Origin of the sequence: Parabacteroides sp. AD58 (genome assembly GCF_023744375.2) — a bacterium.
GTDB classification, from domain to species: Bacteria; Bacteroidota; Bacteroidia; order Bacteroidales; family Tannerellaceae; genus Parabacteroides; species Parabacteroides absconsus.
In genome coordinates this window covers 3447501-3505171 of record NZ_CP146284.1, presented here as the reverse complement: position 1 = coordinate 3505171, position 57671 = coordinate 3447501, and the positions used below count along the sequence as shown (strand labels likewise).

The 57671-nt window shown below is 42.8% G+C and carries 49 protein-coding genes and 2 other RNA genes (2 of these 51 cut by a window edge); 14 read left to right on the top strand and 37 right to left on the bottom strand.

Annotated elements, in window-relative coordinates; translation table 11 throughout:
* Both NEE14_RS14845 and NEE14_RS14840 read right to left on the bottom strand, forming a co-directional pair.
* Nucleotides 1-1123 carry the 5' portion of a TolB family protein gene (locus NEE14_RS14845; RefSeq protein WP_251967536.1) on the bottom strand. Its footprint begins 344 nt before the window's first position, so 1123 of the gene's 1467 nt are visible here — the first part of the coding sequence; it begins with the start codon at nt 1121-1123; the stop codon falls past the left edge of the window.
* Between the two features lie 27 nt (nt 1124-1150).
* Complete coding sequence (locus NEE14_RS14840; protein WP_251967486.1) at nt 1151-2917, bottom strand: DUF6057 family protein; 1767 nt, start codon at nt 2915-2917, stop codon at nt 1151-1153.
* A 177-nt stretch (nt 2918-3094) separates the two neighbouring features.
* Between NEE14_RS14840 and feoB the strand changes: the two genes are divergently transcribed.
* The 5 genes from feoB to NEE14_RS14815 all read left to right on the top strand — a co-directional run bounded on the left by feoB (nt 3095) and on the right by NEE14_RS14815 (nt 9853).
* On the top strand, nt 3095-5575 hold the full coding sequence (feoB, locus tag NEE14_RS14835; RefSeq protein ID WP_251967487.1) for a ferrous iron transport protein B: 2481 nt from the start codon (nt 3095-3097) through the stop codon (nt 5573-5575).
* 196 nt (nt 5576-5771) lie between these two features.
* Complete coding sequence (locus NEE14_RS14830) at nt 5772-6686, top strand: glycosyltransferase family 2 protein (protein ID WP_251967488.1); 915 nt, start codon at nt 5772-5774, stop codon at nt 6684-6686.
* Nucleotides 6687-6717: 31 nt separating this feature from the next.
* Nucleotides 6718-7950, top strand: coding sequence for an O-antigen ligase domain-containing protein (locus NEE14_RS14825; RefSeq protein ID WP_338578748.1), 1233 nt, complete (start codon nt 6718-6720; stop codon nt 7948-7950).
* Complete coding sequence (locus NEE14_RS14820; RefSeq protein WP_251967490.1) at nt 7947-9050, top strand: glycosyltransferase; 1104 nt, start codon at nt 7947-7949, stop codon at nt 9048-9050. The genes NEE14_RS14825 and NEE14_RS14820 overlap by 4 nt, the downstream gene beginning before the upstream one ends.
* A gap of 11 nt (nt 9051-9061) precedes the next feature.
* Nucleotides 9062-9853, top strand: coding sequence for a glycosyltransferase family 2 protein (locus NEE14_RS14815; protein ID WP_251967491.1), 792 nt, complete (start codon nt 9062-9064; stop codon nt 9851-9853).
* Between the two features lie 14 nt (nt 9854-9867).
* On the opposite strand, the gene NEE14_RS14810 is transcribed toward NEE14_RS14815, so the two are convergent.
* Genes NEE14_RS14810 through NEE14_RS14785 form a run of 6 tightly spaced genes read right to left on the bottom strand, consistent with a single transcriptional unit; the run spans nt 9868 to nt 16998 of the window.
* Nucleotides 9868-10875, bottom strand: a complete 1008-nt coding sequence (locus NEE14_RS14810) for a glycosyltransferase (protein ID WP_251967492.1) — start codon at nt 10873-10875, stop codon at nt 9868-9870.
* A 5-nt stretch (nt 10876-10880) separates the two neighbouring features.
* The gene (locus NEE14_RS14805; RefSeq protein ID WP_251967493.1) at nt 10881-11879 is read right to left on the bottom strand and encodes a glycosyltransferase family 2 protein; all 999 of its coding nucleotides are present in this window, start codon (nt 11877-11879) and stop codon (nt 10881-10883) included.
* Nucleotides 11876-13036: a CDP-glycerol glycerophosphotransferase family protein gene (locus tag NEE14_RS14800; RefSeq protein WP_251967494.1), complete on the bottom strand. Its 1161-nt coding sequence runs from the start codon at nt 13034-13036 to the stop codon at nt 11876-11878. Before NEE14_RS14800 ends, NEE14_RS14805 begins: the two co-directional genes overlap by 4 nt.
* Nucleotides 13037-13041: 5 nt before the next feature.
* The gene (locus NEE14_RS14795) at nt 13042-14565 is read right to left on the bottom strand and encodes a lipopolysaccharide biosynthesis protein (RefSeq protein ID WP_251967495.1); all 1524 of its coding nucleotides are present in this window, start codon (nt 14563-14565) and stop codon (nt 13042-13044) included.
* 19 nt (nt 14566-14584) lie between these two features.
* Nucleotides 14585-16183, bottom strand: coding sequence for a GumC family protein (locus NEE14_RS14790; protein WP_251967496.1), 1599 nt, complete (start codon nt 16181-16183; stop codon nt 14585-14587).
* A gap of 8 nt (nt 16184-16191) precedes the next feature.
* On the bottom strand, nt 16192-16998 hold the full coding sequence (locus NEE14_RS14785; RefSeq protein ID WP_251967497.1) for a polysaccharide biosynthesis/export family protein: 807 nt from the start codon (nt 16996-16998) through the stop codon (nt 16192-16194).
* Between the two features lie 308 nt (nt 16999-17306).
* Here NEE14_RS14785 and NEE14_RS14780 point away from each other — a divergent pair, with 308 nt between their 5' ends.
* A complete protein-coding gene (locus tag NEE14_RS14780; protein ID WP_251967498.1) occupies nt 17307-18545 on the top strand; it encodes a glycerophosphodiester phosphodiesterase family protein in 1239 nt (412 codons plus the stop codon).
* A gap of 145 nt (nt 18546-18690) precedes the next feature.
* Nucleotides 18691-19530 (top strand): CvfB family protein, encoded by an 840-nt coding sequence (locus NEE14_RS14775; protein WP_251967499.1) that lies wholly within the window; start codon nt 18691-18693, stop codon nt 19528-19530.
* A gap of 184 nt (nt 19531-19714) precedes the next feature.
* Here NEE14_RS14775 and NEE14_RS14770 read toward each other — a convergent pair whose 3' ends face one another.
* The 3 genes from NEE14_RS14770 to NEE14_RS14760 form a co-directional block, all read right to left on the bottom strand.
* Nucleotides 19715-21196: a glycoside hydrolase family 125 protein gene (locus NEE14_RS14770; RefSeq protein ID WP_251967500.1), complete on the bottom strand. Its 1482-nt coding sequence runs from the start codon at nt 21194-21196 to the stop codon at nt 19715-19717.
* Nucleotides 21197-21370: 174 nt separating this feature from the next.
* Nucleotides 21371-22231: a sigma-70 family RNA polymerase sigma factor gene (locus NEE14_RS14765; RefSeq protein WP_251967501.1), complete on the bottom strand. Its 861-nt coding sequence runs from the start codon at nt 22229-22231 to the stop codon at nt 21371-21373.
* Between the two features lie 142 nt (nt 22232-22373).
* Nucleotides 22374-23933: a Do family serine endopeptidase gene (locus tag NEE14_RS14760; RefSeq protein ID WP_251967502.1), complete on the bottom strand. Its 1560-nt coding sequence runs from the start codon at nt 23931-23933 to the stop codon at nt 22374-22376.
* Between the two features lie 329 nt (nt 23934-24262).
* On the opposite strand from NEE14_RS14760, the gene rnpB reads away from it, so the two are divergent.
* Both rnpB and NEE14_RS14750 read left to right on the top strand, forming a co-directional pair.
* Nucleotides 24263-24629, top strand: an RNA gene (rnpB, locus tag NEE14_RS14755) — RNase P RNA component class A.
* Nucleotides 24630-24708: 79 nt separating this feature from the next.
* Nucleotides 24709-26061, top strand: a complete 1353-nt coding sequence (locus NEE14_RS14750; protein WP_251967503.1) for a YihY/virulence factor BrkB family protein — start codon at nt 24709-24711, stop codon at nt 26059-26061.
* A gap of 8 nt (nt 26062-26069) precedes the next feature.
* Here NEE14_RS14750 and NEE14_RS14745 read toward each other — a convergent pair whose 3' ends face one another.
* The 14 genes from NEE14_RS14745 to NEE14_RS14680 all read right to left on the bottom strand — a co-directional run bounded on the left by NEE14_RS14745 (nt 26070) and on the right by NEE14_RS14680 (nt 37020).
* A complete protein-coding gene (locus tag NEE14_RS14745; RefSeq protein ID WP_251967504.1) occupies nt 26070-26630 on the bottom strand; it encodes a phosphatase PAP2 family protein in 561 nt (186 codons plus the stop codon).
* Between the two features lie 2 nt (nt 26631-26632).
* Nucleotides 26633-27013, bottom strand: a complete 381-nt coding sequence (locus NEE14_RS14740; protein WP_251967505.1) for a diacylglycerol kinase family protein — start codon at nt 27011-27013, stop codon at nt 26633-26635.
* 9 nt (nt 27014-27022) lie between these two features.
* Complete coding sequence (locus NEE14_RS14735; RefSeq protein WP_251967506.1) at nt 27023-27202, bottom strand: hypothetical protein; 180 nt, start codon at nt 27200-27202, stop codon at nt 27023-27025.
* A gap of 56 nt (nt 27203-27258) precedes the next feature.
* Nucleotides 27259-27659, bottom strand: a transfer-messenger RNA (tmRNA) gene (ssrA, locus tag NEE14_RS14730).
* 171 nt (nt 27660-27830) lie between these two features.
* Nucleotides 27831-28706 (bottom strand): alpha/beta hydrolase, encoded by an 876-nt coding sequence (locus NEE14_RS14725; protein WP_251967507.1) that lies wholly within the window; start codon nt 28704-28706, stop codon nt 27831-27833.
* A 33-nt stretch (nt 28707-28739) separates the two neighbouring features.
* Nucleotides 28740-29306: a xanthine phosphoribosyltransferase gene (gene xpt, locus NEE14_RS14720; RefSeq protein ID WP_251967508.1), complete on the bottom strand. Its 567-nt coding sequence runs from the start codon at nt 29304-29306 to the stop codon at nt 28740-28742.
* Between the two features lie 320 nt (nt 29307-29626).
* Nucleotides 29627-31000, bottom strand: a complete 1374-nt coding sequence (locus NEE14_RS14715) for a nucleobase:cation symporter-2 family protein (protein WP_251967509.1) — start codon at nt 30998-31000, stop codon at nt 29627-29629.
* Between the two features lie 26 nt (nt 31001-31026).
* Nucleotides 31027-31806, bottom strand: a complete 780-nt coding sequence (locus tag NEE14_RS14710; protein ID WP_251967510.1) for an endonuclease/exonuclease/phosphatase family protein — start codon at nt 31804-31806, stop codon at nt 31027-31029.
* Between the two features lie 8 nt (nt 31807-31814).
* The gene (locus NEE14_RS14705; RefSeq protein ID WP_251967511.1) at nt 31815-32837 is read right to left on the bottom strand and encodes a threonine aldolase family protein; all 1023 of its coding nucleotides are present in this window, start codon (nt 32835-32837) and stop codon (nt 31815-31817) included.
* Between the two features lie 104 nt (nt 32838-32941).
* Nucleotides 32942-33760 carry an alpha/beta hydrolase gene (locus NEE14_RS14700; protein WP_251967512.1) on the bottom strand — a complete coding sequence of 273 codons (819 nt, stop codon included), beginning with the start codon at nt 33758-33760 and terminating at the stop codon, nt 32942-32944.
* A gap of 31 nt (nt 33761-33791) precedes the next feature.
* Nucleotides 33792-34490: a 16S rRNA (uracil(1498)-N(3))-methyltransferase gene (locus NEE14_RS14695; protein WP_251967513.1), complete on the bottom strand. Its 699-nt coding sequence runs from the start codon at nt 34488-34490 to the stop codon at nt 33792-33794.
* A gap of 12 nt (nt 34491-34502) precedes the next feature.
* The gene (locus NEE14_RS14690) at nt 34503-35816 is read right to left on the bottom strand and encodes a NupC/NupG family nucleoside CNT transporter (protein ID WP_251967514.1); all 1314 of its coding nucleotides are present in this window, start codon (nt 35814-35816) and stop codon (nt 34503-34505) included.
* A 1-nt stretch (nt 35817) separates the two neighbouring features.
* Entirely contained in the window at nt 35818-36513 is a 696-nt protein-coding gene (locus NEE14_RS14685) for a bifunctional nuclease family protein (protein WP_251967515.1), read from the bottom strand.
* A 66-nt stretch (nt 36514-36579) separates the two neighbouring features.
* Nucleotides 36580-37020: a DUF695 domain-containing protein gene (locus NEE14_RS14680; protein ID WP_251967516.1), complete on the bottom strand. Its 441-nt coding sequence runs from the start codon at nt 37018-37020 to the stop codon at nt 36580-36582.
* A 190-nt stretch (nt 37021-37210) separates the two neighbouring features.
* Here NEE14_RS14680 and NEE14_RS14675 point away from each other — a divergent pair, with 190 nt between their 5' ends.
* Together NEE14_RS14675 and NEE14_RS14670 are read left to right on the top strand one after the other, a co-directional pair.
* Nucleotides 37211-37645 (top strand): flavodoxin domain-containing protein, encoded by a 435-nt coding sequence (locus tag NEE14_RS14675; protein ID WP_251967517.1) that lies wholly within the window; start codon nt 37211-37213, stop codon nt 37643-37645.
* 16 nt (nt 37646-37661) lie between these two features.
* Entirely contained in the window at nt 37662-39125 is a 1464-nt protein-coding gene (locus tag NEE14_RS14670) for a catalase (RefSeq protein ID WP_251967518.1), read from the top strand.
* A 192-nt stretch (nt 39126-39317) separates the two neighbouring features.
* On the opposite strand, the gene NEE14_RS14665 is transcribed toward NEE14_RS14670, so the two are convergent.
* The 5 genes from NEE14_RS14665 to NEE14_RS14645 form a co-directional block, all read right to left on the bottom strand.
* On the bottom strand, nt 39318-39689 hold the full coding sequence (locus tag NEE14_RS14665; RefSeq protein WP_251967519.1) for a YbaN family protein: 372 nt from the start codon (nt 39687-39689) through the stop codon (nt 39318-39320).
* Nucleotides 39690-39800: 111 nt separating this feature from the next.
* Nucleotides 39801-42242: a glycoside hydrolase family 127 protein gene (locus NEE14_RS14660; RefSeq protein ID WP_251967520.1), complete on the bottom strand. Its 2442-nt coding sequence runs from the start codon at nt 42240-42242 to the stop codon at nt 39801-39803.
* An 18-nt stretch (nt 42243-42260) separates the two neighbouring features.
* A complete protein-coding gene (locus tag NEE14_RS14655) occupies nt 42261-43937 on the bottom strand; it encodes a ribulokinase (protein ID WP_251967521.1) in 1677 nt (558 codons plus the stop codon).
* 14 nt (nt 43938-43951) lie between these two features.
* Complete coding sequence (gene araA, locus NEE14_RS14650) at nt 43952-45460, bottom strand: L-arabinose isomerase (RefSeq protein ID WP_251967522.1); 1509 nt, start codon at nt 45458-45460, stop codon at nt 43952-43954.
* A gap of 29 nt (nt 45461-45489) precedes the next feature.
* Complete coding sequence (locus tag NEE14_RS14645; RefSeq protein WP_251967523.1) at nt 45490-46179, bottom strand: L-ribulose-5-phosphate 4-epimerase; 690 nt, start codon at nt 46177-46179, stop codon at nt 45490-45492.
* Between the two features lie 440 nt (nt 46180-46619).
* Here NEE14_RS14645 and NEE14_RS14640 point away from each other — a divergent pair, with 440 nt between their 5' ends.
* The 3 genes from NEE14_RS14640 (at nt 46620) to NEE14_RS14630 (ending at nt 49451) form a co-directional block, all read left to right on the top strand.
* Nucleotides 46620-47357 (top strand): TlpA family protein disulfide reductase, encoded by a 738-nt coding sequence (locus NEE14_RS14640; RefSeq protein ID WP_251967524.1) that lies wholly within the window; start codon nt 46620-46622, stop codon nt 47355-47357.
* A 128-nt stretch (nt 47358-47485) separates the two neighbouring features.
* Nucleotides 47486-48973, top strand: a complete 1488-nt coding sequence (ricT, locus tag NEE14_RS14635) for a regulatory iron-sulfur-containing complex subunit RicT (RefSeq protein ID WP_251967525.1) — start codon at nt 47486-47488, stop codon at nt 48971-48973.
* 7 nt (nt 48974-48980) lie between these two features.
* Nucleotides 48981-49451, top strand: a complete 471-nt coding sequence (locus NEE14_RS14630) for a gliding motility lipoprotein GldH (RefSeq protein ID WP_251967526.1) — start codon at nt 48981-48983, stop codon at nt 49449-49451.
* Here NEE14_RS14630 and rodA read toward each other — a convergent pair.
* The 7 genes from rodA to NEE14_RS14595 form a co-directional block, all read right to left on the bottom strand.
* Nucleotides 49417-50862, bottom strand: coding sequence for a rod shape-determining protein RodA (rodA, locus tag NEE14_RS14625; RefSeq protein ID WP_422394714.1), 1446 nt, complete (start codon nt 50860-50862; stop codon nt 49417-49419). The two genes, NEE14_RS14630 and rodA, sit on opposite strands and share 35 nt — an antisense overlap.
* On the bottom strand, nt 50852-52717 hold the full coding sequence (gene mrdA, locus NEE14_RS14620; RefSeq protein ID WP_251967528.1) for a penicillin-binding protein 2: 1866 nt from the start codon (nt 52715-52717) through the stop codon (nt 50852-50854). Before mrdA ends, rodA begins: the two co-directional genes overlap by 11 nt.
* The gene (gene mreD / locus NEE14_RS14615; RefSeq protein ID WP_251967529.1) at nt 52707-53225 is read right to left on the bottom strand and encodes a rod shape-determining protein MreD; all 519 of its coding nucleotides are present in this window, start codon (nt 53223-53225) and stop codon (nt 52707-52709) included. Before mreD ends, mrdA begins: the two co-directional genes overlap by 11 nt.
* Nucleotides 53215-54072, bottom strand: coding sequence for a rod shape-determining protein MreC (gene mreC / locus NEE14_RS14610; RefSeq protein WP_251967530.1), 858 nt, complete (start codon nt 54070-54072; stop codon nt 53215-53217). Before mreC ends, mreD begins: the two co-directional genes overlap by 11 nt.
* Before the next feature lie 64 nt (nt 54073-54136).
* Nucleotides 54137-55156: a rod shape-determining protein gene (locus tag NEE14_RS14605; RefSeq protein ID WP_251967531.1), complete on the bottom strand. Its 1020-nt coding sequence runs from the start codon at nt 55154-55156 to the stop codon at nt 54137-54139.
* Nucleotides 55157-55183: 27 nt separating this feature from the next.
* A complete protein-coding gene (gene purH / locus NEE14_RS14600) occupies nt 55184-56707 on the bottom strand; it encodes a bifunctional phosphoribosylaminoimidazolecarboxamide formyltransferase/IMP cyclohydrolase (protein ID WP_251967532.1) in 1524 nt (507 codons plus the stop codon).
* A 108-nt stretch (nt 56708-56815) separates the two neighbouring features.
* Nucleotides 56816-57671 carry the 3' end of a cation:proton antiporter gene (locus NEE14_RS14595; RefSeq protein ID WP_251967533.1) on the bottom strand. It continues 1253 nt past the right edge of the window, so only the last 856 of its 2109 coding nucleotides appear in the window; the start codon falls outside the window, past its right edge — the gene reads right to left on this strand; the stop codon is at nt 56816-56818.

Here is a 57671-nt window from a genome sequence, read left to right as displayed (position 1 = left end):
CGGCGTCTTTGTGCCAGATCGAGAAATTCCCGTATCCGGACAACGTATACAACAAATAACGTCCGTCTGGCGAGACACGCGGGAACGAAACACTTTTGCCTTGTTGTTCTGCCGCATACAAGGTATCTACCCGATTACCAAATGTCCGTTTTTCCGGATCAAAAGCGATCGAACAGAGACTGTATTTCACTTCCTGATAAGCATCCGGCATCGGTTTGGCTTCAGCCGTACAGAAATAAAGCGTTTTCCCGTCGGGTGAAAAAGTCGGGAACGTCTCAAACGCCTGTTTGGAGAACAAAGCCGGTGCCGTGATCAGTTCATGCTTCTCGGTATCATAGACAACCACATCCGATTTCTCATCATAGACTTCAATCCGGTTCCGATTGTTCGGATGAAAGAACTGTTTCGTGACATTCGTCGAGAAAGCCACAAAGCGTCCGCCCGGGTGCCACGACGGATAAACCAATGCCGAAATGGTTTCGGGTGTTTCCGTATTGAGCTTCTCCACCTTCCCGTCCTTGACCAGGTAGGTTCCACCCAGTTTCTGACGCATGTGGAACAGAAAACAGTCAGCCTGCCGATTACAGAAAGAATGGCAGTTCATGCAGTTCTGCTGGGTCTGCCGGTTTTCCAAAACAGGCGATTCATCAAAAGTCTCTATATGACGCTGGTAAATACCCATGGTTTTCCACAGTTCATATCCCGGCGCGATCTTCCGGTAAGCCAAATAAGGATCAACAGCCTCCGGTGCCACATACATCCGAAACGGCTTATATGCGGTCCACCGCCCGTCTTTTTTCACCGTAACAGTTACCTGAAAGGAAGAGCCAGCCGACTGCTGCAACAGCTTCTTCCATTTCGAGGCCGGAATCTGAAAGGTCTTTTCTGTCATTTCTACCCGAAAGCTATCCTCCTGCCCGGCAAAAGCAGCCACCGCCGCTTCCACCTCGTCCGACAGGCCGAAATTCAGCGGCGCTATATTCACCGGAATCGTCACTTCCGTATAATCCGGATAAATAGAAGGAGTCACGTCCTTCTGTTCATCCACCTTCGGTTTCCCCGGCTGACAGGCTGCCAGCCCGATCAGCCATCCGACGATGATATATAAACCCAACTTTTTCATGACCACCAAGCTACTTCTCATCATAGATCATTTAAATATAACATAATACCAGTAGGTATCGCCAAACGAACGGTACAAGAGTCCGGCCAGTCCCCGGTTGTTCCGATTCGCTAACACCTGTTTTCGGAAGTCCTGATAGCGACTGATGACCTCCTGATCCAACTTATACTTGTTCAATCCTTCCGGATTCTTCTCATGAGCCACAATCAGGGCTTCCTGATACGGAACCGGCAATTCAGGCAACAAAGGCGTACCTGAATAATGATCAATCATATACTGAAAACTGGCCAGATCCTTCTGCAGGAGATAAGCTCCCATCAGGTACTGGAAAGCCGTGACGGCCTTTTCCGGGTTGGCCAGTACCGGCAGCGCCATAGACGGCTCAATCTGTTCGCCGGCCACTTTCTGCTGCGTCGTATCGGCTACCGACAGCAACAGCTGCCGTTTGCTCCCCAAGACGCGATCGTTCACGACCGCCTCGTCGTTATACAGGAATTTCCGCTGTTCGCCGGCCCATTTCCGGTATGTCCATGATTTCTCCAGCAGACGAATGTATTTTTCAGCCACCGCATATTCTCCATAAATCAGGTTTGTCTGTACCAGACGCTGGAGCAGACGCGGATTATAATTCCCGCGGGCACACGAATTGCCCTCGAAGGCCAGCCGTTGCGACAAGGCGATATTCCCGGCCGTAAAATAAATATCGCTCAACAAAACCGATACATCTTCGGTCCGGTTCCAGTTCACGGCCAGGGCCAGTTCTCCCTTGAAGTCATACTCAAACATCTTCTCCGCCAACTCGCCTTTCTCCGCCAAAGCCCGGGCAAGCAGGTTCATATACAGGAAATTCGTCAGCTTACCCCGGCAGTTCTCCTCGATCTTCTGCCATTGCCCTGTTCGGGAATAGTAGTCCAGCATCATATACCGGCGCATCTTCAGATTACCCCAATGCATGATTCCGCCGTAAAAACAGGCCACCGCCAATCCGCAGAGTACGACAGCGGCGATCCACCGGCTCCGGGCAGTCGGGAACACCCAGTTTCTCTTCCGGACCAACCAGGCAATTCCCGTCAATACACACACTCCTATCCACGCATAAAGGATTACCCGCCCCGGTTTTAGCAAATGATGATAGTAGGCATCGGGTAAAAAGGCAAAACGGGCTTCCGGAATGATTCCTGCCTTCCACAAGCCCCCTAAAAAAGCTACGGTTGCCAGCAACGGACACACGGCCAGCCATTTCCGGTGAGACAGCGTGTCGGCTTCATAGATCAGCACCCACAAGGCAAACAGCAGGGCTGCCGGACCGGCCAGCCAGACCAGTGCCAGGCCTGAAACCAGTTCGGTCAACAGGCGGATACGTTCCTGCCGCAACTGCATGCAAAGCCACATCGCGCCCACGGCCATCCATAAAGAGACTGTTCCCTGAAAGGTATAATTGAAATCCGTCAACATCCACACCTGCGCCAGCACCGGAAGCCAGCCCGCCATGGCCCATACCGACGAGCGGGTCATCCGACCGACCACGCTGCCCAAAATAGCGGCAGTCCAGGTCAGCACAGCCGCCGCTATGCAAGGCCCGGCATACGGATAGACAAAGAACTGCACACAAAAGGCCGAGAGCCACAACGTCAGCCCACCCGGTTGCCCTAAACTTTCCAAGAAAAAATCGCTATCGGCCAGGAATAACTGGCTCTGCTCGTTGAAAAAGAAAAGATAAGGATAACAGACTTGCAAAAAAACACACAAGGCGATTCCGGTCAACAGCCAAAATAATAACAACTTACGGTTCATATCATCAGTTAGTATTTTTCATGTTTGCCCGTCTTTTGATCAACCGGCAGGGCAAATATATGATTTTTTCCGTAAAACTCGGATAAGGAAGCTGCATTAAATTTACCTATTCATAGGTATTGATGAAACTAACGATATATCGTAACTTTGCACGAGATTGAGAAGAGTATACACAACATGAGATTATCAGAACTTAGCACAGGCGAAAAAGGCATTATCGTCAAGATAATGGGACGCGGAGCCTTTCGCAAACGCATCATCGAGATGGGTTTTATCCGCGGGAAAGAAGTGAAAGTGATTCAGAATGCCCCTTTGAAAGATCCAATCCACTACCGGATCATGGGATACGACGTTTCACTCAGGCGCCAGGATGCAGAACTGATTGAAGTCGTCAGCGCCGCTGAGTTCGCCGCCGAACAAAAAGACAGCGCCCTTGCCGACAAACCAGCCACCGCATATATCGCACCTTCCGACGACGAACTGAAAGAAATGGCCTACAACAAGGGAAAGACCATCAACGTGGCCTTAGTGGGAAACCCCAACTGCGGCAAGACGTCGTTGTTCAACTTCGCATCGGGAGCCCACGAGCACGTAGGGAACTACAGCGGTGTTACCGTCGATGCCAAAGAAGGTGTTTTCAAACAGAACGGATACACGTTCCGCATCGTCGACCTGCCGGGCACCTATTCATTATCGGCCTACACGCCGGAAGAGCTATATGTACGAAAACACCTCAACGAGAATGAGCAGCCGGATATCGTCATCAACGTCATCGACGCTTCCAACCTCGAACGGAATTTATACCTGACTACCCAATTGATCGACATGGACGTACAGATGGTGATTGCCCTCAACATGTACGACGAACTGGAAAAGGCCGGTAACAAATTCGACTACGAATCGCTGGCACGCATGATAGGCTGCCCGATCGTCCCGACCATCAGCAAAACGGGCTTCGGCATCGAAGAACTGTTCAACCGGGTTATCAAGGTGTATGAAGAAGAAGACCCTGTTGTCCGCCATATTCATATCAACTACGGTGACATTCTTGAAAAAGGCATTGCCAACATCAAGCAGAGCATCCACAAGGTGGATAACAACATGCCGAAAAGTATCTCCAGACGTTATCTGTCTATCAAACTGTTGGAGAACGACAAGGAGATCGAGTCGCAGATCCGGAACTTTACCGACGGCGAACAGATCATCCAGGAACGTAACCGGAACGCGGCGCAGATAGAGAACCTTTTACAGGAAGATTGCGAAACAGCCTTTACCGACGCCCGCTATGGTTTCATCTCCGGAGCCTTGCGCGAGACGTTCGAACAGAACAAGATCAAGGAAGCGACAAGCACCCAGATCATCGATCTGATCGTCACACACAAAGTATTGGGCTTCCCCATTTTCCTGCTTTTCATGTGGATCATGTTTGAAGCCACCTTCCGCCTGGGCGACTATCCGATGCAGGGCATCGAGTGGATCGTAGAGCAGATCGGCAACCTGGTGCGTGCCAATATGCCGGAAGGTCCGCTGAAAGACCTGCTGGTCGACGGAATCATCGGCGGTGTGGGCGGTGTCATCGTCTTCCTGCCCAATATCCTGATCCTCTATGCCTTCATCTCCTTTATGGAAGACTCGGGATATATGGCCCGGGCTGCCTTTATCATGGATAAAATCATGCACAAGATGGGATTACACGGCAAATCGTTCATCCCATTAGTCATGGGCTTCGGCTGCAATGTCCCGGCAGTTATGGCCACACGGACGATCGAAAGCCGCAACAGCCGCATGATCACGATGCTGGTCACTCCGCTGATGAGCTGCAGCGCCCGGCTTCCTCTTTATGTGCTGATCACCGGCGCTTTATTCCCGAAAAACGCCAGCTTTGTACTGCTGTCGCTGTATGTAACAGGCGTCGTCCTGGCAGTCATCCTGGCCCGGGTGTTCAAAAGAGCTTTCTTCAACGAAGAAGACGTACCGTTCGTCATGGAGCTGCCGCCTTACCGCATGCCGACCGGCAAGTCTATTCTCCTCCACATGTGGGAAAAAGGCAAACAGTACCTGCATAAGATGGGTGGCATCATTTTAGTTGCCTCAATCATCATCTGGTTCTTAGGATATTTCCCCCGCGAAACAGCCCGTTCGGCCGACTTTGAGCGTCAGATCGCAACGATCGAAAACAGCCAGTTGGGACAAAACGAAAAAGCCGACCAGATCAGCCAGATCGAACACCAGATGAGAATGGACCATCAGGAAAATTCATATATCGGACGTATCGGACAGCTCATCTCTCCCATCATGAAACCATTAGGATTCAACTGGAAGATCAGTGTCAGCCTGTTGTCGGGAATGGCAGCCAAAGAAATTGTAGTCAGCACCCTGAGTGTATTGTATACCGGAAGCGACGACAGCGAACAAGCCCTGTCAGAACGGCTGTTACAGGAAAAGAACCCCGACGGGACCGATGTCTTTACCCCATTGGTCGGACTCAGCCTGATGCTGTTTGTCCTGCTTTATTTCCCCTGCATCGCCACGGTGACAGCCATTGTGCACGAATCCCATTCCTGGAAATGGGGCGCGTTCGTCATTGTCTATACCTGCTGCCTGGCCTGGGTTGTCTCTTTCTTAGTCTACCAAATCGGGAATTTAATAGCAGGTTAATATGTGGCAGGAAATAATACTTGCTCTGATCGGGATATTCGTCATCGCGTATGTGGGAAGAAAGATATATGCCTTGCTGGCACATCCTTCTTCTTCCACATGCGGAGGATGTACGGATTGCCCGTTAAAGGATAAATGCAAAACCGGCCTCCCGAAAGCGACTTGAACTGAAAAAAGTTGACCAAATTAAAATGTTATGACAATGCAACAATACCCGAAAATATCAGTCATCATACCTGTTTACAAAACAGAACAGTTTGTAGAAGAATGCGTCAACAGTGTTCTTCAACAGACTTTTTCAGACTTTGAAATTATCTTGGTAGACGATGGTAGTCCGGATAAAAGTGGAGAAATTTGTGAGAGAGTAAAAGAGAGGGATAAACGGATTCGAGTGTTACACCAAGAAAACCAAGGGGTAACTCGTGCACGAGCTAATGGTGTATCCTCTGCACAAGGAGAATGGATTTGCTTTGTAGACTCAGATGATACTTTACCAGCTAACGCTTTGAATTTATTAGTTAGCGCAACACATAATCCTACTGATATTGTTGTAGGTTTTCTAAATGAATGTCACAATATTCCGGCAAAGATGTCTGTGGAAAAATATCGGGAAAATTGTATTACAGCTAAATTTATCAACTCCGCACCATTTCCTAAGCTTTTTCGCCGGATATTATTTAGCAACTCTTTTATTTTTGATATTCCTCGATCTATTATTAAGGGAGAGGATATGTTAATGAATATACGTTTAGCTTTTATGACTGATAAGGATGTTTATTTAATTCCTCATAAAGTTTATAACTATCGTATTCATGCCGAAAGTTGTATGCAGTGCTTTCAACCAACAACTGATTACGAGGAGAACTATCATATAGAACGTAAAAAATCTATCCCCAAAGAAGTTTATAAACAATATCAACCATATTGTATTTATAGCCAACTTCAAGCTCTACGAGATATTTTAAAATATAACTACAATAAAAATTGGAGTTCATCCGTTTTTATAAAGGATTTAAAAAGAGAAATTCAAGAAGCTCAATACTCTTTACAATGGAAAGATCGTATGATATTGAAATGGAAGTGTGGTTGGGTTTTACGATTTAAGAAATAAACTTCTTTAATACTAAATGGATTTTAGATATATGATTCAAAATTTTATAAATAAGCATTTTTATCATCTTTTTGTTTTCACCTATTTAATAGGATTAGTTTTTTATGGCACTATTGGTTTTGATAGTATAGATGAGATTTGCGCTATGATTTTATTTCTCATGTTCATTTTTGTTACATTTAAAACATCAGAATGGTATGTTAATAAATCATTTATCACTGTCATTTGTATATTTTTATTCTATTTAATTTACTCTATACAAATAGGAAGTAATTCTAAACCAGCTATTATATCAGATTTCATTATACAATTTAAACCTTATCTAGCTTTCTTTTGTGTGTTTTTTATTTGCCCGAAATTCTCTGAATCACAAAAGAATCTATTGAAGGATATCATCTATGTAATTTGGGGTATTATGATTATTATCGGATGTATTTCAGTATTCAAACCAAATATATTCGTCCATACTGTCGGACATGTCGCTTACTTTGCTGCCATTATAACATCAACTGCATTAGTTTTTCTTTTTTGTAGTAAAAATACACAAAAAGAAAAGTTTATCTTTTTACTAATTTTAGCAACAGGATTACTATCAGCTCGTTCTAAGTTTTACGGGTTCTTCGTAATTGCTGCAGCATCAACTCTTTTCACTAGATTTATCTGTGATAATATCAAATTTAGTTTTAAAACTATTTCTCTAGCAACTGTATGTATAGCAATTATGCTAGTTTTAAGCTGGCAAAAAATGGTTATGTATTTTGGTGTAGGTGGTTCTATTGATAATATACCAAAAGATTTTATTGCTCGTGCTATGCTTTATAAAACATCAATTGATATTTTTACTGATTATTTTCCGTTTGGTTCAGGATTTGCCTCCTTTGCTTCATACCCTTCAGGAGTTTATTATTCTAATATTTACGCACAATACAATATTGACTGGGTTACAGGTATTAACAAGCATAATTACAGTTACATTGCTGACACTTATTACCCCTGTCTAGCCCAATTTGGTGTAGTCGGAGTATTTCTATTCATTTTATTTTTCCTATACATATTTAGAAAAGCTCTAAGCCTATATAAACAAAGCCAACAAGATAAGCATTTTATAATACCCTTTCTAATCATTGGTTACTTCTTAATTGAAAGTATAGCAGATGCCACTTTTACTAGCCATCGTGGTTTCTTTATTATGATGTTATTAGGACTTACTTTATCCGAAAGCAAACATTATATACAAACAACTCATAAAACAATACAATCATGACTAAAGTTTGTTTTGTTGTATCATCATTATGTAATGAAGGCCCGGTTAATGTTATATATAACATTATCCGATATATGGACTTTTCTTCGTTTGAAGTTTCTATTATCACTTTAATTCCAGAAAAGAAAAATAGCCGTTTAAAAGATTTTAAACGGCTACCAATCCAAATCTATCAACTAACAAAAGACAAATTTCTTAGACCTTGGAGTATGTTTTTTCAACTAAAAAGGAAAGTTGAAGAAATAAATCCCGACATACTACATTCACATTGTCCACGTTCTTTATATTTAAGTTATTTTCTACCTAAGAAATATAAAAAAGTCTACACAATACATATTTATCCGGGATTGCAACAAGAGATTTTATATGGTAAATGGAAAGGAAAAATTGTAAATATACTAAACCATTATTTTACCCACCGAATGGATTTAGCAATAGGTTGTGCTGAAAGTGTTAGTTCTTTATATTTACAAAATAAAGGATGGAAAATACACTCCATACCTAATGGATGTTCTCTTCCTTTATGGAAAAAGGACTGTAATAAAAAGAAACAAATACGAAAACTTTTAGGTTTAAAAGAAAGTATCCAATATTTTATTTTTATTGGTCGTTTTTCCTATGAGAAAAATCCAGACTTTCTAGTAAAGGCCTTTCAAGCTCTACCTCAACAAAATATTGGTATTATACTACTTGGCACAGGTCCTTTATGGGAGCATTTAAAAAAGTATGAAAATGACAGAATTATACTTCCTGGATTTAAAACCAACGTTTATGAATATTTGATTGCAGCAGATTTCTATATTTCTGCATCTGATGTAGAAGGATTAGCTAATACAATCTTAGAAAGTATGACTGTTGGATTACCAATGCTATTATCTGACATACCTTCCCATAAAGAGGTTTTAGATAAAATGTCTAAATGTGTAGGTTTTATATATGACCATCATGATATAAACAGCTTACATCAAAGCATCAGTAATATAATCACTTTAAATAAAGAGGAAGTTTCTGATGAAATCCGCTCTGTATTCATTCGATACTATACAGCCCAACGAATGTCAAAGTCCTATCAAGAAGCTTATCTTAATATTCACAATTAATTCGAGTAAGTATGCAACCTAAAATTTCAATTATAACAGTTACAATGAATCACTTACATCTCTTAACAAAGATGTTAGATTCTCTATACAAGCAATATCCACCACATGTTTCCTTTGAATTAATCATAGTGGATAACTGTTCTACCGATCAGACTAAAGACTTTATACAAAAGTATTATCCCCAAGTTAACTATATTGAGAATACTAAAATAGCAGGATTTGCGGAAAACAACAATAAAGGGGTTACTTATGCAAAGGGAGAATATATATTAATATTAAATCCGGATATTATAATACAACCAAACTCTATAGACTTACTTTACTTATATTTATCTAAAAATGAACAAATTGGTATTGTTGCACCTCAGTTATTGAATACAGATTTCAGTATTCAGTATTCAATGCGAAAATTTATATCACCATCTATACTCTTTGCTCGAATATTTACACGTGGCAATGACCAAAGTGGAAATAGTAAAGTGAAAGAATATCTTATGTCTGAAATATCATTTTCTGAACCAACTCAAGTTGATTGGTGCTTAGGAGCTGCATTACTATTCCGTAAATCCTTCTATCTACAACTAAAAGGTTTTGATGAAAACTTTTTCTTATATGTTGAAGATATGGATATTTGCCACCGTTGTTGGGAATTAGGAAAACAAGTTGTCTATTTTCCAGAAAGTAAGATGATACATGCTCATCAAAGATCTTCTACAAAACTAAACAAGAAGACTTTAATGCATGTTCGAAGTATGTTCTATTTCTTTTGGAAAAACAGGTTCTCTATAAAAAGAAGTGTTTAATAAATATTGTACGTTTATTTTTTTCGTATTTTTTTTGTGATATATTTATTTTTTATATAGCTAATAGGCAATAAAAAATAAATAGAAAAACACCCCATAATATTATATAAAATTGGGATAGATATTTCTTTTAAATTCTTTTGAGGATATAAATATTTTAATCCCTCTTCTTTCATTAAATCTAACAACAATGTTCTTTCCTTAAATAAGGAAGGTTCTGATATTCGTAACAACACAAATATCATAAGATTTGTAACGGTTTCCTCTAAAACATGGGATATAACCTTTTCCTTCTGATTAGCAAGCCTCCTTAAACGAGATGCAACCATTATTAGATCAGTAGCTTTTTTTCTATTAAATGTATTTACAATAGAAGTTACTCTGTTTCTATAGGCATATAAAGGTTTAGAAATATACATAGCCCTCTTAGCAAAAGTAGATAAAGATATAGTAAATTCAATATCTTCATAATACATGCCTTGAGTAAATTTTACTCCTGATTGAATTAAGAAACTTCTTTTAATTAAAGAAAAACAAGCATAAAATTCACGATTGTAAACATTTTCCAATAAGAAATAACCATCTCCTATTTTATCCTCATATAATTTTCGTTTATTTATATATTCTGATAAAGATTGCTTTTCACCAGATTCTGTAACATTCCAATATTCAAAGCGTAATATATCTAAATTATTTTCAAATGCTTTTTTTAATAAGAATGGTAATGCATTTGGATAAATAAAATCGTCTGAATCTAAAAAAAATATATAATCACCTTTTGCCTCCAAAATACCACGGTTTCGAGCAGCCGACAAACCTTGGTTTTCCTGAGTAAAAATACGAATATTCATATATTTCTTAGATAATTCACCTGCAATTTGAAAACTACCATCTGTAGAACCATCATTGATCAACAATACTTCAAAGTCTATACTAGATAATCCTGACTGATATAAACTTAATACACATTCTGGTAGATATACTTCTACATTGTATACAGGTATAATAACGGATAATTTCATGTTTTTTATCTAAATATATTCAAAATTTTCTTACATACAATCACCAAGTATGGACTTTTCATCCGGATAATCAATTTAAATATAAGCTCTTTAATCGATTGAGGTTTAAAATCCGAGAAGACATCCATTTCTTCCATCACCTTTAATAAGCTATCTTTTCTATTGCTGGAATAATAAGCATGATCTATATAGCGGGCATAGGACCAATATTTCAGTAAGGAAATAATCTCTGAAGACCTCACATCATCCATATTAACATAACATAACAAATCCTCCATCATTTTTACTCTTCGCAATGCAACAGCCGAATAATACGTCGGCATTTTAGAGCTTAATGAACTACTACTATGCAAATCATTTAAATAATAGTTATAAGGTTGTTCTGCAAAAACATAGAGTTTCTTTGCATGTTTTAAACATGCATAACAAAAAATAGCATCTTCATGTATAGCAATGTTCTCGTCAAATAAAATTCCATTTTGAGTTATAATATTTCTCCGAATACACATTGACCACACATAGCCTAATAATCCTATTTTAAAAAGAGAATAAATAATATCCGCTAGTGATGCATCATGATCTGTGTCTTTTTGAATAGGCAAATATTCCCCGACTACCTTTTCCTGATCTTTTCCTGATAATATTTTTGCTCCCCAAAAACACATATCATACTTTCCTACATAAGTCCCTAACAGCTTCAACCACTCTACACTAAAACAATCATCAGAATCTACAAAAAGAACATATTCTCCTACCGCTTCTTTCAAACCTTTATTTCTTGCAGCAGAAACACCTTTATTTGACTGATGGAAAACTCGAATACGAGTATCCAGTTTTGCATAATCATCACAAATCAGCCCACTTTTATCCGGTGATCCATCATCGATCAACAGAATCTCAAAATTTGTATACGCTTGAGATAAAATACTATTTATACAACGTGATAAAACTTTTTCAACCTTATAAACTGGTACTATTACAGATATTTGGGGACTATGTTTCATTTTGCAAAAATATTTTTTATAGTGTCATCTATTGTATAATTTCCAAAACATTTCATTAACCATTGTGATCTTTTTTCCTGATCAATCATTTTTTGCTGTTGTGTCTTCTCTTGACTCAAAAGCTGTTTTAACTCATCAATATTATAAGCCACATCGACAGGAAGATCTCCATAATCAAATAATAATCCCTGGTCATTATTCTTATAATCTTCTAGATCATATGGAAGACCTATAATATCACGATCCAAATATAAGAAATCAAATAAGACTGATGAATAATCAGTAAGTAAAATGTCTGTTTCTTTTAAAAATGGATAAATATCAACCCCTGCTGGTAAATTTAATAATCCTTGAGAAGTATAAATAACTTTATCATTATGCCGACTAAAACCAGCATAATGCATTTTCGTTATAAGAAAATAATTTTTTCTTTCTAAAAACTGAATAAACTCTGTAATCTTATACTCCTCTTTTTCTCCTAAGAAACATAAAGTTGATTTCCGAAATGTTGGCAAATAAAATAAAATACACTTACCTGCTTGTTTTTGTTTTCGTATTTCTTTTATATAGATCATTTCAGATGACATTAAAAGCGGTATAGAATGTAACAAATAGAAATTTCTTGGATACATACCATGTATAAAATGATCAGGATACACTTGAAAGGACTTACCAATAAGAATATCTCCCAAGGCAGAACAAGTCATCAAATAATTATCCTTCAAGTCCCAACAAGGATGAAAGCCATTCCATAAACCAAACTTCTTGATAGGCATACCATGCCATAAATTTACCACTTTTGCTCCTGAAGTAAGGAAAGAATAAAAATCGTCAATATACTGATCATATATAAAATATGATGCACGTAAATGATAGTATAAGCTGCTCCATGAATTTTTCTTAAAAGCGATATAACCATGAGCCCTTAAATAAGCAATATGTTCTTGATTATTACTTATCCAAACTATACGTTTTAATCCTAGTTTATTTTTATGCTGCTCTAAAAACAAATATATATAACGAGAATTATCTGAAAAACGCTTCCCTGCCCAACCTGTACAAAGAACGATAGATAAATCTCGTTTGAATATAAATACCCACAGCTGGGTAAAAACTGATAAAAGTTTTTTTATTTCAAAAACTATTCGTTCTCGCATATTCTTTATATTTTATGATGAGAAAATCTTTGTATGGGAGATAGCAATAAAGACTTTTCATAGTCATTACAAGCAAACAACCACAAAAAACAACCACAAAAAAAAGAGTATAACAATATATTCAATATTATTATTAATACACTATCCATTGGATGATAATAAATACTTATTGCTGTTACTCCCCCAGCTAATAACATAGGCACAGTTATTTGAAATACTTGTTTCCAAAACTTCATTATATCCAACCGGATTTTCTTCATATAATACCAGTTCAAAATAACACCATGGCCAAGAAGCAACGCTCCAGCTGTAGAAATCGCACAACCTATAATTCCCCAATATTTGGTCAACTCATAGCCTACAAAAACACTTATCAAAGCAACTGTTACGTTCAGAAACGAACGAAAACTCTGCCTGTTTTGCGCTTGTAACACTGATATTCCTAAATTTTGAATCAATGGTACTGTTTGAGGAATCATGATTAAAACAGTTAATGGATAAACCATCTCATAATCATCTCCTGCCCAATAAGAAATAAATACCTTCCCAAACAGAATAAAACCAAATAAAATATAGGCCATGACAATATACTGAATGCGCCCAATTTTAATAAATAAATCCGATATTTCGGTCATACTTCGTCCTTCTGTTACTAACTGCGTCATTTTAGGAAGAAAAACACCTGAAATAGCCAAAGAGAAGGCCATATAATAATTACATAACTGAACTACTAATGAATAAATAGCAACATCCTTTGTACCACTTAACATGCCCAATATAAACTGTCCTGTACTCCAAAAAGCACGATCAACAATAATCGTTAGAAACACATAAAAGGAGTAGATTGTTACTTCTTTCAGTAAAGGACGATCAAACCCCTTAAATGTTATTTTTATATGTAACCGTCCAAAACAGTACCAACAATAAACCAACAATGTACCCAAATTTAGAACTGTTGTTAAAACAACCATTCCCATAGCCTTATATCTCATTAATAACAAAGGAATCATAATACAAGGCTGTATTAATATACGTGCCAAATTCACTAACTTATGAAAGACAAACTTTTCATAAGCAACTATTATTGATGGGAATATACTAAGAGGAAAAGTTAATACAACATTAAGTACCATCAACAACATCATAATTTTAGACTTTGCCAACTCTTCTAATGTCATGGATTGTTGAAACAACAGATCTATGTTTAGATATAAACAGATTCCGGCTATTAGGGCAATAATTCCGATACCTAAATACATAGCCAAAAACATTCCAAACAAAGAGGATTGCTCTTCTTCTCTTGACTCTGCTCTATACTTTGCAGTATAACGTACAATCGCATTTCCAAAACCAAAATCCAATATGGTCAAATAAGCTACAACAGAAGCAACTAAAGAATAAAGTCCATACTCCGATTGCCCCATCAATCGAAGCATAAACGGAGTATAGACTAATGCGATTATATTACTTAATGCTAAAGTAAGATAAGATAAGAGTACACCTGCTTTTAACTGCTTTGTATTACTCATCTTCCAACCTTGTTCATTGTTATTTTGCTTTCTTATACTCTTCTATTAATTCCAACAATCGGACTTTACAGAACAAATATCCAACTGGAAGAAATATTGTTATAAACATCATGATTACTGCTGCATAAAGCTTTCTTGGAGCAACAGCCAAATATTTTGCATAAGCTTTTTCTGCAATAAAACCCTTATCTCGCCCACCATCAATAGATAAGGCGACTTCCTCTTTCTTCTGCAGCAAGACTAAGTAAACACCTTGTAAGATTTCCTGTTGACGACGTAAGTCAAGATATTCACGCTCATAAGTAGGAACATTCCCCATCTTATCCAAAACTTGCTTTTCCTGTGCCTTTAAATCAGACATAACCGCATTTAAACTCTTACGTGTGTTATCAACAGAAACGATAACACTTTCACGCAATTTCTCAATTTGCTTTTCTGCTACTTCATTCAAAGGGTTATTATCTTTTGATGTTTTCTGCATTTTTTCCCACTGAATTATTGCTTCATTATAAGCTGCAACTGAATTCCCTTTTTCACTGCTACTACCTGTTGATAAAACAGGAGGCACCAATTTATACTGATTTTTAGGATCTTCCAGGTATTTACTCAATAAGTCAATCATATACTTTTGAGATTCCAGCTCAATCAGTTTCTCACGGTATAACTTTAATGCTTCCGAGTAAAACTGAACATCATATTCTACATCTGTCATACGATTCTTTAACTTATATAACTCAATAGAACGTTCTATTTCTTTCAACTGAGTCATTACCTCATCTATTCGCCCTTCTAAAAAGAGAAAAGATTTTTTACCATCTTTACGCTTCACCGCCATCTCAGAAATATTATACTCTGCCATCAAAGTGTTCAGCAAATCTACGCCTCTCTCCTTATTATGATCCTTATAAGCTATTTCTATTGTATTTGCAGTTTCAGAATAAGTATCATATTCTATTTCATCTGATAAATCCTCAGCAATCCAAGAAGCAGGAGAGATTGTTACATCTAATTTAATTTTTTTCTTTTCACCTCCTTCTCGATAATTTATATTCACTATTCCCTGCTCTAATTTAAGTTGAGCCGGTAAAGAAGGAAAGAAAAATTTCTCACCTGTTTCTTCCATTTTAATGGCTACTGCCCCTGTTTGATCAATATTTATACGGAAAACTATTGACTCTTGTAAGTTTTCTCGCATTACAGAGTCAAGTGAAACAACAATTGGAGAATTCTTATACAGTTTCTCAAAAGAAAAAGGTTTCTCATAAGTTACATCCAAGCCTAATGCTAAAACTACCTTAGTCAATAAAGCATTTGACTTTAAGGTAGCCATTTCATCATCTACATTAATCGCACCAGAAGAACCTCCACCAAGCCCAAATGAACGCATCAAACCAGCAGCTTCCCCCATGCTTATACCGCCACCATTATTTAGTGACTTTTCATCCTGAATACGAAGCATAGCTTTTATTTCATACGTTTTTGGATAAAGAACTAAATAAAGAATTGCCGGTATTAAAGATATCAGACCAGCTATAGCGAACAGCCTCCAGTGATATAAATAGTTGACTATAATCAACTTAAGGCTTACAACCTCATCCTCTTTATACAAATCTTCCATATTCTTATTTAGTTATTTTTAATACTAATTACCATAGCCACAATTACTGATACTGAACTAATCAAAGAAGTAATCAAAGACATTGTAAACTGACGATCCGAACTTGTTCTAGATCTCAATTTTGTCTTGATAGGTTCAACATATACCACATCATTCTGCTTTAAATAAAAACACGGGGAAGAAAAAATATTTGGATCTGTAATATCTAAACGATATATTTCTTTTTTCCCTTCATTTTCTCTTATGACCAAAATATTTTTTCGATTTGCTGTTAAAGGTAAATCACCCGCCATACCTATAACATCCAAAATAGTTACTCTATCATTTTTAATAGAATAAGAACCAGGCCTGTTGATTTCCCCCATCATTGTAACTTTAAAATTAAGTAATTCAACCTTTACCAATGGTTTGTCTTTTACATATTTAGAAATTTTATTTTGTAAATCAGCTGCTAATTCCTGACGTGTCAAACCCGCAACATGTATTTTACCTAATACAGGAAATTCTATATCACCATTTTTATCTACCAAATAAGTATACATAGACTGAGAAGCAACAATAGGCTGTTCTCCTTCCGCTGTAGAATAAGAATAAACCGGAGGATTGAATGGGGCAACTGATTCCGGATCCCAATTACTTACAGTTATAGAAAGTAAATCATCAGAAGTAAGCTTAGTCGAATAAGTTTGACTCATTGCTTCCAACTGTTCAGGAGTTAAAGAGTCAACACCCTGAAAATAAATTACATCTCTAGGCTGTGCACAAGCTGTTAGCAATACACAAAAAACTGCGAATAATAAATCCTTAAATTTCATTACGTTGTTTATTGACTTTGAACTGCAAAGATAACACTTTCGTATCATTTGCCATAAATTAAAAATCTCAAAAATTTCTCTACAGTAAGTATAACGATGAAAATAATCCAAAATTGTCTTAGACTGAAAAAAGTTGATGCAATCAAAATGTAAGAATAAAAAAATTCGTAACCGGAGACCTTCGTTTCAAATGAATGCTTATCTTTGGACACATAAGTTAATTGCATTAGACACCTATGACAAACCTCTTGATTTTATCAACTTAGTAAGGAAAAAGGGAAGTTTATGCAAAACTAAAGAGATAAATAATGAAGTCAACTGACTTAATGTTTAACATAAAAAAACAGGCAACCATTTTGACTTTTCAATTAGCATTTACAATTATGAGAATTTTCATCTGTATATCCACTCTGCTAAGTTTATTTATTATTTTTTCATGCAGTGATGATGATTTAGAAATAAAACATATCTCTGAATTACAGACATATATTCAGAGGAACATACCAAAACAATCTGTTATTGCACACAGAGGTACTTGCATATGGGCTCCGGAGAATACTGAAGCGGCTATGCGGTGGGCAAGAAATTCTGGAGCAGACTATTTGGAATGTGACCTGCAAAGGACATCTGATGGATACATTGTACTTTACCATGACATGACACTTCAAAGCAAATCTAATGTCAATACCATATTTAAAAACACAAATAAAATCTATATTAGTGAATTCACTCTTGAAGAATTATTGAAACTGGACTTCGGATACTGGTTCAACAGAGACCATTCTGAATATGCCAGAGAATCTTTCTATAATTCTGACATATTAACTCTAGAAGATTTAATAATGATATGTGAAGGATATAAAATAAAAAGAGACAAAAATAACAGACGTATCTTCAAAAAAATAAATAACCGCATTATTACAGAATATGAGCCTGATAGCACAGACAATGGAAACAGACCCGGCATATACATTGAAATTAAATATCAAGATTTGCACAAAGGTATTGAACAAAATATAAAGGATGAATTACTACGTTTAGGCTGGTATGCACACAATTCGTCTGAACTTAAAGAAATAAGAACTAAGGTTGGATGTGTAAACACAGCAAACACTCCAGCCAGAGTTGTTGTGCAGACTTTTTCAACAAACACATTAAAAGAGCTAAATAGAGTTTTTAACCCAATTATTCCTATTTGTCGTTTAATAGCTGAAAATGAAAAAACAAAAGTTGATGAAAAAACTTACAAAAAATGGATCAACGAAGCTGTAAAATATAATGCCGTAATAATCGCACCAAGTATTAATTCAGATTATCCGGATAATTTTTTGGATTTACTTCAACCATGGATGTATGATTTGATTAAAGAAAGTGGATTATTAATACATCCCTTTACATTCAACAAAACTACAGAAATAGACTATTATAAGGATATGTGTGATGGATATTTTTGCAATGACACATATTCCGCAGTAAAACATTTGAATAAGAAGAATGATCTTGATTTCAGTTCCGGTGAAAATATTTTAAATAGTTTAGGTTATTAGTTTTTAATTAATCCAATTTCACGATTCTGCTTCTAAATACAAATGATATTTAGCGATAAAACTAGAGTATGCTTATATTCGAATTTTATATGTGTAGCCATGGTAAAAATGATATTTTCCGTACTTTTGTAAAAATATTCTGAATATGTTTACTATCGGTAATTACAATAAGCTGAAAATCGTCAAGATACTTAGTTTTGGGGCTTATCTGGACGGTGGAAACGGGAAAGAGATCTTACTGCCGACCCGCTATGTTCCTAAAAACGCGAAGGTAGATGACGAAGTGGAGGTTTTTATCTATCATGATAACGAGGGCAGACTGATCGCGACGACTTTGCACCCCAAGGCCGTCGTGGGTGAATTTGCTTTCTTGCGCGTCAAGTCGGTCAATACAACGGGGGCTTTCTTAGACTGGGGACTCATGAAAGATCTGCTGGTGCCTTACAAAGAGCAAAAGGTAACTATGAAGGAAGGCAAATGGTATCTGGTTTATGTCCGTCTCGACCCGGTAACGCAAAGGATCATGGCGTCTGAAAAGATCGAGAAGTTCCTCAATAATATTCCGCCTCAATATAAGTATAATCAGGAAGTAGACCTGATGGTGGTGGAAGATGGAGAAATAGGCTATAAGGTGATCGTCAACAACCTGCACTGGGGAATGATCTACCACAACCAGGTCTTTCAGCGCCTGGAAAGAGGCGAGCACCTGAAAGGCTATGTGAAAGAAGTGAGAGATGATGACAAATTGGATATCAGCCTGGCGCCTTTAGGGTATCAGAAAGTTGACGGAATAGCGAAAGTGATATTGGATGCCTTGCAGATGAAAGGCGGATTTTTGCCTGTCCACGACAAGAGTGATCCGGATGTGATCTACTCGCTGTTCCGGTGCAGCAAAAAAGCCTTTAAGCAGGCTGTCGGCGCTTTGTACAAACAGCATCTGATCACGATTGAAGAAAACGGCATCCGCCTGACAGCACAACCCTGAATAAACCAATGAAGAGGATAAAAGCCGGCATCTTTTTCTGTAAATGCCCGGTCTTTTCCCATAAAATAAACGAGAACCGCAGGCAATCCTCGTTGGATTTGTCTCCGATTCTCGTTTATTCTGAGTGACACCTATTATTTCCCAGCTTGGGAAGTAAAAAAGATGCACCTTTATTATATCTCAATTAAAGAAGATCTTTCAGACGACCTTCAGCCTGCAGCTTGATGATCAATTCGCCAAACAGCGTATTGGCCCAGGCAAACCAGGGGCGCGTGTAATCTTTAGGATCGTCTTTATGGAACGATTCATGGATAAAGCCGGTTCCAGCTTCCGTATCCCGAATCGTCTCAATGCAGTATCTGATTTCCTTTTCATCGTTTGAAGTATTGGCCAGCATAATCAGACTCATCGGCCAGATGTAATCAGGGCCAATGTGCGGTCCGCCAATTCCTTCGGCAGCTTTTCCCTTGAAGAAATACGGGTTAGCCTCGCTCCATACAAAACGGCGCGTATTCTGATAGATCGGATCGTTCACATCCACACAGCCCAAGAACGGCAAGGCGAGCAAGCTCGGCACATTGGCATCGTCCATCAGGTTGCGACCGCCAAAGCCATCGACTTCAAAGGCATAGAGCTGTCCGAATTCCGGATGCTCAATAATTCCATATTTCTTGACGGCTGCCTCTACTTCGGAAGCAAGGGCTTCGCAACGACCGGCAAATTCGGTATTATTCTTTACTGTCCGCAATATTTCTGCCAACTGGCGCAATGAGGTAATCGCAAACAGATTAGACGGAATCAGGAATCCGAAGATAGTCGCGTCATCCGAAGGACGGAAAGAAGAGACAATCAGTCCGACCGGTTTCACCGGGCTGCCAAAGCCATTCAGCAATGTATCGCTTTGCTTGGCCGTGGTACGTCCAAACTGATACGGGCCATTGTTTTCCTTACGCTGTTGCTCAATAAAGGTCTTGTACACCAGCTCCATGGCCTTCATCCATTCGTCATCGAATACGGAGCCGTCGCCGGTCTCTTTCCAATAATGATAAGCCAGACGGATCGGATAGCATAAAGAGTCGATTTCCCACTTGCGTTCATGCAGTTCCTTCTTCATCTCGGTATGATCAGATTCCCATTCACTTCCGGTCGGGCCTTCATTGAAGCCGTTTGCATACGGGTCAATCAGGATGCAATCGGCCTGGCGGCGAATGACGCCCTGCAACATTTCCTGCAGTTTCTTATCATTCTTGGCCAATACGACATAAGGATATACCTGAGCCGACGAGTCACGCAGCCACATCGCATGAATATCGCCTGTTAAAATAAAAGTATCAGGTTTTCCGCCTTTCATCTTGAACTCGCAGGTAGTATCCAATGTATTGGGGAAACAATTCTCGAACATCCATGCTAATTTGGGATCTTTGATATGGGCTTTCACTTCAGCCAATTTAGCCTCAACAGCCTCGGAAGTAAACTTACGGGCACTTTCTGCCGGACGTTTGGTTGTGAAATCATTCCACACTTTAGCTGCCTGCTCTGTAAAAGAACCGGACTGCTCAACAGAAGGAGTTGCCTTAGCGTCTGTCTGAGCGAACAATTTATCACCTATTACTAACCCGGCCAAAGAAAGAGATCCTGTTTTCAGAAAATTACGTCTTGTCGTCATAAAGTTATTTTGCTTTTAATGGTATTTATTTACCGACTGCCTGTTTAGGAATGCGGGCGAGCGGTTATGTTTTTCTCTATTTGACCCACAAATGTACAAAAAAAAGAAAAGCTTCCTATCAATCCTGATAAGAAGCCTCTAAATCTTTGCGTATCTGCTTTCTCTTTTCAGAGATCAGCCCAAATACGACTTTAAGAGTTTGCTACGCGTTCCTTGTCTTAATCTTCTAATTGCCTTTTCCTTGATCTGACGAACCCGCTCACGAGTGAGGCCGAATTTATCGCCGATCTCTTCCAATGTCATCTCCTGACACCCAATACCGAAAAACATTTTGATTATCTCACTTTCTCTTTCGGTCAATGTAGCAAGTGCTCTATCAATTTCCTTAGATAATGACTCGTTCATTAACGACCGGTCAGCTACAGGAGCATCATCGTTCACAAGTACATCCAAAAGACTGTTGTCTTCGCCTTCTACAAACGGGGCATCCACTGAAATATGACGTCCTGATACTTTCAAGGTATCCGAAATCTTATCTACAGGGATATCCAGTTCTTCTGCCAGTTCTTCGGGAGAAGGACGACGTTCATTTTCCTGTTCGAATTTTGAGAAGGCTTTACTGATCTTGTTCAGTGAACCCACCTGATTCAACGGAAGACGAACAATTCGCGACTGCTCTGCCAAGGCCTGCAAAATAGACTGGCGAATCCACCATACAGCATACGAAATAAACTTGAAACCTCGTGTTTCATCAAACTTTTCTGCGGCTTTTATCAGCCCCAAGTTGCCTTCATTTATCAAATCCGGCAAACTCAAACCTTGATTCTGATACTGTTTTGCGACAGAAACTACGAAACGCAAGTTCGCTCTTGTCAACTTCTCTAATGCTTTACGGTCTCCTCTTTTAATAGCCTGTGCCAATTCAACTTCTTCTTCTACTGTGATAAGATCTTCCCGACCTATTTCCTGAAGGTACTTATCCAAAGAAGCGCTCTCGCGATTGGTAATGGACTTTGTAATTTTTAATTGTCTCATCCAACGATTAATGAAAATACAGGGTACAAAGATAAATAAATTCTATCAAAAGAACAGGCTGAACACTTAACATGTTCAGCCCATTATAGTCCTTTAACATTTTATAAGTGTCTTCCGTAGGGAAAGACCCTATAAAATCTGCTTATTCAGCCAAGTCGATAGCGTAATATTTTGTCCGGCCATTCGGATAGAAACCTTTGATGAACAAGCCCTGGTCTTCCGCACGACCATGTAAAATATCATCTACAATTTTCTCCAGATCTTCCGGAGTCTTTACACGCTGGTTGTTTACAACCATGATGATGAAACCTTTCTTAATGCCGGCATCCTTCAACTTACCGTTGGTCAATCCGGTCACTTCAATACCATAGCTGACGCCATACTCACGTTTTTCCTTATCTGTCAAAGCCTTGAATGCTCCACCAAGTAATTCAGTTCCATCACTCGGTGTAACCACCTTCGTGCTTCCCTGGGCATTCTTCAACTGCACTTCAAAGCTCTTTTCAGTACCTTTACGATTTACCTTTACGGTTACTTTATCACCCGGGCGGTATTTACCGATCTGTTCCTGCAGGGCATTTGCCGATTTCACTTTTACACCATTCACAGAAATGATCACATCACCAACTTCAATACCAGCTTCTTTAGCCACACTGCGGTCAGCAAACTCGGCTACATAAGCACCTTCTGAAACCTTGATGTTTTCTTTCATGCCTTTCAGCTCTTCTTTATATTTATCCGGTACATTCGGCATACTCAGCTGATCCATGATGTCGCCTACTCCAATAATCTGTACACCCAGCACAGCACGCTGTACGGTTCCGTATTGCTTCAGGTCGCTGGCAACCTTTCCCGCGATACTGATAGGTACAGCAAATGAATATCCGGCATAACTACCCGTCTCTGAATAGATGGCTGTATTGATTCCAACCAGTTCACCTTTGGTGTTCACCAAGGCGCCACCACTATTACCCGGATTGACAGCCGCATCAGTCTGGATAAAAGACTCAATCTTACTCTTGTCGCCCGAGCCTAAAGAAATACCACGGCCTTTGGCACTTACAATACCGGCAGTCACCGTTGACGTCAGGTTGAACGGATTACCGACAGCCAAAACCCATTCACCGACCTTCAGCTTTTCAGAATCACCAAACGGGATAGTTGGCAGATCTTTTGCGTCGATCTTGATCAAGGCGATATCCGTAGCCGGATCAGTTCCTATCAGCTTGGCGTCGAACTTCCGGTTATCGTTCAATGTTACTTCCAGCTCGTCAGCACCTTCAATCACGTGGTTGTTGGTGATGATATATCCATCGGTAGAAATGATCACACCCGAACCCGCACCCACACGCGGCTGTGCTTTCGGACGTTGGAAACTTCCGCCGCCACCAAATCCGAAGAAATATTCAAACGGATCTATATATTGTCTCTGCGAAGCTGATTCATCAGCATTCTGTGTTGCCATGATATGCACCACGCCATGAACCGCACTTTCGGCCGCCATGGTAAAATCAGTATTTTCGGCAGCTACCGAAGCATAATTCACCATGCGTACCGGCTGACTAAACACATTCGATGTACTGTCGCCTGATACCAAATACTGCTGATGATTCATCATATAAGCACTTGTACCGATTGCGGCACCCGAACCTACGGCTGCAACTAAGGCAACACCCAAGACTCCTTTCCAAATTGTATTCATAATCATTCTATCTAATTAGGTTCAACATTCAATTTTAACACTTTCGTTACGACAAAGAAAGAGCAAAAAATGTACAAGTATTTCTTTTCCATCCCATTTTTTATCACTTTTAACGACCAATATCTCAGGCTTAACCGGGGTTAACAGTACTTTGTGATGCAAAGTACCTTTTTAACAGTCCATTTTCTGCCATTCTTTCTGTATCATCATAAAAACAGACCTAAAATGGCAGAAAAAGCTTATTATGCTGCCAGAAGTTCTCTGGAAAAATAGTTTTTATCTTCCAAACCTCCTATTTATTCCCAAAACTAACGTATCTTTGTAGCCATGCAGTTTGCCAGTCTGTCGCTCATCCGCTTCAGCAGATGTGAGGAAAGTCCGGGCAACACAGAGCACTATACTTCCTAACGGGAAGCAGGCCGCGAGGTTTGAGTAACGTAACAGAAAAGAACCGCCGGGTTTCGGCCCGGCAAGGGTGAAAAGGTGAGGTAAGAGCTCACCGGGTCTTTTGGCAACAAGAGATGCCGTACGTCTTATAGGTTGTAAGGTCATGTATATCGGCGCACGTAGGATGGCTCGTCCGATGCCGAGGGGTAGACCGCTTGAGCCTGTTGGTGACAACAGGATTAGATAAATGGCAGACACTTTATATCTTGGTATAAAGGACAGAACCCGGCTTATCGGCAAACTGCATTTTTATTTTCTCCTAAAATAGAACCATCCTAATCAATTAATCCTTATCTTTATTGGCAACGATCAAGAGTTTTTCAGCATCATGACAGAAGTAAAATCACGTATCCAAAAAATAAAGGAATTCCTGAACTGGGCGATTCATTTCGTCACTTACGATATCTGGCGAATTACAGAAAACGAAGTGAGTGGCCTGAAAGTAATCTATATCAATGCGATTAAAACGATTATTTTAGCTGTCCGTGGTTTTCAGAGCGAGAATTTGCAGACGAGGGCTTCGGCTCTGACCTACAACACACTGTTAGCCATCGTTCCTTTACTGGCCGTATTATTAGGCATCGCGAAAGGATTCGGTTTTCAGAACACGGTGCGGAATACCTTACTGGATTATTTCCCCGGACATCAAATAGAACTCGATAAAGCCTTCGAGTTTGTAGACAGTTATTTAGCACAGGCACAGGGAGGCGTTATTCTCGGAATCGGTTTAATCCTGTTGTTTTATACTGTCATCAGCCTGATCTCGTCAATTGAAGATACCTTCAACGACATCTGGCAAATCAACAAATCACGTCCATGGCTACGCAAAGTAACAGACTATCTGGCTCTGTTCGTCATCATGCCGATCCTGTTGATTTCCTCAAGCGGTATATCAATCTTCCTCTCGACGCTGCAAAACTCATTTCTGCAGCATTATCTGTTTCTGACGCCTATTGTCGAACTGATCCTGACAATTACGCCTTATGTATTTACATCGCTGGCATTTACCGGACTCTACATCGCCTTGCCCAATACCAAGGTAAAATTCCTGAACGGACTGATTGCAGGAATCATTGCCGGTTGTGCCTTTCAGTTCTTCCAATTGCTATACATCAGCGGACAGATTTGGGTCAGTAAGTATAATGCCATTTACGGTAGTTTTGCCGCCTTGCCGCTGTTGCTTTTATGGTTGCAGTTGTCCTGGCTGATCTGTCTGTTTGGAGCGGAACTGTCATACGCTTCGCAGAATGTAAAGAAGTTCAGCTTCGAACGTGACAGCACGCACATCAGCCGGCGCTACAAAGATTTCCTTACACTGCTGATCGCAACGCTTATCATCAAACGCTTTGCGGAAGGCGGACATCCTTATACAGCCGACAAATTGTCTGTCATGTATAAAATTCCGATTCGAATCACCACGCAGATTCTTTATAACCTGACAGAATTAGGCATTATTTCAGAAGTGGTTATCGGGAATGACAACCGGATTATCCATTATCAGCCGGCCGTCGACATCAACAAGATCAGTGTAGGCTATCTTTTCAGCAAACTGGATCAGCACGGATCAGAGAATTTCAAGATCGACACTGAAAAGCTGTTCAACAATGAATGGAAAACGCTGCTCAAAATCAGGGAAGACATGATGCAGAACAACGACAAAATCCTATTGAAGGACCTTTAAGCGACCGACTAAAAGTGCATTGACAGATAAATGCCACAAGCGCCGTTGCCGGCTACCGGACTAATCGTCAGGTTATGTTCTTTGGCAAACGGACGAGTAAACAGATACGAACTGCCGGCTCCGATCACCGCACCGGCGGCCACATCCCACCAGTCGTGTTTCTTGCCATAAACACGGCTCCAGCCGACATAGGTAGAAACGACATAAGCCGGAATGCCCCATTTCCAGCCATAGCGGCGTTGGATAAAAGCAGCTCCGGCAAAAGAGATAGAAGTATGCATCGACGGAAAGGAATGCATATCACTCCGATCCGGCCGTTCTTTCTTGACGATATATTTCAAGGCATACGTCAGGCCGACGGTTGTCACACCCGACAACGCTCCCTGTTTCAATCCTTCCCAATCCTGCAAGGTCAAGACGGTTGCCAGACTGGCCACCGGCGTAACAAAAGCCAATACATCACCCGAAGTACGTACCGCTTTACGGCTTCCGGTAACTTGCAGCTCCTGCCCTGCCGCAGACGCGAACAGGCTAAAAGCCAATAGGGCTGACAATACATATCGATACATAACTATCCAACGAATATAATGAGTTTAGGTACAAAGACGATGAGTCCCACAACAGCAGCAGCTATGGCCAATATCAGAACAGCTCCGGCAGCCAGATCCTTCGTCCGCTTGATTGCTTCGTTGTATCCCGGCGAGACCAAATCGGCCAATGCCTCGATCGACGAATTGATGGCCTCAGCCGCCAATACCAATCCGATCGCAAAGGTTATGACAATCCATTCGGCTGCCGAAAGCCCCAGCACAGCACCTGCCACAACGACGCAGACAGCCGCAAAACAATGAATCCAGGCATTATGCTCATACCGCACCAACAACCAGATTCCATGGAAGGCATACTTAAAACTCCGCAACCTTTTCCGCCAGGTAAATCCGCTGTTCTTCATCTTCCGTTCTTACCAACGATAATATGTATCATGTTTATGTTTCGGAGGCTTCGGACCTTTATGAGGTTTCGGAGCCTTATGATGATGCTTGGGAGGCTTCGGCGGTTTATGCGCATGATGATGAACCGAGCAGGATGACAATCCCATACTTACAATGGCAGCACAGAGTATATACAACAACTTTTTCATACATTCCCTCAGAATAAAGTTAGACAAAAAAAGGCCGCTGAATGAATCAGTGGCCTTTGTGGAGCTGGAGAGATTCGAACTCTCGTCCAAACGAGGAACCAATCTGCTTTCTACATGTTTATCTTCGCCTTCGATTGTCGGGAACAAGCAAGACCGAAGCCACCCACTTGAACCTTATCCTCTAAAACTTCATCTGCCGCCCGAGGCGTGCGTCAGACTATCTCCGATATTGCTGCACCACCGGTTCGGAACGCTTCGGAGCAACAGCATCCGGGTGATGTCACGTCCCCGCAACTTTTGCAGGGATTAAGCTTCAATCTACTATTCTTCGATTAAGCAGCGAGAGCGTAATTGTTTTCGCCAGTTAATTGTTCGCCGTCTGAGATTTAAGTGCAAGCCGACCACGCACTACATGCTTACAAACCGCTTCTACCCGCTGTCAAAACCGGTCAGCCCCTTTCCTTAATAAGCATTCGGTTTGCAAAAGTAGCGATTTATTTTTCTCTTTGCAAGCCAATGATCGGAATTTTTTCGCCGACTGTTTTCAGTACTACAGAAACATCCGTCATCCAATCGGTTGACTGACCTGCCGATGACGGCTGTTTCTTTCGTTTATTTCTTCCGTTCTTTAATCGAAGACGCCGATTTCCTGGAACCAGTCTTCTGCCCGGTTCGGCCATTCGTTCACCATGCAACCCGTGTCACGCAAGCCGTATCCATGACCGCCCGTACTATATAAATGCATCCAAGCCGGAACTTCGGCCTGCTTGAGCGCATAATAATAGAAGAGACTGCTGTTGATAAACGATTTATCGTCTTCTGCCTGAATGATCATCGTTGGAGGAACGTCTTTGGTCACTTTAATTTCCGGAGCCAGGCCGAAGTTTTCTCCATCCAAATAAGCCGGATAAACCAACAGACAGTAATCCGGACGACAGCTGACCTTGTCGGCTTCATCCACTGCCGGATAACTGCGCTGGTTAAAAGTTGTCGAAGCCATTACGGACAGATGTGCACCGGCCGAAAAGCCCATCACACCAATTCGGTCCGGATCAATACCATATTTTTCCGAATGGGCACGTACATAACTGATGGCCCGCTGCACATCCTGCAAAGGAGCTTCATGCTTTGGCCTGCCTTCACGGCGAGGAACCCGGTATTTCAGCAGAATGGCTGTAACGCCCAACTCGTTGAGCCAGTCGCAAATCTCGGTTCCTTCCAGATCATATGCCAAGATATTATAAGCACCACCCGGACAAACTACCATGGCCGCGCCCGAAGCTACATCTTTTTCTGCCGGATAAATCGTTATTTCCGGACTACTGATGTCTGTAATCCGTGTTACATTTATACCTCCTACCTGTCCGCCCGTAGCATCACGCTTCTCGGTCAGTTTCACCTTCTCACCGGGAGCGCCGTTCGGAAACAGCAGGATTGTCTTTTCTTGTGCCAATGCCATATTCAACATAAGAACACCCGTTACCAATAAAACCAGCTTTTTCATAGAAGCATTTGTCAATGATTAAACCAACAATAATCAGCGAATCGTGATCTTGCAATCGTCCAGACTGTCGATAATAGCCAGACTTTCTACATGGATTCCCATTTTCCGCAGTACATTTCCTCCATCCTGAAAGGCCTTTTCAATGATAAATCCCATGCCGGCGATATGTGCACCCGACTGTTTAGCCAGATCGACAATACCCAATGCCGCATTACCGAAGGCTAGGAAGTCGTCGATAAACAAGATACGGTCGTCAGGTGTCAGGAAATTATTGCTGATACAAACCGTATAATCCCGGTCTTTCGTAAAAGAATGGACAACGGTCGTCAGCATGTTCTCCATCGTCTTTGGTTTCTTTTTCTTGACAAAGACAACCGGAAGCTGCATAATATATCCCACCATAATAGCCGGAGCAATTCCACTGGCTTCGATGGTAACAATCTTATTGATATTCTCATTCGAGAACCGTTTGATGAACTCCTCCCCGATCTTGTACATCAACATCGGATCCATCTGATGGTTGATAAAGCTATCCACCTTCAGGATGCCGCCCGGATAGCAGCGGCCGTCTTGCATAATACGTTGTTTTAATAGTTCCATATATGTATGTTTCCAATTTTAATTCGTATCCACTCGTCAATTCACCCGACAGCATTTAACCGGTCTCTGCCGGATTCTTATCGCGCAGCTGCCGGTCCATTAACCCAAATCCGGCGAAGAATTGTCTTTCCGACATCCGCCGTACACCTTTCCGCCGATCAGCGGAAGGATTTCCTCCGACCGGCGCACACATTTCCGCCGACCGGCGGAAAGTCAGTTCCCTGGCAGCAAAATAATAATTTCCCGGCAGAAACGCCTTACTTTCCGGACAGAAACGTATGAATAATCCGTTTATCGCCCGAAAGCAGCCTGATGCCGGATTAGTCTTCTGCCTTATCTTCCTTCACCCGAATGAGTATATTCGAGACGATAGCCGCCAATCCGCCGGTTGTAATACCAGAGGAAAAGACACCCTTAATGGCTTCCGGAGCCGCTTTCAGGATATCGGGCATCAGTTCAACGCCCAAACCCAAGGAAAGACTGACAGCTAATACCAATGTGGCCTTCCGGTTGATTTCCTGCGCCGCAATAATACGGATTCCCGCAGCTGCTACCGTACCGAACATCAGCAAGGTGGCACCGCCCAATACGGCATCCGGCATCAGGGAAAAGACAATTCCCACCACAGGGAACAAGCCTAACAGCACCAGCATGGCAGCAATGTAGTAACCCACGTAGCGGCTGGCCACACCGGTCAGCTGAATGATACCGTTGTTCTGGGCAAAAATAGAGTTCGGAAAGGAATTGAAGATACCGGCCAGCAACGAATTGAAGCCATCGGCCATCACTCCGCCCGACACCCGTTCCAAGTATTTGTCTCCTTCAATAGACTTTCCGGAAATCAGGGAATTGGCAGTTACATCACCGGTTGCCTCGATGGCCGTAATCAGATAGACCAGGCCAATGGCAATGATGGAAGAGATATTGAATTCTACGCCATATTTAAACGGGACAGGAATATTCAGGTTGGTCAGACTTTGGGAAGAAGCGGCACTCATATCGACCATTCCCAAAGCAAACGAAAGCGCATAGCCCACACACAAGCCCAACACGATTGAACTCATCCGCAGGTATTTATTCTTACAACGGTTGAAGAACAGGACACTTAAAAGAACAGCTGCCGCTACACCGATGTGCTTGATGCTGCCAAACGTGCCGTCGTCCATTGCCCCATAGCCACCGCCACAAGAAACGACTCCGACTTTTATCAGGCTCAAACCGATCAGCAGGACGACAATACCGGAAACCAGAGGCGTGATGATGTTGCGCATATACTTAAACGTCCGGCTGACAATCATCTCGACCGGCGCGGCCGCCATACACGAACCGAAAATCAAAGGCAGTCCGCCCATGAGTCCGGCCGAAATAATCGGACCGATGAATGAAAAGCTCGTACCCTGAATACAAAGCAGTCCCGCTCCGATCGGACCAAAGCGGCGGCACTGAATAAAGGTAGAAATACCCGAGGCGAACAAAGCCATTGAAACCAGGAAACCGGTGGTTTCCAAATCGAGCTTCAAGGCACTCGCGATAATCAGAGGAGGAGTAATGATGGCTACGAATATAGCCAGCAGATGCTGCACGGCGGCAAATAAAGCATCCTTAAAAGGCGGACGATCTTCTATTCCATAGATCAGATCGGTCTGCTTGACCGGCTGTATCGTCTCTTCCAGTTCTTCCGTATTAATCTTCATGCGTTATAAATGAAAAGGTAAGACCATTATTTCTTTCTTTCGTATTGCCATTGCGTGCGGACAACCACAGGACGATGGTCTGACTCGACAGGCGCATCCACCACCTCGGCTTCCCGTTTCCTGAAGGTGACCGGAACCAGTTTGCTCACGGCAATATAATCTAATGTACAATTCGGCGTATCAGCCGGGAAAGTATATTCATCGGCAGCCGTCAGCAGGACAAAATGCTTCAGGACTTCCTGAATAAACAAGGACTCAGAAGTCGCATTCCAGTCGCCGGCAATAAATACCGGTTTCCTGAACCGCCCGAATTCTTCCAAGATGACAGGAAGCGAGGCCATCCGGTCTTCTTCCGTCAGCGAAAGATGAACGCAGGCGTACACATAATCAGGATATTCCAGCATCAGTAATCGACGAGCCTCTTCCCGACCGGGCAAAGCCCGCGAATAGACATGAAGCGGCTTCTCTTTAGCCAACATGCCTATTCCGTATTTTCCCCCGTCGTAATCAATCGCCGGAGCATAGACATCATACATGCCTGTCAGCCGGGCCAACTCGCCCAAGACATACGTCTGTCCGCTTCGCTGCGTCATACTGTCCAGCTCCTGCAACGCCACTAAATCCGGATTTACCCGTCTGATAACTTCAGCTATCCGCGTATAGGAAATAGAATCATCCAGTCCTCTTCCATTCCGGATATTATAACTCATCAGACAGGTTTCTTTCACGGAAGGACGGCACGAGAACAGACAGGCGGCAATGCCCAACAACAGGCACCAGATTCCATATCGCGAATCCTTCAGCATCGTCGGTTTTATTTCAAGACCTCACGCAACGATTTCTCCATATCCAGAATATCTTCTTCCGTCGTATCCCAGGAAGTGACAAAGCGTGCTTCGTTCTTCTCTTCGTTCCACATATAGAAGAAGTATTTCTCCTGCAATTTCTTCAGCGGCTCGTCCGGAATAATGAAGAACAGCTGGTTGGATTCAACCTTCTGTGTCATCCGAATCTGAGGGAACTCGGCCAGGACATCAGCCAGACGTTTGGCACAAGCATTCGCATGGCGGGCATTCTCCAGCCATAAGTTATTCTCCAGATAAGGGATAAACTGAGCCGACATATACCGCAATTTAGAAGCCAGCTGAGCCGATTGCTTACGGATAAACGGAAGAGTCTCGGTCAGTTCCGGGTGGAATGAAATCACTGCCTCACCCATCATCATACCGTTCTTCGTTCCGCCGAAGCTCAGAATATCTACTCCGGCATCGACTGTTACTTCTTTCATGGAGCAGTTCAGGTAAGCACACGCATTGGCCAAGCGGGCACCGTCCATGTGAAGATACATATCATGAGCATGCAACAAGTCGGCTATTGCCTTCACTTCATCAATCGTATAGACAGTTCCTAATTCAGAAACCTGGGAAATGTAAACGGCCTTCGGCTGCGAATGATGGCAAACCCCGAAATTATGCAAATGCGGCTTGATCAATTCAGGAGTCAATTTACCATCAGGCGTCGGAATGGTTACCAGCGCGCAACCGCTCATCCGGCCCGGAGCACCGCATTCATCCACATTGATGTGAGCTGTTTCCGCACACAGAATGCTATGATACGAACGGGTCACAGCCTGTAAAGCTACCGAATTGGCGCCCGTTCCGTTAAACAGGAAAAACGGAGAAGCCGTTTCTCCAAATACTTCTTTAATCTTAGCCGTTGCTTGAGCGGTCCAAGGATCATCACCATAGCCAACGGCATGATTGTCGTTTGCCTTGATCACAGCATCCATAATCAACGGATGGACACCGGAATTGTTGTCACTTGCAAAACTTCTCATTTTAATATAAGCTCAAATTTTCTGCAAAGATAGCGCATAACCGACAAACTGACCGATGATGCGCTATCTTTATTTTCAGAATTTGCTTTATTATCTTTCTTTTATTATTTCCCTGTTCCGTTTTTCTGGAAATATTTCTGGAAGAAGAGTATCTGGTAATCGATGGAATTATTCCAGTAATCGCCGTTATGTGCGCCTGGCCGGAGCAGGAAATCATGATCAATGCCTTGCTTCAATAAGGCTTCATGGAAATTCTTATTCACTTCGAGGAAGAAGTCGTCATAACCACAGTCGATAATCAGGGCCAGCTGACCTTTCTTCATCGAAGGCACCAGGTTAATGACCGTATGAGCATCCCAAACAGACTGATTGCTGGCTTCTTCTCCCAACTGATCACTCATATTCCAGTTCTTCGGGAAAGGACGGATGTCTACACCACCGCTGGTCGTTCCGGCAGCACCAAATACATCGGAGTGACGAATGGCATTCCACATCGCGCCGTGTCCGCCCATACTTAATCCCGTAATGGCTCTTCCTTCCCGACGAGCTACCGTTTTATAATGTTGATCTACGTAATTAATCAGTTCTGAGGATATAAAGGTTTCATAACGTACATTCGCATGCAGCGGACTGTCCCAATACCAGCTGTTCTCGCCATCCGGACAAATAAAGATAATTCCTTTCTCGTCAGCTATCTGAGGTAAGTTCGGTTTAACACTGATCCACGTAGCATAATTTCCACCATGCCCATGCAAAAGATAAATCACCGGACAGGCTTTCTGCGCGGCAGCATCCGGAAGTACCACTACCGTCTTAATGTCTTTCTGCATACTCGGGCTCTTCACCAACACCGTATCCACCTTTGCGGCCTGGGCGCATACAACCACCAGCAAAGCCGCCAATACAACAATCAGTCTTTTCATTTCTATGTATAATTTATCCGTTAAAAGTCTGCTACTGGTTCAATACATGCAAGGTATGACAGGCTACCAAGGCCGCCGTTTCCGTCCGCAGACGGCTTTTGCCCAAAGAAATCGATTCAAAGCCATGCTGCATGGCACACTGGATCTCTTCCGGACTGAAATCGCCTTCCGGACCAATCAGGATTAACGCATTCTCATTCGGATGATAAATATCCTTGATCAAAGGTTTCTCGCCTTCTTCACAGTGAGCGATAAACTTCCGTCCGTTGAAAGGCTGACTGACAAAGGCCTTGAAGTCGGTCATTCCATGTAAAATGGGAAGCGTTGCTTTCTGCGACTGCTTCATGGCACTGACCAGAATCTTTTCCAGACGGGCCGGCTTTACTTCTTTCCGCTCTGAGAAACGGCAGTTCAGACAAGTAATTTCGTTGATACCGATCTCGCAGGCTTTTTCGGCAAACCATTCCATCCGGTCCATATTCTTCGTGGGAGCCACTGCGATATGTACATAAAACGGCCACAAATCTTCCTGCTTCCATGATTCCTGCACCGTCACTTCGCAATGCTTCGGATGAGCTCTTGCGATAAGCGCCTTGTAAAACGAACCTTTTCCGTCTGTCAACAGGATTTCATCTCCTTCCGTCAGACGCAATACCCGAATGCAATGTCCGGCTTCTTCTTCTGGTAATTCCGGATTTACGGCAATATCCGGAGTATAAAATATCTGCATACCTGTTCTTTCTTATCCTAAAATCATACCGATGATGGTGGCCGACAAGACAGAAACCAAAGCTCCGCCAACCATCGCCTTGAACCCTGTTCGGGAAATCATTTCTTTCTTCTCGGGAGCCAAAACACCCAATCCGCCCAACAATATACCGATTGAAGAGATATTAGCAAATCCACATAAGATATAAGTAGACATGATCACCGATTTCTGAGAAACGAACAATCCGGCATCCCGCCATTCCTGCAACTGGAAGTAGGCCACAAACTCGTTCAGAATCGTCTTCTGCCCCAGCAAGGAACCGACCAGCATAATATCATCTGAAGGAACACCGATCAGCCACATAAACGGAGCCGTGATAACCCCTAATATAAACTGGAACGTCAGTCCGTCTGACTTACCGTCTGTTATCTTGACAATCCAGTCATTTATTCCGGTATAATGACCTACGACATTATTGGTAAAGTAATTCACCATCGCAATCAGGGAAATAAACACCAACAGCATGGCAGCAATATTCGTCATCAGCTTCACACCGGTTACTGTTCCGGATGAAATAGCTCCCAATACATTATTATGTCCTTCGTCGCCCCATTCAGCCTTCGAATCCTTCTGGATCGGTTCAGTCTGCGGACACATGATCTTCGCAATCACAATAGAACCCGGAACTGCCATGACGGAAGCAGACAGCAAGTGAGTCGCAAACATCTGCTGCGCCATCGGATCCTGTCCGCCCAACATGCCGACATAACTGCCCATCACCGAACCAGCAATCGTACCCATTCCCGAAACCATCACGAGAAACAGTTCCGAACGGTTCATCGTCGGTAAATAATTCTTGATCAACACCGGCGATTCAGTCATCCCTAAAAAGATATTTCCACAGGCAACCAAACCTTCTGTCCCAGATATATTCATCACTTTCCGCAGCAGCCACGACAACGCGCCGACTACTTTCTGGATAATTCCCCAATAATAAAAGATAGAGACCAAAGCCGAGAAGAAAACAACGATCGGCAATGAATGAAGCAAGAAACTGAATCCCGCCGACTTCGAAGCATACGGCCCTAACAGGAAATTCAGTCCCGCACTTGTAAAGTCCATCAGCTTGACAAATACAATTCCCAATGACTTAAATAAACTTCCCACAATCGGGATATAAAGAATGGATAAGGCCAATACCAGCTGAATCAGCAAACCACCACCCACTAACTTCCAGTCGATCCGCTTCCGGTCGTAACTAAACAAATAGGCAATGGCTATTACAACCAATATGCCCGCGATGCCTCTTCCCAAAGACATCCATCCAAATCCTCCTGTTTCAATCATACTATTCTAAATCTTCTCTTCGTTTTAATTCGTCTTTATAAATCTTCGCATGTTCATAATGTTCGGAATCGATCGCTTCCTGAAACTTCCGTTCCAAAATATCCAAAGGCATATAGCTTAACCACAGATCCAAATCGGCAGCATTATGGAAATCGTCGGGCGACTTGTCTTTCCAAAGCTGTTCAAACTCGTCTTCATCTACCAGATCGTATGATTCATCGTCGTCGTCCTCATCGTCGTCATCCTCATCTTCATCTCTTTCCGACGGACTGTTATCTCCATTCTTGTCAAATATCAATCCACATTCATTCAATACTTCTTCTGATGTAAAGATATCGACTTTCAGCCGCAGAGCGATCGCAATGGCATCCGACGTTCGGGAATCAATCCGAACCTGCCGCTCACCATCAAACAAGACTAGCTCTGCATAAAATACGCCGTCGAGGAATTTGTAGATATATACTTCTTGTAGCAAAATGCCAAATGAATGGGTAAACGTCACAAACAGATCATGTGTTAACGGCCGGGGCGGAGTCAGATGCTCCAAAGCCATGGCAATCGACTGAGCTTCAGCCATGCCTACAATAATAGGAATACGATGCGGTCCGTCTACTTCCGACAAGATCAGGGCATAGGCACCCGACTGTACCTGACTTCCCGTCAATCCTTGCACTTTAAGTTTTATTTTCTTTGCCATACTCATCCGTTGATAGGACACAAAGATATACTTTTTTCGATAACTTTAACCCGCTCGGCCAATCATTTATTCATCTGCGGCCCACTGCTTCATCTCATACATATCCTGATATTCCTCCCATTCAGGGTCTAATTCGGTATAAATAGTAATAGGCAACTGTTCGAAGTCTTTCAAGGCGTCATTCAACCGTTCACCAAAAACCCGGACGGTACGCGTATAATATACCCAGATCTTTTCGCCGCCACCGGTATAAACGCTGGTCTGGATTGCCAGCTTGTCTTTCTCCATCGCCTTGCGCAATGCTTCTTCTACCGCTTCCATCCGCTCGGCCTCAGCTTCCGAAGGCATGCCCTGTTCGGCCGGCGTATATTTCCAGGTGATTTCCACCCGTTCCTTCAGCTTACCACTCTGCATAAACTCTGTCAGTTCGTCCCGACCATAGATGGTCACTAAATCACCGTTGTCATTTTCAGACAATGCCGTAAACCATTTATCGCTTAATCTCATAATCGCATATTTTATTGATTAGCAAAGATAGGAGTTTTCATCTGAATGTTCAACTCCATAAAATACATCCGTTGCCGGAATATCACCGCGCCTTATCGTTTTTACCGATATGTCTTATCGGAAAATACAGAAATACAAACAGGATTCATTCATCGTACGGACATTATATTTGTGCAAAACCCAATCGGATATGAAAGCTATCGTTCTATATTATAGTCATAAAGGCAAGACAGCCCGGTATGCAAGAGAAATAGCCTTGTACTTATGGTCTAAAGGATTGCATGTTTCCCTAAGCTCACTTTCCGACTTTGAGCCCTCCAAAATCAAAGAGGCCGACATGCTCATTACCGGATGTTGGACTTGCGGATGGTTTGTCGTTGGGCAACACCCGCATCAGACTTGGTGTGAACTGAGCAAACCGTTAGCGGGTATGGTTCCACCAGAGCGAACCTTGTTCTTCACCACCTACAAGATACGTACCGGAAGCATGTTCCGACGTATGAAAAAGGTCATGGAGATTCCGCCGGATACCCAGTCGTATGAACTTCGTTCACGAACCGGTATGCTGACTGCCGACGACAGACATATACTCGATGCTTTGATATATTCAACTATTCATCAATAAACTAAAGTCAATTGTTATGGAAGAAAAGAAACTGACCAGCGCCTCAGGCGCACCTGTTGCCGACAACCAGAATGTAGCCACTGCCGGCCGTCGAGGACCAATGCTTCTGCAAGACGTGTGGTTTCTGGAAAAATTGGCTCATTTTGACCGTGAAGTCATTCCCGAACGCCGCATGCATGCCAAAGGGTCCGGGGCTTTTGGGAAATTCACCGTTACGCACGACATCACCCGTTACACCAAAGCAGCTGTCTTTTCTCAGATTGGTAAGGAAACCGAAGTCTTTGTCCGTTTCTCTACTGTCGCTGGAGAACGGGGAGCTGCTGACGCGGAAAGAGATATTCGCGGATTTGCCATCAAATTCTATACGGAAGAAGGGAACTGGGATCTGGTAGGCAATAACACACCGGTATTTTTCTTGCGTGATCCGCTGAAATTTCCCGATTTGAATCATGCCGTTAAACGGGATCCGCATACGCACATGCGCAGTGCCCGCAATAACTGGGATTTCTGGACGCTTTTGCCCGAAGCGCTTCATCAGGTAACGATTACCATGAGTGACCGCGGCATTCCGTATTCGTATCGCCACATGCACGGCTATGGTAGTCATACCTTCTCGTTTATCAATGCAGCCGGCGAACGGAACTGGGTAAAATTCCACTTGCTCACGCAGCAAGGCATCAAGAATCTTACGGATCAGGAAGCAGAAGCCATCATCGGAAAAGACCGGGAAAGTCATCATCGCGACCTCTTTGAGAGCATTCAGAAGGGAGATTTCCCTAAATGGACCATGTATGTGCAGATCATGACTGAAGAACAAGCAAAGAACATGCCTTATAACCCATTTGATCTGACGAAAGTCTGGTCTCAAAAGGAATATCCGCTGATAGAAGTGGGCGTATTGGAGCTGAACCGGAATCCGGAGAATTACTTTGCCGACGTAGAACAGGCAGCTTTCAATCCGGCCAACGTCGTTCCGGGCATAGGCTTCTCGCCCGACCGCATGTTGCAAGGCCGCTTATTCTCTTATGGAGACGCGCAAAGATATCGTTTGGGAGTGAATCATTACCAGATACCGGTGAACCGGAGCCGTTGTCCTTTCCTAAACATGTATCATCGGGACGGACAAATGCGAGTGGACGGAAATCATGGAGCGACTCTCGGCTATGAACCCAACAGTTATGGTGAATGGCAAGATCAGCATGAATACAAAGAACCGCCTTTGGAACTGGATGGAAGTGCTTATCAGTGGGAGTTCAGGGAAGACGATGCCGACTATTATTCACAACCGGCAGCACTATTCCGCCTGATGACACCCGAACAGCAGCAAGTCTTGTTCGAGAACACGGCTCGTTCGATGGGCGACATTCCTGAATTCATCAAGGTTCGCCACATCCGCAACTGCGCAAAAGCCGACAAGAATTATGGCCTCGGCGTAGCCCGCGCCTTAGGTTTGGAGCATGTCCTTGCAGAGATCGGTTAACTGGCATAAAAACCAGGCACGGACTCGGATAATTGAGAATTGAGATTAATAATTAATAAATAGGCACGGATTTCGCGGATTAACACGGTAAATATTTATTTTAAACCGTGTTTTTCGTGAAATCCGTGCCTAATATTGTGTCTGTAATTGTCAATTGCCAATTCAATTGGCCGGAGTAAATCATCATCCTTTTCACCGGAGTGTCTTGAAATGCAGGATATAGGCCGTAATGCCCGCCGCCAACAAGATGAGAAGCGACTCCAACACCCAATGGTCGAGGAGGAAAATGACGGCATGAAGAATGGTAATCCAGACGAGTGATACGGAAATAATCTTGACCTGCAGCGGAATGGCCTTGTGCTCACGGAAATTACGGATATAAGGTCCGAGTTGCGGATGATTCAACAAATGATTATATAAGCGGGGAGAACTGCGAAAGAACAGAGCAGCCGAAAGCAATAGAAAAGGCGTTGTGGGCAAAAGCGGTACAAAGATCCCGATCACTCCCAAAGCACAAGAGAGAATCCCCCACACCACCAACACATATCGGACAATCGGAATCATTTGTCAAGCATTTTCTTCTGGCTGCAAAAGTAAGGATTTATCCGGGAAAACATGAAACAGGCGCGGACTTCTTGTCTTGCCCGTGCCTGTCCCTTTACTTATTTACTTTATTTACTCATTCACCTTCCATTCAATGATACCGCCAGATTCTCCTTTTTGCAACTGAGCAGCAATCTTCAGTCCGGTTGTCTTGACAGGTTTGAAGTCCAGACTGTTGTAGCAGTCTTTCTTCACGCCGTATTCATTGAGAGCTTCTACTTCCTTCCAACTGTTGCCGTCTTTGTAATACAGTTTCCAGCTGGCAGGAACCCGGTAATTACCATCGTAATGATCGAAATCTAACCAATATACCTGTACATTCGATACGGTATAAGGCTGATCGAACTCGTATGCCAAGGTTTCCAACGAACCGGTCTTCAGCCACCAGTAGAAGTAAGGTTTGGAAATATCAGATGAACGCTTCGGTTCCCACTGATCATTAACGCCCCAAGCCGGTGTTTCAACTGAAGCAGATTCGGGAGCATCCTTCTGGATAGGAGCCTGAATGTTGAAGGTCTTTGCCTTCGAAGCGATAGTCGGTTCGGGTGTCGGGACTGCCCGGTCTTTCGAATCAGCGACCCAGACTTCCATCTGTCCGGCGCCACGGTTGTTCCAGGTTGAATACGGAATAGCCTTGAACGGTACATCCTTTATCGATCCGTCTTTTTCTACTTCTTTGGCTGTTCCGGTCAATACCATCACACCTTTCAGCAGATTGGCATCAAAGGCGGCATCAATCTTGGCATCTGCCGGGATGAACTTATTGAACACGACACTGTCGGGCTGGTCGATACCTTCCAGACAATAGACAATCGGACCGCGTTCCATCGCCAACATGCCCCGGTCATCTTCAACCTGATCGTTGGCCTTGATCCGGCGAACTTCCATCGGCAGCTCCAGCTCGATTACATCATCCGGTTTCCAAGTACGGACAATGGTGGCATAGCCGTCACCTTCAGCCGGCTTTACCGTCGAACCATTCACCTTCAAGGTATATTTCTCTGCCGGTGTTGTATAAGTATACAAATCGGAAGCAACCGGTGTACTTTGCAACCAGCCCGGAATACGCAGACGAATAGCGAACTCACTTTCCTTCTCCGGTTTTACCGCGATAGAGACCTTTCCATCCCACGGATAACCAGTTGTCTGAATCAGCTGCACCTGATTGTCGGCCGTCTTCATCTCACTCTTGCCCTGAATATACAGATTGACATAGATATCATTGCCCTGCGTTGCATAGACATAGTTGGATACCGAAGCCATGAAACGAGTCACGTTACCCGGACAGCAGGCACAACCAAACCAGCGCTGGCGTTCATGTTCGCCCATTGATTCAAGCGGATTATCATAGAAGAATTTATCTCCGCTCAATGATACACCCGAAATCACGCCATTATACAAGGCCCGTTCCAAGACGTCCATGTATTTGGCTTCACCTGTTGCCAGAAACATCCGGTAATTCCAGTAAACATTGGCAATGGAAGCACAGGTTTCGCAGTAGTTCGTATGGTTGTTCAACTCATAATTCGGGCCGAAGCCTTCGCCCTGCGGACGAGAACCCATCCCACCGGTAATATACAGTTTCTTACCCACCAGATTATCCCACAAACAAGTCAAAGCATGGAAATAAGCCGTATCATGTGTGAGGGCAGCCACATCGGCTACTCCGGAATACAGATAACCGGCACGGACGGCATGGCCTACGACCTCATCCTGTTGAAGAATCGGTTTATGGTCCTGACTATAGGCATTCAGTTTGTGGCCGTCTGTTCCGCGTCCCGTTTCTTCTACGAAATACTTCGCCATATTGAGGTATTTCTCATCACCGGTGACTTTATACAGTTTTGCCAAAGCCATCTCGATGATAGGATGACCAGACGGAACGTGCTTCTGCCCTTCATTCGGTCCGAATACCTGACAAACCAGATCGGCATTCTTGATTGCCACATCCAGCAATGTCCGTTTTCCGGTTGCCCGATAATGAGCGACAGCCGCTTCGTAGAGATGTCCGCTGTTGTACAGTTCGTGGCTGTTGATCTTTTCCCAGCGGGAACTGCCCCACCAACCCGACAGACGCGTACATTTATTGGTAACACAGGTCGTCAGGTAACCGTCCGGTTCCTGTGCTGCCGCTATGATGGTAATCACACTGTCGAGATAATGATCCAGTTTCGGATCATACTTTACGGCCAGCGAATACGAAGCTCCTTCGATTACCTTGTACGGATCAGTATCATCAAACGAGAAATCACCCTGATGTTCTCCCTTGATCATGCCAGCAGCCAAGGCAAAGTTGTCGAATCGGCCATTCTTCTCGCATTCCTTGAAAGCCGAAGGAATGGAAACCGTCCGGTTTGTTTCTATACGCTGCGACCAGAACTGATCGTCAATATGTACCTCAGTAAACGGTACTTCCTGTATCGGAGCATCCGGCTGTTGATAAACCGGAGCCGAACAAGACCAGAACCCGGCAACGGCTACGCTGCCGATAAGGACCAAAACCTTATTCTTCATATACAACCACTATTTTATTTAGTTATGGAACAATGCTTTTTCCGTAAAACTGCCTACGCACAAATATTTCTCATAAAGTGACTGATAAGCAGCTGCTCTTTGCGGATCAGGCTGGTATTCCTTGGCAAAACCGGAATTCATGGCTGCCACCGCGTCTTCTACACGGGCATATTCGCCTGCTGCCGTAGCGGCAAACATGGCTGCACCTAAGGCACAGGCCTGATCGGTATTGCAAACTTTCACCGGCATGTTCAAGACATCACTCAGTGTCTGCATCACAAACGGAGATTTCAGGGCAATACCGCCGATACCAATTACCGTATCAATCGTTACACCCTCACTCCGGAAACGGTCTACAATGGCTTTTCCGCCAAAGGCTGTCGCTTCTACCAAGGCACGGAAGATACGCGGAGCGGTTGTTCCCAACGTAATGCCCGTGATCGTTCCTTTCAACAGCTGGTTGGCATCGGGCGTGCGGCGTCCGTTCATCCAGTCGGTTGCAATCACCGTACTTTCTTCCATCGGAATCTTTTCAGCTTCTTCCGTCAGCACCGGAATAATCTGTGCACAAGCCTCGTCAATCAGTTTGGCTTTCGTTGCCTCATCGATACATTCGGTCTTTGCCACAATCTGTTTCAACGGGAATTCCAATACCCGCTTGAACCAGGCGTAGACATCTCCGAAAGCCGACTGGCCTGCTTCCAGACCGATCATGCCCGGAATAACCGAACCATCCACCTGTCCGCAAATACCTTTGATCAGCTTATCGCCGATTTCTTCGTACGAAGCTACCATCACATCACAAGTTGAAGTACCGATAACACGTACGAATGTATGTGGTGTTACACCGGCTCCTACAGCACCCATGTGACAATCGAAGGCTCCTCCTGCCACAACCACCTGAGTTGTCAAGCCCAGACGTTCAGCCCATTCGGCTGTCAGATGACCGACGGGTTTATCAGCCGTTTCGGTTTCCGTAAACAGGCGGTCTCTAAAGCCGGCAAAAAGCGGATCCAACGCCACCAGAAACTCTTCGGAAGGCAGTCCGCCCCATTTCGGATGCCACATGGCCTTATGCCCGCAAGCACAGCGGCTTCGAACGATCTTATCAGACGAAGTAACGCCCGTCAGCAATGCCGGTAACCATTCACAATGTTCTACGATGGAATAAGCCGCCTTCCGGACAGCCTCATCTTCACGCAAGACATGCAAGGCCTTTGCCCAATACCACTCAGAAGAATAAATTCCTCCTTCGTAAGCAGAATAGTCGACCGACCATTTCTTGCAAAGCTCATTGATTTCTCCAGCTTCTTTTACCGCTGTATGATCTTTCCACAAGACAAACATCGCATTGGGATTCTCGGCAAACTCCGGCAATAAAGAAAGCGGAGTTCCGTTCTTGTCGGTAAACACCGGCGTAGAACCGGTCGTATCAAAAGCCATGCCGACAACTCTTTCGGCTGCACCCGCCGGACAAGCGGCCAGTGCCTCACGAACCGTACCGACCAGCACGTCGATATAATCCTGCGGATGCTGACGATACTGGTTAATCGACGGATTACAATATTTACCTTCGCTCCAACGCGGATAATATTTAACAGCTGTAGCTATGGTTTTCCCTGTCTGGACTTCCACAATGACAGCCCGGGCAGAGTCAGTTCCATAATCCAGCCCAATAACTAACGGATCCTTCATACTACGAAATTTTATCAGCAAAGAGATTTATTCAGCATGTAATATATTTCATTCATGCGAAGTTCTTTCTTAAAGTTCTCGATCGTCGTATTCTTGTCGATGACAACGATTTCAATGCCGGCTATTTCAGCATAATCCTGCAGATATTCAACCGACAAGTCGAACGAGAAGCTGGTATGATGTGTACCACCGGCCAGAATCCAGGCTCCAGCACCTACTTCGAAGTTCGGTTGCGGAATCCACAAAGCCGAAGCTACCGGCAGTTTAGGCAGTGGTTTGCTCTTGATGCAATCTACTACATTGACGATCATACGGAAGCGGTTGCCCATGTCGACAATCGTAGCGGCAACACCTTCGCCCTGCTTGCTGGTAAATACCAGACGAGCTGTTTCGCTGTCGATACCAATACTCAGGCGATGAACTTCCAGTTTCGGTTTGTGCTCGGCAATCAGCGGACAAACTTCCAGCATGTGAGCCTGCAGAATAGCACTCTTCTCGCCGTCGAAGTTCAATGTATAATCTTCCAGGAACGAACATCCCTTCGGCATGCCCTGGCTCATAAACCACATCGTGCGGTACAAAGCAGCTGTTTTCCAGTCGCCTTCAGCACCAAATCCATAACCTTCCTTCATCAAACGCTGAGAAGCCAAGCCCGGGATCTGATCGAATTCACCCAGATCATCGAAGTTGGTGGTAAAACCTTTGGCCCCTTTGTCTTTCAACAGGCGGCGCAAAGCGATTTCAGCCTTAGCCGAATTCCAAACTTTGGTATAAGCTTCCGTTCCCGGTTCTTCCAGTTTCGGATCATGATCATATTCTGCCCAGTATTGTTCAACCAATGCTTTCGTATCAGCATCCTCAACGGCACGATAGTAAACCATCAGGTCATTGATCGGGCAATAATCAACGTGATAACCCAAAGTCTGTTCGGCAGCTACCTTATCACCATCGGTTACGGCTACATTATTCATCTGATCGCCGAAGCGGAGAATCAGCATATCCTGTGCATCAGCCCAGGCAGCGCAGACACGCATCCAAGCAGCGATTTTCTTCTGAGCAGCTTCATCCTGCCAATGGCCAACAACTACTTTACGGTTCTTACGCATCCGGGCACAGATATGACCGAATTCGCGGTCGCCGTGAGCCGACTGGTTCAGGTTCATGAAATCCATATCCATCGTGTCCCAAGGAATTTCCTTATTATATTGCGTATGGAAATGCAACAGCGGTTTCTTCAATTCCTGCAATCCATGAATCCACATCTTAGCTGGAGAGAACGTGTGCATCCAGGTAATTACACCGATACATTTATCGTCGTTGTTGGCAGCTTTAAATGCAGCCGTTACTTCCTTTGCCGAATTGACGGTTCCTTTATAAACCACCTTGACAGGCAGATTTCCGCTGGCATTCAAGCCGGCTACCATTTCATTACTATGTGCATCAACGGCAATTACAGCATCGCCACCATACAATAATTGTGCACCTGTTACAAACCAAACTTCAAATTGATCAAATGAATTCATAGTATTACGTATTTATGTTAATAAATTGATTATTTCTTTTGTCCATAATAAGCATTCGGGCCATGCTTGCGGCTGAAATGCTTTTCAACCAGCAGCGGATTCATCGTCAGTTGCGGGTTGATCAGGTATGAGAAGCAAGCCATCTTGGCTACCTGTTCCATTACGACGGCATTATGAACGGCCTCGTTCGCGTCTTTTCCCCAAGCAAAAGGACCATGGTTCTTTACCAGAACACCCGGTGTATGCACCGGATTCAAACCTTCAAAACGACGGACGATCACTTCGCCGGTTTCCCGTTCGTAAGCACCTTTCACTTCTTCGGCTGTCATGTCTGCCGTGCAGGGAATCGCATCATGGAAATAATCGGCATGAGTCGTTCCGATGTTCGGAATATCCTTGCCGGCCTGTGCCCAGGCAGTAGCAAATGTAGAATGGGTATGGACAACGCCACCGATTTCAGGAAAAGCCTTATACAACACGACGTGGGTAGGCGTATCACTCGAAGGATTCAAACTGCCTTCTACTACCTTTCCTTCCAGATCGACCACTACCATATCTTCGGCTTTCATGGTCTCATAAGAAACTCCGCTGGGTTTGATAACCACCAAATTACTTTCCCGGTCAATGGCCGACACGTTTCCCCAGGTAAAAATGACCAATCCATGTTTTACCAAATCTAAGTTCGCTTGAAAAACTTTCTCCTTTAGCGCTTCTAACATCTTATTTTACTTTATAAATGTCACTTCCTGCCGGCCAAATGCTTATTAAACCATTACAGTTCTTACTCAACCGACTCGGTAGCGAAAGTAGGATTTATTTTAATTCATTGAACCTCTAGTATATATGTTATGGAACATAATTTGTGTTTCTCATACACTTTTAACCATTTCTTCCGGAGAAAAGGATTCCTCAGAAAAGAGATTGTCTACTAAAAGTTATGTCCACTTCATAAAAATCCTACTATCATTTAATTTTTCGACAGATGTGGTAAAGCTTTATGACAATTGTGAAAAAGCTTTTTGACATCTGTGCTAAAGCTTTTCGACAGATATGGAAAAATTAAAAAGTCGTATCTTTTCAACTAAAAAGTTATAGTCATCTATTTCAGGTTCAACTTAAATGGTTACATTTGTTACACCTTATTATTAAAATAAAGACGATGAAAAACGTTGGTTGCTTAATAACTCTGTTTCTGCTCTGTTTCATTGCCGGAAACTGTAGCGCACAAAAAGAAGAGAAAAAATCTCTGATCATTATCAACGACAGATTCTTCGAGGAAAAACCGGAACCCTTTCCTTGCGGAAAACCGATACAAATAGGAAACCTACATGATTCGATTCTAGGGAAAATCAGTATTACGAAATATGAGGGGATGTCGGAAGAAGCGAAACAACTAGCTATCCCAACTAATAAAGTAGAGAAGGGAGAAGCAATTTTACAAGCGGCTCAACAAGTAAGACTGCTTACCGTCATTCCCCAATGTCCATCCATTCAATATACCGTCGGCGATGTGTTTCCCGACTTCTCACTCCGCGACATGCAAGGAAAAAACTGGACAAACGAGCAGTTGAAAGGGAAAAAGACAGTCATCAACTTCTGGTTCACCGGCTGCGGTCCTTGCCGGAACGAAATGCCCGAATTAGGTCGCTGGGTAAAGCAATTTCCAAAAGTTACCTTCCTAGCGATCACCTTTCAAAAAACCGAACAAATCCAACAACTCGTTGCAGAACAGCATTTCTATTTTCACCAGCTTGTAGAAGGAGGAGAACTTATCAAAGAACTGGGAATCCAATCATACCCGACAACCTTTGTATTAGATGAAAACAACCGAATCGAACGGATTGAAATCGGAACCACGCCGCTTCAACGCAGAAATATCCTTAAACATATTCAATAACCTATCGGTTAATAATGAAAAAGAAATCGTTTAGGAAGACTGACATTCTATTAAGACTTGGAGCTTTTCTTAAAATATTTCCTTATTTTTGCGTAATTGTAGAAATTATATACTGATTATTTTGATTTATGGATTTCAAACTAGATAAAGGAAGTAACTGTATGCGTGCCAAAGGCTGCAGCAAAATCCAGAACAACAAGCTGAATACATACGACTGGCTGTGCGGCGTTCCGGATGCGGAGAATGCAACCGACTTTGTAGAAGTACAGTTCAAAAATACAAGAAAAGGATATTATCTGAACCAGGCACATATCCCCTTGGAAAAAGGTGATATGGTTGCTGTCGAAGCGGCGCCGGGGCATGACATCGGCATGGTGACCCTGACAGGAAAGCTGGTTCTGCTTCAGATGAGAAAGAATAACGTCCGGACAGACCAGGAACCGAAAAAGATTTACCGGAAAGCCCGTCCGGCTGATCTCGAGAAATACGAAGAGGCAAAGGCGAAGGAACATGATACCATGATCCGTTCGCGTCAGATCGCTGCCAGCTTGGGACTGGATATGAAAATCGGTGATGTCGAATATCAAGGCGACGGCAACAAGGCAATCTTCTATTACATTGCCGACGAACGTGTAGACTTCCGTCAGCTGATTAAAGTCCTGGCTGAAGCATTCCGGGTACGTATTGAAATGAAACAGATCGGCGCCCGTCAGGAAGCCGGACGTATCGGAGGTATCGGTCCGTGCGGACGCGAGCTTTGCTGTTCGAGCTGGATGACCAACTTCGTATCTGTAGCAACCGGTGCGGCCCGTTATCAGGACATTTCCATGAATCCGCAGAAGCTGGCCGGCCAGTGCGCTAAATTGAAATGTTGCATCAACTACGAAGTGGATGCCTATGTGGAAGCACAAAAGCGCTTACCTTCCAGAGAGATTCCGCTGGAAACGAAAGACAATACCTATTATCATTTCAAGACAGACATCTTCAAGCGGGAAATTACTTATTCTACAGATAAGTCGATTGCCGCCAATCTGATAACCATCCCGGCACAACGTGTTTTTGATATCATCAACATGAACAAGAAAGGAATCAAACCTGAAACCTTGGAGGCTGATATCAAACAGCAGAATAAACGGGATTCGCAAGATATCTTAGGGCAAGACAGTGTTACCCGCTTTGACAACGTACAGAAGAAAAAGAAGAAAAAACGGGGCAACGGCAATGCGGCCAACAACAACGAAGCGGCAGCCGAAAAGACACAACCGGCCAATAATCAGCCTAAGCAGGCACAGCCGGCCAAGAACCCGAATCCGGCGAACGAGAAGAAAGCCGACAAGCCGCAAGATGCTAAGAAGCCGAATGCCGCTCCGGGCAACAACAGCAACAACGGGAACAATGGCAATACGGCTCAAAAGCCACCGAAGAATAACAACAACCGGCCGAAACAAAAGCCGAAAGCAGCAGCTCCCGATAAGCAACAGCCGAATGGAGACAGGCAGCCCAACGGAGAGAAACAACAGCCGCAGGCAAAGCAGCAACCGGCCAACAACAAACCGGCTAATCGTCCGCAGCAACCCAATAACAACAAACCGAAGGATGCTAAAAAAGACAATTAATTCAGTTTTGGCTATAATTATCTGTACCTTGTCTTTTTCCTGCGATTACGAGGCTTTATACTACCAGTATCAAGTCATTGATAATTCGGCCTGGGGAAAAGACAAGGTCTATTATTTTACCTTTATGGTGACAGATAATTCGATTCCTTATGACGTCACGCTCGACATTCGGAACAGCAATAAATATCCCTATCAGAACTTATGGCTTTTCTGTAACGAAGAACCACCCGTTGGTCCTCTGCAGAAAGACACCATCGAATGCATGTTGGCCGATGAGTTCGGGAAATGGTACGGAAGTGGCATCTCGCTGTATGAATCCAGCTTCCCAATCCGGCAGAATTATCTGTTTGCCAATCCCGGACAATATACATTCAGTTTCCGTCAGGGTATGCGCGACAGCCTGATAATAGGTATTCAGGAAATAGGTTTGCGCGTCGTCCCGGCTAATGTTCCTTCCGGGTCGCATCCAAGCGAATAAAGATAAAGAGCAGAATCGTAAATCCCAATAAAGAAGATCCGCCATAGCTGAAGAAAGGCAACGGAATGCCGATGACCGGCGTCAGTCCGGTTACCATTCCGATATTAATGGCCAGGTGGAAAAGAAAGATGGAAGCCACCGAGTAACCATATACACGGGCAAAAACGCTATCCTGCCGTTCGGCCAGTGCAACGAGACGAAGAATAAAGACAGCAAATAAAAGCAATACGGCCGTCGCACCCACAAAGCCCTGCTCTTCTCCTACTGTACAAAAGATAAAATCTGTATCCTGTTCCGGCACATATTTCAACTTGGTCTGCGTTCCATTCAAAAAGCCTTTTCCCGAAAAGCCTCCAGAGCCAATGGCTATCTTCGACTGATTCACATTATAGCCGGCGCCACTGGGATCATCTTCCAAACCCAAAGATACTTTGATACGAATCTGCTGATGTGGCTCCAGTATATCGGTAAAGACATAATTGACAGAAAAGAGGAAACCGATTGAAGCCAAGGCAAAAAAGCCGATCAGCACGTAATTCCATACCCAAGAATGTATGGAAAGATAAATCAGATACAGCACTGTCAGTCCCAACAATGACAGCACGACCCAATTCAGATTAAACGGGAAATAATAGGAAACCAGACCGGACACACCTAATACACCTAACGAAGTGTACGATATAATCTGTACAGCCAGTTTGTTTTTCTTTTCAATATAGACCAGCAGGACGGTAATACACAACACCAAAAGAGAAACCAGGAAAATTCCCAACGGTGTTTCACCCATCATCACGTCCGCATACTTCATTCCCGTTACGAAATAGACAACGGCACAAACCCCAGCCAATAGGAAATAGCCCGACATTCCTTCCCGGTAAAGCATCAGGAAGAAAGCTAAATACACCAAAGCAGAACCGGTTTCTTTCTGTAAGAGAATACAGACCATCGGCAGGAAAATCAATCCCAATACCATCAGAAAGTTCTTATACCGGGTCAGTTCGAACCCGTACGTTCCCATCAGTCGGGCGACAGCCAAAGCAGTAGCGAACTTGGCAAATTCGGCGGGCTGCAACCGGATGGGTCCTAGTACCAGCCACGATCGAGAGCCTTTGATATCGGGAGCGAGGAAAATCGTCGCCACAAGCAACAGAATGATACCACCATAAATCAAATAGGAAAAGACCTCATAGAAGTCGCGCTCTATCATCAGAATAGCAAAAGCGACACATAAAGAAATTCCCATCCAGATCAGCTGATTCACCGGACGGCTCGATAAGGCAAACAGTTTGTCCATATCATATTCATAACTGGCACCACAGATAGTAACCCAGCCAGCCACAATCATGATCACATATAACAGGACTGTTATCCAGTCGATCGACTTCCAACTATCTCTACTACTATAACCCATTCGGCAAAACAACAGCATTAACAATATAATCTTCGATAGTCTGGCTCTCCGGAAGAATATGTCCCCGCAGATACTTTTCTATCATCAACCGTCCAATTGGCACAGCATAGGTTGCACCAAATCCGGCATTTTCTACAAACACGGCAATCGCAACTTTCGGCTGCTGATACGGAGCGAATCCCATAAAGATAGAATGGTCTTTTCCATGCGGGTTTTCAGCCGTACCGGTTTTCCCACAGACTTCGATATCCGGCAGATTAGCGCCCCGACACGTCGCACCATAAGCTGTACCCATCACGGCGCCTCGCATTCCTTCCGCAATATAGGAATAATATTTCGGATCAACTTTCGTGTAGCGCCGCTTTGTATACAACGTGTCCAAAACCGTATCCTGGATTTCTTTCACCACATGCGGTGTGATAAAATAACCGCGGTTGGCAACTGTAGCCGCCAGGTTACAGATCTGTAACGGAGTTGCCAGAATTTCTCCCTGACCTATCGCAATGGATATAATCGTACTCGAGTTCCATCTTTTCCTGTAAATCTTATCATACACCTTGCTGTTGGGAATGTAACCACGTTTCTCTCCCGGCAAATCAATACCGAGTTTATATCCGTAGCCCATCGATACCATATAATCTTTCCATACATCAAACGCCTGCTGAACACTCGGATAGCGGGAGCGGTCATCCAGCAGATAATGCAAGCCCCATGGGAAGAAAGAGTTACACGAAGTAGCCAGGGCACCGACTAAAGGAAGAGGAGAAGGATGACCATGGCAGGCCGGTTTTCCGCCACGATACGTATACCCGTGAGCACAAGTAAAGCGTGTCTCGGGAGTTATCACTCCTTCTTGCAGGAAAATCAATCCCTGCGTTGGCTTGAAAGTAGAGCCCGGCGGATATTGCGCCATCAACGGACGATTAAATAAAGGTTTCAACGGATCTTCCTGCAGTTTCTTATAGTTCTTTCCCCGAATACGCCCCACCAGCAAACTCGGATCATAGGTTGGAGATGAAACCATACACAGCACTTCACCGGTTTCCGGTTCGATCATCACAATACCGCCTAACTTATTCTTCATCAGCTTTTCTCCATAAGCCTGCAAGTCGATGTCAATAGACAGCTTCAGATTTTTTCCCGAAACAGCCGGTGAATCATATTTTCCATCCTCATAATGGCCTTTAATACGCCCATGAGCGTCCCGTAAAAGAATCTCAACTCCTTTTTCTCCACGAAGGACTTGCTCATACGAACCTTCAATACCGGTTCTGCCCGAATTATCTCCCGGGACATAATAGGGATCTTTTTCTATATCTTTCGCGTTCACTTCACCGACATTTCCCAAAAGCAAGGCCGCATTCGGATAAGCATATTCCCGAATTGTCCTGTTCTGCACATAAAACCCGGGAAACTTATATAATTTTTCCTGCAAAATGCCACATTCTTCAGCCGACAACTGACTCATAAATAACTGAGGAGTATAAGAAGAATAGCCCGGATTCAACCGACGGTTTTTCATATCCGTAATCCGCTTCCGGTATTGCTCAATCGTAATACCTAATATCTGGCAAAAGTCCAAAGTATCAAAAGGCTGGACTTCACGCATAATCATCATAACATCATAGGAAGGCTGGTTATAAACCAACAGTTTGTCATTTCTGTCGTATAGAATGCCCCGAGAAGGATAGATTGTCTTTTTCAGAAAGGCATTACTGTCGGCCCACGCTTTATAATCACTGTCGATAATCTGCAGATAAAATAATCGGACAATGAAAATAGCGACCAAAGCAATCACAGCGCCACCAATCACATAGCGTCTGTTTTCATATTTATATTTTAATTTATTCTCCAACTTTCTGTGATTCAAAATTGAACAGCTCAACCGCGCAGATCGACAAAATCGTCATAATGACACTGGCACCAACACGCACCAGCAAAAAGACAGGATCAAATAAAGTTAAAGCTTCTATCAGGAACAACGTGACATGATGAATCAGCACAAACAAAGCTACATATCGAATGAAGCCCGCATAACCAAAAGACTTATAAGAAGGATATAATCCGTCAGCTATATCTTCTCCTTGCAGGAAATGAATAATCGGTTCTCTTAAAAGCCCAACTAAAGCACACGCTCCTGCATGCATTCCCGGCGTATTGGAAAACATATCAATAATCAATCCGGTAGCGAATGAAAAGATCAATACACCCGTGCGCGAAACACCTATCGGCATCTTGATAATACAATACAAATACAAAAAAGGTGTAGCAATACGCAGATAATGAATATTATTCAGAAACAGTACCTGCAATAAAACAAACACGACAAAATAGATGATGCTACGCAATATATTATTGATCATTTTTCTTCGCCTCTCTTTCTAAGTTGATTTGTTCTTCCTGTCTGAAATTCTGAATAACACGCACATGCTGCAAAGTCTGAAACGAAGTTGCCAGCCGAACCTTCAAAGAATAAAAGTTATCATCATGACCCGTATAAAACTCTTCTATTGTTCCAACAATTAGTCCAGGAGGGAAAATAGCAGAATATCCACTTGTAACGATTGTATCGCCTTTATTGAATTCCGAATGTTTTGGTAATTCTTCCAAAGTGGCATACGAAGCATCCCGTCCATCCCAAGTAAGATAGCCAAAATTATTATTACCAAAAACTTTACAACTTAATCTGGATTTTGGATTCAACAAAGGTATAACAACAGCGAAATGGTCTGAAACTTGAGAAACAACACCTACAACACCTCGATCTGAAACCACACCCATATCAGGAGAAATACCATCCACACGACCTTTATTTAAGGTAATATAATTTGACAGCTGGACAAAACTGTTGTTTGCTACTTCTGCCATGATGAATTTGTAAGGGAAATTATGGATAGAATCACATACAGCACCATGAAATGTGACAGTATCGGCTTGCATGACATCCAACTGTTCCTGCAATTCCAGAATTTTCATTTCCATCTCACCATTTGCCTTTTGCAAGGAACGATTAACTTCCTTCAAATTGAAATAGGAGGTGATATCACCATATATAGAACCTAAATAACCAGAAACAATATTACCCGAATTAATCAGAACACTCCGCTGATAGGAATTATTCTGATAAACTAATACGATAGAAATTACCTCAAATATAATGAATAAAAACCAATGCTTTTTCCTTAATAAAAAGTCAAGCAATTTCTTCATAAGCCTTATAAATAAAAGCTGGATATTAAGTAAGACTTACTACTTAATATCCAACCTGCAAGATTTATCGTATAAGGAAATTAAACTTATCTATATTCTTCAAGGCAACTCCTGTTCCACGAGCTACTGCATGAAGTGGATCTTCAGCTACATGAAAAGCGATATTCATCTTATCAGCCAACCGCTTATCCAAACCTCGCATCAAAGCACCACCACCCGTCAAATAGATGCCGTTATGTACAATATCGGCATACAATTCCGGAGGAGTCTGCTCCAAGGCACTTAGAATAGCAGCTTCCATTTTGGAGATAGTACGATCTAAACAATGTGCAATCTCCTGATAAGAAACCGGGACTTCCATTGGTAAGGCCGTCATCTGATTAGGTCCATGTACAACATAATCCTCTGGCGGATCTTGTAAAGTAGTCAAGGCCGAACCCACATGAATCTTGATCTGCTCAGCTGTTCTTTCTCCTACTTTTACATTATGCTGACGACGCATATAATCAACGATATCAGCAGTCAAATCATCACCCGCAATACGGATCGACTTATTAGAAACGATACCACCCAAAGAAATCACTGCAATTTCTGTGGTTCCACCGCCTATATCAACTATCATATTTCCTTCTGGAGCCTGTACATCAATACCAATTCCTAAAGCAGCCGCCATAGGTTCAAATATCATATATACATCTCTTCCTCCGGCATGCTCAGCAGAATCTCGTACTGCACGAATCTCTACTTCCGTACTACCTGAAGGAATACCAATTACCATACGCAATGAAGGCGTAAACCAACGACTTTTATTACTTGCCATTTTAATCAGACCACGCATCATCTGCTCTGCTGCATAAAAGTCGGCGATAACTCCTTCTCGCAATGGACGAATGGTTCGGATATTATCATGTACTTTTCCATCCATCTCTCGGGCAGCCTTTCCAATAGCCAATACTTTATCCGTTCTACGGTCTAAAGCCACCATGGAAGGTTCATCCACTACCATTTTACCATTACAGATTACGATGGTATTGGCAGTTCCCAAATCCATTGCTACTTCTTGAGTAAACGAAAACAAACCCATTGTTTGAATTTCTTTCTTCCTTAATGATTAATGTTTAAAATGACGTATGCCCGTCTTCACCATAGCAATATTGTGTTCATTGCAATAATCTACAGAAAGTCCGTCTTTGATAGAACCACCCGGTTGGATAACGGCTGTTATACCTGCTTTATCAGCAATTTCCACACAATCTGGGAATGGGAAGAATGCATCTGAAGCCATTACAGCTCCCTGTAAATCAAAATTGAATGAATGAGCTTTCTCTATTGCTTGCTTCAAAGAATCTACTCGTGAAGTCTGACCGATACCGCTGGCACAAAGCTGTTTATTCTTAACCAAGGTAATGGCATTCGACTTACTGTTCTTAACGATCTTATTAGCAAACAACAAATCTTCAATCTCTGATGCTGTCGGTTGCTTTTCAGTCATAGGTACCAAATCAGCCTCTGTCTGAATACTCAGGTCTTTTTCTTGCATCAATACGCCATTCAACAGCGAACGGAACTGCATCGGACAAGTTTTGCAGTCTTTGCGTACTAATACAATACGATTCTTCTTTTGCTCCAGAACAGCCAACGCGTCTGCATCGTATGCAGGAGCAATGATCACTTCAAAGAAAATCTTATTGATTTCTTCAGCTACTTCCTTATTGATCGTTGTATTCGTAATCAAAATTCCACCAAAAGCAGAAACCGGATCACCTGCCAACGCATCTTTCCAGGCATCAACCACATTACTACGTGAAGCAATACCGCAAGCATTGTTATGCTTCAAAATAGCGAATGTCAATTCATCAAACTCATCGATCAAATTAACAGCAGCATCGATGTCCAGCAAATTATTATACGAAATTTCCTTACCATGCAATTGTTCGAACATATCGTTGAAACGACCATAGAACAAACCTTTCTGATGAGGATTTTCACCATAACGTAAATGCATCGGTTGATCAACAACTACACGGAAATAAGATCCTTCACGGTTATCAAAATAATTAAAGATAGCTGAATCATAACCTGAAGATACAGCAAATGCTTCTTTAGCAAACCATTTACGATCTTCTAAAGAAGTCTCCGCTCCCTTTTCATTCAGTAAATTCAGCAACGGAGTATATTGATGCTTTGAAGCAACAATAACAACATCCTTAAAGTTCTTTGCAGCGGCACGGATCAATGAAATACCGCCTATATCTATCTTTTCAATAATAGATTGTTCATCAGCACCTGAAGCTACTGTCTCTTCAAAAGGATACAAATCAACAATCACCAAATCAATTTCAGGAATTTCATACTGGGCTAACTGAGCCTGGTCTCCTTCGTTTTCACGACGAGCCAGAATTCCACCAAATACTTTCGGATGTAATGTTTTTACACGTCCACCCAAAATAGAAGGATAACCTGTCAAATCTTCTACTGCATCACAAGCAAAGCCCAACGACTCTATAAAAGATTTCGTTCCTCCTGTAGAAACAAAAGAAACACCTTCACTATTGAGCTTCTTTAAAATCTCATCTAAACCATCCTTGTGGTACACAGAAACAAGTGCACGCTTAATTCGTTTTGTTGCAGTCATTGTTTTTAGCCTTTACACATTAAATTATCAAGAATGCAAAATTAATGATTATTTTTTTCTTTGTACGATTATTTTTTCCAGGAACCAAATTTTTAACACGACTTTTTATTATTTCGACAACTTAAACTTATCCAACAAACGATTGATTTGTGCCGTACGCAACTGCAAATTCCGTTCATCCAAATCCTCTGTCATGACTTTGGCCTCTGCATCCGAAATCAAACCATCTTTCTGGAATTGCTCAACCTGACGTTTTTCGTTGGCCAGCAACATACGAATAGCCTTACGCGTTACAGCGCACCGATACGAAATTGGGTATTCTTTGGATAAACTTGTGATCGAATAATCTATCTGCCGGATATTCTCTTCTATCTCATTAACCAGCTGCTGCAAAGCTTCCTTCTTTGAATCTGATAAAACTGAAGCTTTAGAAACATCATTCACGAATTTCAAAGACTCTTTCTCTATGATAATAAAGCCTCGTCCTAAATCATATCCGCTAATTACACGCTCATGGGCATATCGGTCTACCCACTTCTTTATTCCATCCCAGTTTTTAATCCAACGGATATAAAAGGGATTATCATAATAGGCAAAAATAGTTTTACGATAAGACAACGGCACATGCCCGTCTCGATCATATAATTCATCCAACGAGACCAATAACTTCTTCAATGATATATTAGAAATAATACCTTCGTTATATAAGCTCCAACATAATGTCCGTTCTTTTTCTATTACTCGCAAACGGACGTCAGCCAACACATCTTTTGTCCGGATAGTAACATCAGGAGCTTCTTCTGTCTCGGGAAGAAATTTCTCGACCAAGGCCCAATTGGCAATTTCCAAGGCTTCTCTTTTCTTCAACTTTTCCAGGTAGTTCTCTGAATTATCCACGATCTGCTTTTTCAGGCTATAATCCAACAACATCTTTGCTGAAGGGACTTTTGTTAATCCAAGTTTT

Excerpts from the sequence above, each read along its gene's own strand:
- araA (WP_251967522.1), bottom strand. The coding sequence starts at position 45,460 with ATGAATTCATTTGATCAATTTGAAGTTTGGTTTGTAACAGGTGCACAA.
- NEE14_RS14780 (WP_251967498.1), top strand. The coding sequence starts at position 17,307 with ATGAAGTCAACTGACTTAATGTTTAACATAAAAAAACAGGCAACCATT.
- NEE14_RS14750 (WP_251967503.1), top strand. The coding sequence starts at position 24,709 with ATGACAGAAGTAAAATCACGTATCCAAAAAATAAAGGAATTCCTGAAC.
- NEE14_RS14675 (WP_251967517.1), top strand. The coding sequence starts at position 37,211 with ATGAAAGCTATCGTTCTATATTATAGTCATAAAGGCAAGACAGCCCGG.
- NEE14_RS14685 (WP_251967515.1), bottom strand. The coding sequence starts at position 36,513 with ATGGCAAAGAAAATAAAACTTAAAGTGCAAGGATTGACGGGAAGTCAG.
- NEE14_RS14665 (WP_251967519.1), bottom strand. The coding sequence starts at position 39,689 with ATGATTCCGATTGTCCGATATGTGTTGGTGGTGTGGGGGATTCTCTCT.
- NEE14_RS14825 (WP_338578748.1), top strand. The coding sequence starts at position 6,718 with ATGATTCAAAATTTTATAAATAAGCATTTTTATCATCTTTTTGTTTTC.
- purH (WP_251967532.1), bottom strand. The coding sequence starts at position 56,707 with ATGACTGCAACAAAACGAATTAAGCGTGCACTTGTTTCTGTGTACCAC.
- NEE14_RS14680 (WP_251967516.1), bottom strand. The coding sequence starts at position 37,020 with ATGAGATTAAGCGATAAATGGTTTACGGCATTGTCTGAAAATGACAAC.
- NEE14_RS14810 (WP_251967492.1), bottom strand. The coding sequence starts at position 10,875 with ATGAAATTATCCGTTATTATACCTGTATACAATGTAGAAGTATATCTA.
- NEE14_RS14820 (WP_251967490.1), top strand. The coding sequence starts at position 7,947 with ATGACTAAAGTTTGTTTTGTTGTATCATCATTATGTAATGAAGGCCCG.
- NEE14_RS14705 (WP_251967511.1), bottom strand. The coding sequence starts at position 32,837 with ATGAGAAGTTTTGCAAGTGACAACAATTCCGGTGTCCATCCGTTGATT.
- NEE14_RS14795 (WP_251967495.1), bottom strand. The coding sequence starts at position 14,565 with ATGAGTAATACAAAGCAGTTAAAAGCAGGTGTACTCTTATCTTATCTT.
- NEE14_RS14640 (WP_251967524.1), top strand. The coding sequence starts at position 46,620 with ATGAAAAACGTTGGTTGCTTAATAACTCTGTTTCTGCTCTGTTTCATT.
- NEE14_RS14645 (WP_251967523.1), bottom strand. The coding sequence starts at position 46,179 with ATGTTAGAAGCGCTAAAGGAGAAAGTTTTTCAAGCGAACTTAGATTTG.
- rodA (WP_422394714.1), bottom strand. The coding sequence starts at position 50,862 with ATGGGTTATAGTAGTAGAGATAGTTGGAAGTCGATCGACTGGATAACA.
- NEE14_RS14805 (WP_251967493.1), bottom strand. The coding sequence starts at position 11,879 with ATGAAACATAGTCCCCAAATATCTGTAATAGTACCAGTTTATAAGGTT.
- NEE14_RS14745 (WP_251967504.1), bottom strand. The coding sequence starts at position 26,630 with ATGTATCGATATGTATTGTCAGCCCTATTGGCTTTTAGCCTGTTCGCG.
- NEE14_RS14735 (WP_251967506.1), bottom strand. The coding sequence starts at position 27,202 with ATGAAAAAGTTGTTGTATATACTCTGTGCTGCCATTGTAAGTATGGGA.
- NEE14_RS14765 (WP_251967501.1), bottom strand. The coding sequence starts at position 22,231 with ATGAGACAATTAAAAATTACAAAGTCCATTACCAATCGCGAGAGCGCT.
- NEE14_RS14840 (WP_251967486.1), bottom strand. The coding sequence starts at position 2,917 with ATGAACCGTAAGTTGTTATTATTTTGGCTGTTGACCGGAATCGCCTTG.
- NEE14_RS14690 (WP_251967514.1), bottom strand. The coding sequence starts at position 35,816 with ATGATTGAAACAGGAGGATTTGGATGGATGTCTTTGGGAAGAGGCATC.
- NEE14_RS14695 (WP_251967513.1), bottom strand. The coding sequence starts at position 34,490 with ATGCAGATATTTTATACTCCGGATATTGCCGTAAATCCGGAATTACCA.
- NEE14_RS14655 (WP_251967521.1), bottom strand. The coding sequence starts at position 43,937 with ATGAAGGATCCGTTAGTTATTGGGCTGGATTATGGAACTGACTCTGCC.
- NEE14_RS14775 (WP_251967499.1), top strand. The coding sequence starts at position 18,691 with ATGTTTACTATCGGTAATTACAATAAGCTGAAAATCGTCAAGATACTT.
- mreC (WP_251967530.1), bottom strand. The coding sequence starts at position 54,072 with ATGAAGAAATTGCTTGACTTTTTATTAAGGAAAAAGCATTGGTTTTTA.
- NEE14_RS14670 (WP_251967518.1), top strand. The coding sequence starts at position 37,662 with ATGGAAGAAAAGAAACTGACCAGCGCCTCAGGCGCACCTGTTGCCGAC.
- ricT (WP_251967525.1), top strand. The coding sequence starts at position 47,486 with ATGGATTTCAAACTAGATAAAGGAAGTAACTGTATGCGTGCCAAAGGC.
- NEE14_RS14605 (WP_251967531.1), bottom strand. The coding sequence starts at position 55,156 with ATGGGTTTGTTTTCGTTTACTCAAGAAGTAGCAATGGATTTGGGAACT.
- NEE14_RS14700 (WP_251967512.1), bottom strand. The coding sequence starts at position 33,760 with ATGAAAAGACTGATTGTTGTATTGGCGGCTTTGCTGGTGGTTGTATGC.
- NEE14_RS14715 (WP_251967509.1), bottom strand. The coding sequence starts at position 31,000 with ATGAAGATTAATACGGAAGAACTGGAAGAGACGATACAGCCGGTCAAG.
- NEE14_RS14790 (WP_251967496.1), bottom strand. The coding sequence starts at position 16,183 with ATGGAAGATTTGTATAAAGAGGATGAGGTTGTAAGCCTTAAGTTGATT.
- NEE14_RS14725 (WP_251967507.1), bottom strand. The coding sequence starts at position 28,706 with ATGAAAAAGCTGGTTTTATTGGTAACGGGTGTTCTTATGTTGAATATG.
- NEE14_RS14785 (WP_251967497.1), bottom strand. The coding sequence starts at position 16,998 with ATGAAATTTAAGGATTTATTATTCGCAGTTTTTTGTGTATTGCTAACA.
- NEE14_RS14660 (WP_251967520.1), bottom strand. The coding sequence starts at position 42,242 with ATGAAGAATAAGGTTTTGGTCCTTATCGGCAGCGTAGCCGTTGCCGGG.
- NEE14_RS14800 (WP_251967494.1), bottom strand. The coding sequence starts at position 13,036 with ATGCGAGAACGAATAGTTTTTGAAATAAAAAAACTTTTATCAGTTTTT.
- NEE14_RS14760 (WP_251967502.1), bottom strand. The coding sequence starts at position 23,933 with ATGAATACAATTTGGAAAGGAGTCTTGGGTGTTGCCTTAGTTGCAGCC.
- NEE14_RS14815 (WP_251967491.1), top strand. The coding sequence starts at position 9,062 with ATGCAACCTAAAATTTCAATTATAACAGTTACAATGAATCACTTACAT.
- mreD (WP_251967529.1), bottom strand. The coding sequence starts at position 53,225 with ATGATCAATAATATATTGCGTAGCATCATCTATTTTGTCGTGTTTGTT.
- NEE14_RS14830 (WP_251967488.1), top strand. The coding sequence starts at position 5,772 with ATGACAATGCAACAATACCCGAAAATATCAGTCATCATACCTGTTTAC.
- NEE14_RS14740 (WP_251967505.1), bottom strand. The coding sequence starts at position 27,013 with ATGAAGAACAGCGGATTTACCTGGCGGAAAAGGTTGCGGAGTTTTAAG.
- feoB (WP_251967487.1), top strand. The coding sequence starts at position 3,095 with ATGAGATTATCAGAACTTAGCACAGGCGAAAAAGGCATTATCGTCAAG.
- NEE14_RS14710 (WP_251967510.1), bottom strand. The coding sequence starts at position 31,806 with ATGCTGAAGGATTCGCGATATGGAATCTGGTGCCTGTTGTTGGGCATT.
- NEE14_RS14770 (WP_251967500.1), bottom strand. The coding sequence starts at position 21,196 with ATGACGACAAGACGTAATTTTCTGAAAACAGGATCTCTTTCTTTGGCC.
- xpt (WP_251967508.1), bottom strand. The coding sequence starts at position 29,306 with ATGGAACTATTAAAACAACGTATTATGCAAGACGGCCGCTGCTATCCG.